This window comes from Metabacillus herbersteinensis, from assembly GCF_042433335.1.
In the GTDB taxonomy this organism is placed as follows: domain Bacteria; phylum Bacillota; class Bacilli; order Bacillales; family Bacillaceae; genus Metabacillus; species Metabacillus herbersteinensis.
The window spans coordinates 1-57,671 of the sequence record NZ_JBHLVO010000026.1; the positions used below are offsets into that span (position 1 = coordinate 1).

The 57,671-nt window shown below is 36.7% G+C and carries 54 protein-coding genes, 4 pseudogenes and 1 riboswitch (1 of these 59 running past the window's edge); of the genes and pseudogenes, 16 read left to right on the forward strand and 42 right to left on the reverse strand.

The window, feature by feature from the left end:
• A pseudogene (locus ACFFIX_RS21030) lies at nt 1–248 on the reverse strand (cation:dicarboxylate symporter family transporter); the annotation flags it as partial.
• A 1-nt stretch (nt 249) separates the two neighbouring features.
• Between ACFFIX_RS21030 and ACFFIX_RS21035 the strand changes: the two are divergent.
• Nucleotides 250–540: pseudogene (locus ACFFIX_RS21035) on the forward strand (DUF3900 domain-containing protein); the annotation flags it as partial.
• A 350-nt stretch (nt 541–890) separates the two neighbouring features.
• Here ACFFIX_RS21035 and ACFFIX_RS21040 read toward each other — a convergent pair.
• The 10 genes from ACFFIX_RS21040 to ACFFIX_RS21085 all read right to left on the reverse strand — a co-directional run bounded on the left by ACFFIX_RS21040 (nt 891) and on the right by ACFFIX_RS21085 (nt 10,732).
• Nucleotides 891–2,090 carry a phosphoglycerate dehydrogenase gene (locus tag ACFFIX_RS21040; RefSeq protein WP_378937572.1) on the reverse strand — a complete coding sequence of 400 codons (1,200 nt, stop codon included), beginning with the start codon at nt 2,088–2,090 and terminating at the stop codon, nt 891–893.
• 141 nt (nt 2,091–2,231) lie between these two features.
• Nucleotides 2,232–2,310: riboswitch (ZMP/ZTP riboswitch) on the reverse strand.
• A 258-nt stretch (nt 2,311–2,568) separates the two neighbouring features.
• Nucleotides 2,569–3,219 carry a thiamine phosphate synthase gene (gene thiE / locus ACFFIX_RS21045; protein ID WP_378937574.1) on the reverse strand — a complete coding sequence of 217 codons (651 nt, stop codon included), beginning with the start codon at nt 3,217–3,219 and terminating at the stop codon, nt 2,569–2,571.
• Nucleotides 3,212–4,030 carry a bifunctional hydroxymethylpyrimidine kinase/phosphomethylpyrimidine kinase gene (gene thiD, locus ACFFIX_RS21050; RefSeq protein ID WP_378937576.1) on the reverse strand — a complete coding sequence of 273 codons (819 nt, stop codon included), beginning with the start codon at nt 4,028–4,030 and terminating at the stop codon, nt 3,212–3,214. The genes thiE and thiD overlap by 8 nt, the downstream gene beginning before the upstream one ends.
• Before the next feature lie 17 nt (nt 4,031–4,047).
• Nucleotides 4,048–4,860, reverse strand: coding sequence for a hydroxyethylthiazole kinase (gene thiM, locus ACFFIX_RS21055; protein WP_378937685.1), 813 nt, complete (start codon nt 4,858–4,860; stop codon nt 4,048–4,050).
• 51 nt (nt 4,861–4,911) lie between these two features.
• The gene (locus ACFFIX_RS21060) at nt 4,912–5,682 is read right to left on the reverse strand and encodes a 3-oxoacyl-ACP reductase (protein ID WP_378937578.1); all 771 of its coding nucleotides are present in this window, start codon (nt 5,680–5,682) and stop codon (nt 4,912–4,914) included.
• Between the two features lie 14 nt (nt 5,683–5,696).
• Complete coding sequence (locus tag ACFFIX_RS21065) at nt 5,697–6,716, reverse strand: ABC transporter substrate-binding protein (protein WP_378937581.1); 1,020 nt, start codon at nt 6,714–6,716, stop codon at nt 5,697–5,699.
• Nucleotides 6,713–7,468, reverse strand: a complete 756-nt coding sequence (locus ACFFIX_RS21070; RefSeq protein ID WP_378937583.1) for an ABC transporter permease — start codon at nt 7,466–7,468, stop codon at nt 6,713–6,715. Before ACFFIX_RS21070 ends, ACFFIX_RS21065 begins: the two co-directional genes overlap by 4 nt.
• Nucleotides 7,465–8,214 (reverse strand): ABC transporter ATP-binding protein, encoded by a 750-nt coding sequence (locus tag ACFFIX_RS21075; protein WP_378937585.1) that lies wholly within the window; start codon nt 8,212–8,214, stop codon nt 7,465–7,467. The genes ACFFIX_RS21070 and ACFFIX_RS21075 overlap by 4 nt, the downstream gene beginning before the upstream one ends.
• Nucleotides 8,215–8,225: 11 nt before the next feature.
• Entirely contained in the window at nt 8,226–9,677 is a 1,452-nt protein-coding gene (locus tag ACFFIX_RS21080; protein ID WP_378937588.1) for an acyl-CoA reductase, read from the reverse strand.
• Nucleotides 9,677–10,732 (reverse strand): LuxE/PaaK family acyltransferase, encoded by a 1,056-nt coding sequence (locus ACFFIX_RS21085; RefSeq protein ID WP_378937589.1) that lies wholly within the window; start codon nt 10,730–10,732, stop codon nt 9,677–9,679. Before ACFFIX_RS21085 ends, ACFFIX_RS21080 begins: the two co-directional genes overlap by 1 nt.
• A 366-nt stretch (nt 10,733–11,098) precedes the next feature.
• Between ACFFIX_RS21085 and ACFFIX_RS21090 the strand changes: the two genes are divergently transcribed.
• The 5 genes from ACFFIX_RS21090 to ACFFIX_RS21110 all read left to right on the forward strand — a co-directional run bounded on the left by ACFFIX_RS21090 (nt 11,099) and on the right by ACFFIX_RS21110 (nt 17,846).
• Nucleotides 11,099–12,049 carry a histidine kinase dimerization/phospho-acceptor domain-containing protein gene (locus tag ACFFIX_RS21090; protein ID WP_378937591.1) on the forward strand — a complete coding sequence of 317 codons (951 nt, stop codon included), beginning with the start codon at nt 11,099–11,101 and terminating at the stop codon, nt 12,047–12,049.
• 311 nt (nt 12,050–12,360) lie between these two features.
• A complete protein-coding gene (locus tag ACFFIX_RS21095; protein WP_378937592.1) occupies nt 12,361–13,278 on the forward strand; it encodes a proline dehydrogenase family protein in 918 nt (305 codons plus the stop codon).
• A 24-nt stretch (nt 13,279–13,302) separates the two neighbouring features.
• On the forward strand, nt 13,303–14,850 hold the full coding sequence (gene pruA, locus ACFFIX_RS21100) for an L-glutamate gamma-semialdehyde dehydrogenase (protein ID WP_378937594.1): 1,548 nt from the start codon (nt 13,303–13,305) through the stop codon (nt 14,848–14,850).
• 102 nt (nt 14,851–14,952) lie between these two features.
• Complete coding sequence (gene putP, locus ACFFIX_RS21105) at nt 14,953–16,419, forward strand: sodium/proline symporter PutP (protein WP_378937596.1); 1,467 nt, start codon at nt 14,953–14,955, stop codon at nt 16,417–16,419.
• A 194-nt stretch (nt 16,420–16,613) separates the two neighbouring features.
• Entirely contained in the window at nt 16,614–17,846 is a 1,233-nt protein-coding gene (locus tag ACFFIX_RS21110) for a PucR family transcriptional regulator (protein ID WP_378937598.1), read from the forward strand.
• Between the two features lie 73 nt (nt 17,847–17,919).
• Here ACFFIX_RS21110 and ACFFIX_RS21115 read toward each other — a convergent pair whose 3' ends face one another.
• The 3 genes from ACFFIX_RS21115 to ACFFIX_RS21125 form a co-directional block, all read right to left on the reverse strand.
• Nucleotides 17,920–18,861, reverse strand: a complete 942-nt coding sequence (locus tag ACFFIX_RS21115) for a VanW family protein (RefSeq protein WP_378937600.1) — start codon at nt 18,859–18,861, stop codon at nt 17,920–17,922.
• Nucleotides 18,862–19,160: 299 nt separating this feature from the next.
• Nucleotides 19,161–19,682 carry a type 1 glutamine amidotransferase domain-containing protein gene (locus ACFFIX_RS21120; RefSeq protein ID WP_378937602.1) on the reverse strand — a complete coding sequence of 174 codons (522 nt, stop codon included), beginning with the start codon at nt 19,680–19,682 and terminating at the stop codon, nt 19,161–19,163.
• A gap of 85 nt (nt 19,683–19,767) precedes the next feature.
• The gene (locus tag ACFFIX_RS21125) at nt 19,768–20,412 is read right to left on the reverse strand and encodes a pentapeptide repeat-containing protein (RefSeq protein ID WP_378937603.1); all 645 of its coding nucleotides are present in this window, start codon (nt 20,410–20,412) and stop codon (nt 19,768–19,770) included.
• Between the two features lie 126 nt (nt 20,413–20,538).
• Here ACFFIX_RS21125 and ACFFIX_RS21130 point away from each other — a divergent pair, with 126 nt between their 5' ends.
• A complete protein-coding gene (locus tag ACFFIX_RS21130; protein WP_378937604.1) occupies nt 20,539–21,534 on the forward strand; it encodes a hypothetical protein in 996 nt (331 codons plus the stop codon).
• Nucleotides 21,535–21,572: 38 nt separating this feature from the next.
• On the opposite strand, the gene ACFFIX_RS21135 is transcribed toward ACFFIX_RS21130, so the two are convergent.
• From ACFFIX_RS21135 to ACFFIX_RS21220, 18 genes and pseudogenes are all read right to left on the reverse strand, one after another.
• Nucleotides 21,573–22,394, reverse strand: a complete 822-nt coding sequence (locus tag ACFFIX_RS21135; RefSeq protein ID WP_378937606.1) for a CAP domain-containing protein — start codon at nt 22,392–22,394, stop codon at nt 21,573–21,575.
• 143 nt (nt 22,395–22,537) lie between these two features.
• On the reverse strand, nt 22,538–23,632 hold the full coding sequence (locus ACFFIX_RS21140; RefSeq protein WP_378937608.1) for an oligosaccharide ABC transporter ATP-binding protein MsmX: 1,095 nt from the start codon (nt 23,630–23,632) through the stop codon (nt 22,538–22,540).
• 60 nt (nt 23,633–23,692) lie between these two features.
• Nucleotides 23,693–24,916, reverse strand: coding sequence for an MFS transporter (locus ACFFIX_RS21145; RefSeq protein WP_378937610.1), 1,224 nt, complete (start codon nt 24,914–24,916; stop codon nt 23,693–23,695).
• A 14-nt stretch (nt 24,917–24,930) separates the two neighbouring features.
• Nucleotides 24,931–26,211: a CehA/McbA family metallohydrolase gene (locus ACFFIX_RS21150; RefSeq protein ID WP_378937611.1), complete on the reverse strand. Its 1,281-nt coding sequence runs from the start codon at nt 26,209–26,211 to the stop codon at nt 24,931–24,933.
• Between the two features lie 19 nt (nt 26,212–26,230).
• Entirely contained in the window at nt 26,231–27,085 is an 855-nt protein-coding gene (locus tag ACFFIX_RS21155) for a carbohydrate ABC transporter permease (protein WP_378937687.1), read from the reverse strand.
• Nucleotides 27,086–27,089: 4 nt separating this feature from the next.
• Entirely contained in the window at nt 27,090–27,935 is an 846-nt protein-coding gene (locus ACFFIX_RS21160; protein ID WP_378937613.1) for an ABC transporter permease subunit, read from the reverse strand.
• A gap of 179 nt (nt 27,936–28,114) precedes the next feature.
• Nucleotides 28,115–29,527 (reverse strand): extracellular solute-binding protein, encoded by a 1,413-nt coding sequence (locus tag ACFFIX_RS21165; protein ID WP_378937614.1) that lies wholly within the window; start codon nt 29,525–29,527, stop codon nt 28,115–28,117.
• A gap of 21 nt (nt 29,528–29,548) precedes the next feature.
• Nucleotides 29,549–30,574, reverse strand: a complete 1,026-nt coding sequence (locus ACFFIX_RS21170; protein WP_378937616.1) for a LacI family DNA-binding transcriptional regulator — start codon at nt 30,572–30,574, stop codon at nt 29,549–29,551.
• Nucleotides 30,575–30,894: 320 nt separating this feature from the next.
• Nucleotides 30,895–31,299: a PaaI family thioesterase gene (locus ACFFIX_RS21175; protein ID WP_378937618.1), complete on the reverse strand. Its 405-nt coding sequence runs from the start codon at nt 31,297–31,299 to the stop codon at nt 30,895–30,897.
• Nucleotides 31,300–31,453: 154 nt separating this feature from the next.
• Nucleotides 31,454–32,644 carry a thiolase family protein gene (locus tag ACFFIX_RS21180; RefSeq protein ID WP_378937620.1) on the reverse strand — a complete coding sequence of 397 codons (1,191 nt, stop codon included), beginning with the start codon at nt 32,642–32,644 and terminating at the stop codon, nt 31,454–31,456.
• Between the two features lie 208 nt (nt 32,645–32,852).
• Nucleotides 32,853–34,001 (reverse strand): acyl-CoA dehydrogenase family protein, encoded by a 1,149-nt coding sequence (locus ACFFIX_RS21185; RefSeq protein WP_378937622.1) that lies wholly within the window; start codon nt 33,999–34,001, stop codon nt 32,853–32,855.
• Between the two features lie 31 nt (nt 34,002–34,032).
• Nucleotides 34,033–35,658 carry a long-chain-fatty-acid--CoA ligase gene (locus ACFFIX_RS21190; protein ID WP_378937624.1) on the reverse strand — a complete coding sequence of 542 codons (1,626 nt, stop codon included), beginning with the start codon at nt 35,656–35,658 and terminating at the stop codon, nt 34,033–34,035.
• Nucleotides 35,659–36,121: 463 nt separating this feature from the next.
• Nucleotides 36,122–37,060: a ketopantoate reductase family protein gene (locus tag ACFFIX_RS21195; RefSeq protein WP_378937626.1), complete on the reverse strand. Its 939-nt coding sequence runs from the start codon at nt 37,058–37,060 to the stop codon at nt 36,122–36,124.
• A 64-nt stretch (nt 37,061–37,124) separates the two neighbouring features.
• Complete coding sequence (locus ACFFIX_RS21200) at nt 37,125–38,822, reverse strand: sigma-54 interaction domain-containing protein (protein ID WP_378937627.1); 1,698 nt, start codon at nt 38,820–38,822, stop codon at nt 37,125–37,127.
• A gap of 16 nt (nt 38,823–38,838) precedes the next feature.
• Nucleotides 38,839–39,162 carry a DUF3870 domain-containing protein gene (locus ACFFIX_RS21205; RefSeq protein WP_378937629.1) on the reverse strand — a complete coding sequence of 108 codons (324 nt, stop codon included), beginning with the start codon at nt 39,160–39,162 and terminating at the stop codon, nt 38,839–38,841.
• Nucleotides 39,163–39,258: 96 nt separating this feature from the next.
• The gene (locus ACFFIX_RS21210; RefSeq protein ID WP_378937689.1) at nt 39,259–40,470 is read right to left on the reverse strand and encodes an acyl-CoA dehydrogenase family protein; all 1,212 of its coding nucleotides are present in this window, start codon (nt 40,468–40,470) and stop codon (nt 39,259–39,261) included.
• A 249-nt stretch (nt 40,471–40,719) separates the two neighbouring features.
• Entirely contained in the window at nt 40,720–41,451 is a 732-nt protein-coding gene (locus ACFFIX_RS21215) for a YqcI/YcgG family protein (protein WP_378937631.1), read from the reverse strand.
• Between the two features lie 163 nt (nt 41,452–41,614).
• Nucleotides 41,615–41,981, reverse strand: a pseudogene (locus tag ACFFIX_RS21220) (DUF1028 domain-containing protein); the annotation flags it as partial.
• Between the two features lie 113 nt (nt 41,982–42,094).
• Between ACFFIX_RS21220 and ACFFIX_RS21225 the strand changes: the two are divergent.
• Complete coding sequence (locus tag ACFFIX_RS21225; protein ID WP_378937632.1) at nt 42,095–42,292, forward strand: hypothetical protein; 198 nt, start codon at nt 42,095–42,097, stop codon at nt 42,290–42,292.
• Nucleotides 42,293–42,411: 119 nt separating this feature from the next.
• Nucleotides 42,412–43,194 carry a hypothetical protein gene (locus ACFFIX_RS21230; RefSeq protein ID WP_378937634.1) on the forward strand — a complete coding sequence of 261 codons (783 nt, stop codon included), beginning with the start codon at nt 42,412–42,414 and terminating at the stop codon, nt 43,192–43,194.
• Between the two features lie 40 nt (nt 43,195–43,234).
• On the opposite strand, the gene ACFFIX_RS21235 is transcribed toward ACFFIX_RS21230, so the two are convergent.
• Nucleotides 43,235–43,399 carry a hypothetical protein gene (locus ACFFIX_RS21235; protein ID WP_378937636.1) on the reverse strand — a complete coding sequence of 55 codons (165 nt, stop codon included), beginning with the start codon at nt 43,397–43,399 and terminating at the stop codon, nt 43,235–43,237.
• A gap of 216 nt (nt 43,400–43,615) precedes the next feature.
• On the opposite strand from ACFFIX_RS21235, the gene ACFFIX_RS21240 reads away from it, so the two are divergent.
• Nucleotides 43,616–44,974: an MFS transporter gene (locus tag ACFFIX_RS21240; RefSeq protein ID WP_378937638.1), complete on the forward strand. Its 1,359-nt coding sequence runs from the start codon at nt 43,616–43,618 to the stop codon at nt 44,972–44,974.
• A gap of 155 nt (nt 44,975–45,129) precedes the next feature.
• Nucleotides 45,130–45,600, forward strand: coding sequence for a hypothetical protein (locus ACFFIX_RS21245; RefSeq protein WP_378937639.1), 471 nt, complete (start codon nt 45,130–45,132; stop codon nt 45,598–45,600).
• A 105-nt stretch (nt 45,601–45,705) separates the two neighbouring features.
• On the opposite strand, the gene ACFFIX_RS21250 is transcribed toward ACFFIX_RS21245, so the two are convergent.
• A complete protein-coding gene (locus ACFFIX_RS21250; RefSeq protein ID WP_378937640.1) occupies nt 45,706–46,329 on the reverse strand; it encodes a CAP domain-containing protein in 624 nt (207 codons plus the stop codon).
• A 257-nt stretch (nt 46,330–46,586) separates the two neighbouring features.
• On the opposite strand from ACFFIX_RS21250, the gene ACFFIX_RS21255 reads away from it, so the two are divergent.
• The gene (locus ACFFIX_RS21255; RefSeq protein ID WP_378937642.1) at nt 46,587–47,822 is read left to right on the forward strand and encodes a DUF418 domain-containing protein; all 1,236 of its coding nucleotides are present in this window, start codon (nt 46,587–46,589) and stop codon (nt 47,820–47,822) included.
• A 52-nt stretch (nt 47,823–47,874) separates the two neighbouring features.
• Here ACFFIX_RS21255 and ACFFIX_RS21260 read toward each other — a convergent pair whose 3' ends face one another.
• Complete coding sequence (locus tag ACFFIX_RS21260) at nt 47,875–48,843, reverse strand: ring-cleaving dioxygenase (RefSeq protein ID WP_378937644.1); 969 nt, start codon at nt 48,841–48,843, stop codon at nt 47,875–47,877.
• A 285-nt stretch (nt 48,844–49,128) separates the two neighbouring features.
• Between ACFFIX_RS21260 and ACFFIX_RS21265 the strand changes: the two genes are divergently transcribed.
• Nucleotides 49,129–49,338: a cold-inducible protein YdjO-related protein gene (locus ACFFIX_RS21265; RefSeq protein ID WP_378937646.1), complete on the forward strand. Its 210-nt coding sequence runs from the start codon at nt 49,129–49,131 to the stop codon at nt 49,336–49,338.
• Nucleotides 49,339–49,398: 60 nt separating this feature from the next.
• On the opposite strand, the pseudogene ACFFIX_RS21270 reads toward ACFFIX_RS21265, so the two are convergent.
• Nucleotides 49,399–49,539: pseudogene (locus tag ACFFIX_RS21270) on the reverse strand (DUF1499 domain-containing protein); the annotation flags it as partial.
• 141 nt (nt 49,540–49,680) lie between these two features.
• On the opposite strand from ACFFIX_RS21270, the gene ACFFIX_RS21275 reads away from it, so the two are divergent.
• Entirely contained in the window at nt 49,681–50,619 is a 939-nt protein-coding gene (locus tag ACFFIX_RS21275) for an LCP family protein (protein ID WP_378937649.1), read from the forward strand.
• Between the two features lie 80 nt (nt 50,620–50,699).
• On the opposite strand, the gene proC is transcribed toward ACFFIX_RS21275, so the two are convergent.
• Nucleotides 50,700–51,506: a pyrroline-5-carboxylate reductase gene (proC, locus tag ACFFIX_RS21280; protein WP_378937650.1), complete on the reverse strand. Its 807-nt coding sequence runs from the start codon at nt 51,504–51,506 to the stop codon at nt 50,700–50,702.
• A gap of 168 nt (nt 51,507–51,674) precedes the next feature.
• Between proC and ACFFIX_RS21285 the strand changes: the two genes are divergently transcribed.
• On the forward strand, nt 51,675–52,127 hold the full coding sequence (locus ACFFIX_RS21285; RefSeq protein WP_378937652.1) for a cupredoxin domain-containing protein: 453 nt from the start codon (nt 51,675–51,677) through the stop codon (nt 52,125–52,127).
• 62 nt (nt 52,128–52,189) lie between these two features.
• Here the strand turns inward: ACFFIX_RS21285 and abc-f are convergent, their stop codons facing one another.
• The 3 genes from abc-f to ACFFIX_RS21300 form a co-directional block, all read right to left on the reverse strand.
• Nucleotides 52,190–54,070, reverse strand: coding sequence for a ribosomal protection-like ABC-F family protein (abc-f, locus tag ACFFIX_RS21290; protein WP_378937654.1), 1,881 nt, complete (start codon nt 54,068–54,070; stop codon nt 52,190–52,192).
• Between the two features lie 166 nt (nt 54,071–54,236).
• Nucleotides 54,237–54,371: an RAxF-45 family protein gene (locus ACFFIX_RS21295; RefSeq protein ID WP_378937657.1), complete on the reverse strand. Its 135-nt coding sequence runs from the start codon at nt 54,369–54,371 to the stop codon at nt 54,237–54,239.
• Nucleotides 54,372–54,492: 121 nt separating this feature from the next.
• Entirely contained in the window at nt 54,493–55,014 is a 522-nt protein-coding gene (locus ACFFIX_RS21300) for a GNAT family N-acetyltransferase (RefSeq protein ID WP_378937659.1), read from the reverse strand.
• Nucleotides 55,015–55,283: 269 nt separating this feature from the next.
• Between ACFFIX_RS21300 and ACFFIX_RS21305 the strand changes: the two genes are divergently transcribed.
• On the forward strand, nt 55,284–56,768 hold the full coding sequence (locus tag ACFFIX_RS21305; protein WP_378937661.1) for an aldehyde dehydrogenase family protein: 1,485 nt from the start codon (nt 55,284–55,286) through the stop codon (nt 56,766–56,768).
• An 80-nt stretch (nt 56,769–56,848) separates the two neighbouring features.
• Here the strand turns inward: ACFFIX_RS21305 and ACFFIX_RS21310 are convergent, their stop codons facing one another.
• Nucleotides 56,849–57,055, reverse strand: a complete 207-nt coding sequence (locus ACFFIX_RS21310) for a DUF6501 family protein (protein ID WP_378937663.1) — start codon at nt 57,053–57,055, stop codon at nt 56,849–56,851.
• A 141-nt stretch (nt 57,056–57,196) separates the two neighbouring features.
• A protein-coding gene (locus tag ACFFIX_RS21315) for a class II aldolase/adducin family protein (protein ID WP_378937665.1) crosses the window boundary here: on the reverse strand, nt 57,197–57,671 show its 3' portion. It continues 293 nt past the right edge of the window; 475 of the gene's 768 nt are visible here — the last part of the coding sequence; its start codon lies beyond the right edge, outside the window; it ends in the stop codon at nt 57,197–57,199.

Genomic DNA, 57,671 nt, shown 5'->3' on the forward strand with positions numbered 1-57,671 from the left:
CTGCATGCTAGAGGAATCAATAATAGTGAGCCACCAGCAACCCCTGAGGCACCGCAAGCGCATATAGCTGACAATACGCTGAGAATTATGGCTGTAGAGATGTCCACTTGAATGCCTAGTGTATGAACCGCGGCAAGCGTCAAAACAGAAATAGTAACCGCAGCACCAGCCATATTGACGGTTGCGCCTAATGGAATAGATACAGAATAGGTATCTTTATCTAAACCTAGTTTTTTGCATAATTTCATAAAAATTCAAGAGCGTTTTACGACGGAGCAAGTTGTCGAGGCGTCTGCTCAAATTTTTGAGCAGACGCCTTAGGCTAAGTTGAAGATGAAGCTTGGTGAGAATTCGATTAAAGGATTGCTGGCTGATTTTGGGGAGAATATTCACTTAGGTAAGATTAATGGGCGGTATGTGTTGCTTGTGGAGGCGGATTCGATTCAGTTTGAAAAGGGTGTTTCTCCGATTGAGTTTCATCGTCCGGATGAGTTGGGGGATATTATTGAGAGGATAAGTCGGAAGAGTGTTGGAGAGTAGAGAATTGGTGCTTTTGAAAAAGATATGAAGCATCTTGTAAGCGCTGTTACCACGATTAATTTTCCCCTAGACTTGACTTGACGGTCCTTGTTCCTTGTAAAAAATACTTGATTCTCTTACAATTTTTAAACTTACAGTATTCACACTATAGCAAATTCTCTTGTTTCTGACTTCATTAATAGTTCCAGTTGTTTTTGTTTTATGATTTGATGACTCATTATCATTTCCTCTAAGATAAAAATAGCCTCAACTCCTTAAAGGAATTGAGACTTCACTAATATTTATTCATTTGAACAGGAAAAGAGCATCGAAGAGGTCTTCCATGCTTTTTTCCTGTTCAATTAGAGTGTTTAAATAATACGGGTTGTCACGATGCCCGCGATTTGCTTGATTTGTTCCTCCAATTGAGGAACAATATCGCCGTTTACTTCGTTATCAATATCAATCAATGTGTACGCGTATCCCCCGCGGCTTCTGTTAACCATGTCAGCGATGTTCAAATTAAAGCTTGATAGAGCCATTGTGATCTGCCCAACCATGTTTGGAACGTTTTGATGGAAAGCTGCCACACGTCGCTTTCCTGTATAAGGAAGGGAAGCGTTTGGAAAATTCACTGAGTTTTTGATGTTTCCTGTTTCTAGAAATTCCTTCACCTGACGAGCCGCCATTACGGCACAGTTTTCCTCTGATTCTTGTGTAGAGGCACCAAGATGTGGAATTGGAACGACATTTTTCATTTTCAATACTTTTTCATTTGGGAAGTCTGTAATATATTTACCAACTTTTCCACTTTCAAGTGCAGCTTCCATATCCGTTTCGTTCACAAGCTCACCACGTGAGAAATTCAAAATATGAACACCTGGCTTCATAAAGCTAAATGTTTCTTGGTTAAACATACCTCTTGTGTCTTCGGTAAACGGAACGTGTACAGTAATATAGTCAGAGTTAGTAAACAACTGTTCAATCGTCAAAGCGCGCTGTACATTGCGAGACAAGTTCCATGCTGTATCAACAGAGATGAACGGGTCAAACCCAATCACATCCATGTCTAAATCGATCGCATCATTCGCTACAAGTGCACCGATCGCACCTAAACCGATTACACCCAGAGTTTTACCCTTAATTTCTTTTCCAACAAATTGTTTCTTTCCAGCTTCTACAAGCTTTGGAATTTGTTCACCTTCACCTTCTAACGTCTTTGTCCAGGCCACACCGGCAAAAAGGTTACGGGATGAAGCCATTAATGTGGTTAGTACCATTTCTTTTACTGCGTTAGCGTTAGCACCAGGGGTATTAAAAACAACAATTCCTTGTACAGTACATTTGTCGACAGGAATATTATTAACACCCGCCCCTGCTCTTGCAATTGCTTTTAAATTATTGGCAAATTCCATTGTATGCATGTTAAAGCTACGAAGAACAATGGCATCAGGGTTTTCACTAGTATTGTCGACCGTAAAGTTATCCTTATTAAATACATTTATCCCGACTTCTGCAATATTATTTAAGGTTCTAATTGTTTTTACTTTTTCTAAAGTTGTTGTGCTCATTTTGATTTCTCCTCTTTTCATTTATGTTAGTTTTCAAATTTTATGAATAGTTGTATTTTACTAAAACAATGGAATTTAAACGTAGTTTGAACTCAAATATCATCTCCTAATAAACAGAAAGAGGTAAGGAAATACTTCCCTTACCTCTGCCCAGGCGAACGGCTACGACACAATGTGCTCCCTCACGGTTATCCGCGCTTCGCCAGTCACACAAAGTCTTTTCATTTATTTTATTTTATCAGATTCTTCAGCAATCTTCAATCTCTATTTAAAGTTATCTCATTTACGTTCCTTTGGCTGAAAGTGGTGTGCTGATAATAAGAGAATCTTTCCTGCCAATTGCGTTTCATCGGTGGATGAGTTGAGAGAGAATACCTGAGAAGATTGATTAATATATTCTAAATAGCAACCAGGTAGAGACCGTTTTTTAGTCACTGAGGTTTTCTACCTATTTATTCTATGGAAACAATCTAATATTTTAGAAAGCAGCCTTCCTCAATTCCCCCGCACTCTCATAAGGCTCATCCGACATACTGATAGCCGAAACCACAGATACCCCATCTGCTCCTCCTTTAATCACGGAAGCAGCATTGTGTGCAGTAATCCCACCTATACCAACAATCGGAATTTGGATGCCTTTATCTCGTACTCTCTCAATTAGCTCTGTCCCTTGTACACTTTTCGCATCTTTTTTAGTCTTAGTATGAAAAACAGGTCCGATACCTAAATAATCGGCTCCTTCTAATATGGCTTTCTCAACTTCTTCTATAGAGTGTGTTGATACACCGAGTATTTTATCACCAATTTTTTGTCTGACTATTTCGGCTGATTCGTCATCTTGACCGATATGTACTCCATCTGCATCAAGGGCGATTGCTAATTCGATATCGTCATTGACGATGAATGGGATTTTGTGTTTTTTGCAAATGGTTTGTAGCTTTTTAGCGAATTCAATCTTGTCTCTGCCTTTTAATGAATTCTCTCCTTTTTCTCGGAATTGAAACTGTGTGATGCCTGCTTCAATTGCTTTGATTAAAACTTCCTCAGGATTCAATTTGCAGTTTTGACTCCCCATTATAAAGTACAAAGGTAATAGTTCACGCATTCTATCTGTTGAGATTCTAGACAAGTGAATTCAGCTCCTTTCGCCTTTTAAACGCCCAGTGGTTTGTTGGGCCATGTCCATTTCCTATTCCTAAATCATCTTCAATTGCAACCTGAATAAAATTTTTAGCTTCTTTAAAAGCAGCTTGGATGTTCTGCCCTTTTGCTAGTTCTGCTGTTAGTGCCGCGGCAAATGTACAGCCTGTTCCATGAGAGTTTTTTGTTTGAATTCGTTTACTTGTTAAGTAGGTGTATTCCTCTCCGTCATACAAAATATCAACGAGATTTTCACTGTCGACATCATGTCCACCTTTAATGATCACGTGTTTGGCACCGAGACGATGAAGATGTTTTGCAGCTTTTTTTCGATCCTCAAGGTTATGTATAGTCATGTCCGCTAAAACTTCTGCTTCAGGAATATTAGGTGTAATAACCAATGCAAGGGGTAACAGGTGTTGCTTCAGAGCATTGACCGCTTCGTTCTGTAGCAATGAAGCTCCTCCCTTTGCAATCATCACGGGATCGACGACAACACGTGTCCATTTAAACTGTTTGATTTTCTCAGAGACAGCTTCAATAATATCACTACTAAATAACATTCCAGTTTTAAGGGCATCTGTTCCAAGATCTGAACCGATCGCTTCAATTTGTTTAACAACTGCTTCAACAGATACAGGATAGACACCATGCACACCTAGCGTATTTTGAGCAGTCACCGCTGTGATCGCGGACATTCCAAATACATCTAGTTCTTGAAACGTTTTGATATCTGCTTGAATACCTGCCCCACCGCCACTGTCTGATCCTGCAATCGTTAAGGCCTTAAAAGTAGTCAAAATAATCCTCTCCCTTATCAATGATTAATTTTATCTATGGAACCATATTGAATGAGATCTTCAGCTGTTACGCTTGACAATTGGTTTAAAAACTCGATTTGAAAACTACCTGGACCTTCTTCTCCTTTTCGTGATGCAGCTATTTCAGCTGCAACTCCATAACTAGTGAGTGCTGCTATGGATGCCAAAATGAGATCCTTTTCTACTGCAGAAAAGGCACCTAAACAAGAACTTAATAAACATCCTGCTCCAGTTACCTTTGTTAACAGAGGATGGCCATTTTGAACAATATAGGTTGTTTTTCCATCAGTAACCACATCATCTTTGCCTGTTATAACAATAACCGTGTTTAGTTGGTTTGCTGCTTTTTGTGCCAATGAAACAATATCTCCATTCCCTTCACCAGCGTCTACACCTTTAATTGCCCAGTTATCCCCAATTACATTTGCAATTTCAGCTGCATTTCCCCTTAGAACCGAGATATTTACCTCATTTAAAATTTTCTTAGACGTCATTGTACGATAGGAGGTTGCACCAGCACCAACCGGATCAAAAATCACGGGTACTCCGTGATCGTTTGCTGATTTACCAGCGATAATCATTGCTTCTACATTTTCTTCAGTTAATGTTCCAATGTTTAATACAAGCGCACCTGCAATTTTCGCCATATCTGCAACCTCTTCTTTTGCGTAAGCCATTACCGGAGAAGCCCCTAATGCTAAAAGACCGTTAGCCGTAAAATTGGTGACAACCACATTGGTAATATTATGTACAAGAGGGTTCTGATTTCTCAATTTTTCTAATGTATTCGCAACCATCTCTATATTGATCATTTGTTTTTGATCTCCTAACTTTATTGTTTAGTAGGTTGAAATTTTCTTTTATTTCATAACAAGTCCACCGTCTACGTAAAGCGTTTGCCCTGTCATAAAACGACTCCAATCAGATGCTAAAAAAAGAACAGGACCGGCTATATCATCAGGTTTTGCAATTTTTCTAAGTGGTGTTTGAGAAATGAGCATCTCTTTCACTTCTTCTTTTGTGTGTTGACTTGCGGTTGTAGGGTAAACAAGTCCTGGGGCAACACAATTGACTCGCACACCAAAAGATCCAACTTCTGCTGCTAAATTGCGACTATAACCGACAAGAGCAGATTTAGCAGTTGTGTATTCATGGTAAGGAATAATTGGGTTTGCTACAAGATTACTCACAATATTGATAATGCTTCCACCTGTTTGTTTTTTCATTGCCTTTAAAGCTGCCTGACAAACATGGTGTGTTGATTTTACTGCACCGTTAATTTGTTCCTCGTAATCACCCCATGTAAGCTCATGTGCCAATTTACGATTGTCGGGATCAAATGTATAAGGTTTAAACGCGTTGTTAACGACCACATCGATTTTTCCCATTTCCAGCAAAATTTCTTCTACCATAGATTTGACATCACTCTCAGAAGTTACATCTGCTTGAATGGCCCATGAATCGCCGCCGAGTTTTACACAATTAGCTACAACTTCCTCGGCGGCTGTTTGATTTTGAAGATAATTTACGATAACTGTTGCACCTTCACCTGCAAAAGCTTTAGCAATGGAAGCTCCGATCCCACGACTTGATCCTGTTACTAAAACCACTTTGTCGCTAAACTTTCCCATTCATTTTACCTCCCTTATTTCTGCGGAATTAACTCGTCGCGTACAATCTCTGACATGTTTAGATCGTTTTTTATTAATCCGAGTTTTTTATACGTATCAGCAGCCTCCTGCAGTTTTTCTACTTCTAGAGTACCTAATCCTTTTTCTTCTGTTGCTTGAGAAACACTTGATGCGTTTCTTAATTTAATGATTTCAAGATTATTTTTTTCGTTTTTCCCGTCAATCGCATAGTCTACTGCCTTCGAAGCAGCTTCCTCTGGTTGTTCAATCATCCATTCCGCACTATTACGGTAACCATCTAAAAACTTGCTAATAAGTTCTTTCTTTTCCTGATATGTTTCTTCTGTGACGACAAAAACATCGCTTGGGAAGTTTAAATAGTCTTTTACTTCCATCACATTGACATCACCTAAACCTTTTTGTTCACCGATAAACAGACCTGTATCCGTAGCAGCTGTAGCATCTACTTGTCCTTGCATTAAGGGTGCAAAATTCAAAAGACCGGTTTCTACAATTGTTACGTCTTTTTCGGAAAGTCCAACTTGGTGCAAAAGAACCAATAAATTTTGCCGTGTTCCACTAGCGAGGCTATAAACGCCTATTTTTTTCCCTTTTAAGTCCTCGGGCTTTGTCATATTCTTTCCTTTTAATGACACGACATTGAATACATTTTGCGGATATATATTATAAATAACTCTAAGTTTTTCACCTTTGTCTAGTGCGAAAAATAGTGAACCAGGATCTGTAAAAGCAATGTCAGCATGTCCGGACAGAATATTTTTTATCGAATCTGCTCCACCTGCTCCAGGAATAAAGCTAATCTCTAAACCTTTTTCTTTAAAAAACTGTTTCTCATTATCTACCAATAAATTTGTCTGTTCGGTTATTGGTTGACTCCAACTCGCTACTTTAATTGATTCTAACTGACTTTTAGACTTTGTTGCCTCTTCGTTTTCTTTTACTGGAGATGAATTTGCACCACAAGCAGTTAAAGCAGCTAGTAATAATGATAATACTAATAATTTAAATCTCATTTAATTTTCCCCTTTGTGTACGGTCTAAGAAACCATTTTTCAATCAGGCAAACAAGTTGATAAAGAAAAATACCCATAAGCGTTAACAAGACTAAAATAGCAAACATTAGTGGCGTATCCATCATTCCTTGAGAAGCAATAATCAGCGCTCCCAATCCTTGGCTCGCACCAATAAATTCTCCGACCACTGCACCAACAACAGCCATGACAACAGCTACTCGAAATCCAGCCATAATTCCCGGTAATCCTGACGGGAGTTTAAGCCGGGTAAGTGTTTGCCATCGAGTTGCACCCAACACACGGAACAATTCTTGTTTTTTGGGGTCTACATACTGAATAGCTGTTATCGTATTTTCGAGCAATGGAAAAAAACAAATAAGAGCAGTAATGACAACTTTTGAGGTCATCCCAAATCCAAACCACAAAATAAATACAGGTGCCAATGCTAACTTTGGAACTGCCTGACTTGCGATTACATACGGCAACAACAATCGTCTTAAGAAATTGACTTCCCCCATGAGAATTCCTGTAACAAAGCCGAGAGTACTTCCCACTAAAAGCCCTAGTCCAACCTCAGATGTAGTAATCACAATATGAGGCAAAAAATAACCGCTTTTTAAACCCTCCCATAATGTAAAAAACACAACAGATGGAGCCGGCAAAACGAGCTCAGACATTGTACTTGCTAAACCTTCCCATGCGATGAGTAAGCATACAAATAATAAGAAAGAATAGATTTCAACTTTTTTCATGATGATCCTGCTCCACTCATTGCGTGGCGTACTTTCAAACATAGCTCATTAAAAGTAGTTTCATATTTCATCTCTACAGAACGCTGCTTTTGCAAAGGTACACCCAAGTCAAAAGTAATCCGTCCTTCTTCCATCACTGCCACTCGATTTGCTAGATAAATAGCCTCTGTAATGTCATGTGTTATAAATAAGACTGTTGTATTCTGCAATTGACATACCTTTAATAAGTCATCCTGAAGCTCTTCCCTCGTAATTGCGTCCAATGCAGCAAACGGTTCGTCTAAAAATAGCATCGCAGGTTCTTTTATAAGTGCTCTTGCAATAGCGACTCTGCTTTGCTGTCCGCCTGAAAGCTCTCCTGGATAGTTGTTGTGATAATTTGAGAGACCCATTAGTTGTAATAAAAAGTTGGCACGATTACGATCTTCGATAGTTGGTCTTCCCTTAAGAGAAATTGGCAGAAGGATGTTATCCAGAACCGTTTTCCATTCCAATAGTGTTGGTGACTGAAACACAAAGCCTACGTCAGGTGAAGGTTTTATTACCTCTTTATTTTGCATATAAACGGCACCTTCATCTGGACGTATAAGCCCAGATGCTATTTTTAGTAAAGTTGTCTTGCCACAACCACTTCTCCCTAGCAAACAATGAAACTCTCCCTTTTTTATCTCCCATTCTATATTGTGAAGAATTGTTTTTTTCTCCTCATAGCTGTACGAAATTTGGTCGATTACTAAAAAGCTCAAAAAATCCTCTCCTAATCTACATACGGTGCGATACTCTCTGCATACTCTTCTGCTGTGTGTTCAATATCCACCATATTGACTAAATCAAGTAAATTAAAGCGTCCATCGTGGTGCCATCCTGATTCCGGTGATGTCATATTTCCAAGCCCTGTAATACGAGTAACTCCAGCTCTAGCTAACAAATCAGCTAGATGGAAAAGCTCTTTAGGAGCAGCGGCCACTCCGACAGTTTGCAGATAAGAACGGTTTGATGTAATCGTTTTTATCATGTCTTCAAATTCCTCAATTGCCACCACTTTAATCGACCGATTTAAACAGCTTGGTAAAAGTTCGCCACCTTTTTCCTCATAAAAGACTGTCCAAGCTCCTGACTTTTCTCCAACAATTGCGTTATTTGCATTTGTCAGGGTAGCAAGCTCTGCCTGCTGGCGCCAACTAGCGAGTGTTGTCGTTTCTTCTATTGATAAAGCACGTCGTGGGTATCTATTTTCAAAGCTTTCAAGTTCATGTGCCAAATAGTGGGCAAATTCTCTTGGTGAAACATTCCCACCTTTTTGAACATAAATAACATGTGGTGAGTAACACCCTTGTTGGTCATACCGAACAACATCATAGGCGGCCTGATTGGCTGTTTTCAAAGCTTTTCGAGAGTCGAGACTTGCTTTTGAAATAACACCAAAGCTAATTTTATGACCAAACGGTAAAAAGCGAGTTGAGATTGGAATACGTTTCCTGAGAGATTGAAGTGATGCGTTCCCACCGTAACCAACGACAACATCTGCTTGTTTAAATAGAGAACACTCTCGCTCTTCATCTCCCCCCTTCCACCAAACAACAGCTAGACAATCTGCAAGCCTTGGCTCTATCTCTGTTAACAACTGTGCAAACCAGCCCGCAAAAAGAGGTTCAGAGCTTGATACTTTTCCGATATTACCTGACTTTACGAGTAAACCTGAGATAAGACTCCATAAAGGCAGACCAGGTACGTTCCCAGACCAAATATGGACTGTTAAATCAGGACCAACTGCCTTTGAAAACCCTCTCTTGACTCTTGGTTGAAAATCATCAAGAACCATCGGATTAGAAAAATCCTCAACAAGAAATCGCTGCAATTCTTGTTTTCGAAATGATTTTAAGTAGGACGTTAATCCGAGTCGAATAAGTTCTTCATCATAGCCAGTTATAATCGGCAACATTCTCTCTGCCTTTTGACGATATGGATTTGTACGATCAAGAAGCTGTTCAATAACTTGGTCGATCAACTTCACAATGTCTGCAACAGAAAAAGATTTTAATCTTTCTGCACTCGCCTTTTTTACTCTATCAACTACCTTATTCATCTGCTCAATTGTTAATAAAGGAACTTTGACTTCAATTGTTTCTTTTTGTCCCTCAAAAACCAATGTTTTATAAGTGAATTCCTCTTCACCGATATTGGGAAGATAGCCTGCTGTTTCGTTCATTACGACGGCCCCTTTGCAGCTTTAAGAAACTCGTCGACTGCAATCGAACAGCCTTTCGCTTCAGTTCCTTGCACCCTTCCCAACAACAAAAAGCCTGTATTCTTTTCAATGCCTAAATCCTCTGTCAAAACGGTAGTGACAGAATTATAATTAGCTAAATCACAGTGAACAAGAACTCCTTGCTCACCTTTTGGTACGTCATCTCCTGTTAGAGGATTTACGACGCGGGTTCGTAGCCAATATGGCCCGGATTTTATAGATGGCACTTTCTCATTGCCCCAATCATAAAGCTGCGTGCTGAGTTCCGTCATTCCGTACATATTGATGCAATTTGAACGATCGACACCAAGGGTTGAACCCAATTGTTCATAAAAATCATTAAGACTCAGTTCTCTTGATTGATTTTTAAAACCACCAGTATCTAGTATTTTGCTACCTTTAGGTAACGAAAAGGATTTTCCTAGTTTGTGTAGTTCATCAAATAAATGAACAAAGCTAAATGAAGCACCAAGTAGCGCAAAAGCTTCACCTGATTTTTCAGCATGTTCAAGCTCTCCAATTAATGCTTTAATTTGTAGCCCCTGATTATCAACAAAATAGCGACTATCATCTGTACCAAACGTCTGATAGGCTAAGGCCAAATAATGAGCTAATGAGGAATTTTGTATGTTATCCTCATTTGGAAAAAGAATTGCCATCCGTATTTTTTCCATGTCTTTCATAAACCGTTCTTTAAAATTAGAAATCATTGATTTGTCATAAACTTCTAATGTAGGGTGGTAATGCTTGCCTCTAATACCTTTTGTTGTCCCACTTGTCATAAAAATTTCTTCTGCTCTTTCTGGTAGTTCACAACTTAAGGGAAGCTCTTTAAATGCATTAATCGGAACAGGTGGTATCTCTCTCCAAGATTTAACGGTTCTTAACGTTTTTCCTTTCTGTCTGCAATACGATTGGTATGGGCGATTATGTTGATACTGATAAGCAAATAAATATAAGGCTTGTTTGTTAAACGCTTCCTCTGAACCGTCGGCATTTTCTATAAAATGAAGCACACGTTTGATTATTTCTTCCTGTGTCAATTGTGATCACAAACCTTTCTGAAAAAAATAAAAAAACACTTTGCGCAGGCAAAGTGTTCATGATTATCCCTAATCATCTTCCCTGCGCTGGCATTATCCAACAGGTTCCTACGGTCTACGACGGTTTAGTCGTACTCTCAGCCTGCTTCCACAAGCTCCCGATATATAGTTATGATATGACTAAAAGTCTACGCCCAGGTTGATAAAATTGCAAGAATTATCGTTATTTAAGACGATAGAAAATAGTTAACTCCCTATAAAATGCAAGTAATTGTAAAAACCCACAAACTATACTATAGTAATAGGATTAATAGTTATTTAACGTAGAGAGGTATTGGGATGGTATACGACCAAAAACGAGAAAACGAGTTGAATCAACTAAGGAAAGAAAATCGTTTATTAAAAGAGCTAGTTTCTGAGCTACCTTTTTCTTTTACTTATGAGCATCAACAATATGGGTTAAGAGTAGAAAAAGCTGAAGGAAAAAGCGAGCCACTAATAGAAAATTCGCATTCCAAGAATTCAGCCAATCAAGCAAGAGATCCATTAACGATTACATCCGAAATTAGTTCTTTTCAACAAACAGAAGCTTTGTTGTCACTAATATTAGACTCTGTTCCACATCATATTGTGTTTATCGATCAGCTTGGAATTATTACGTTATGTAATCTAGAAGCAGCTAATGATTTGGGAATAAATAGAGATAAAATAATTGGTAAACACATTCGTGAGCTTTTAAATATTCCTGATGAGCAAATTGTTACACTCGAAACGATTCGAACAGGCAAGGAAATAGTAGACCGTGAGATTCTCGATCGTAATTATGGCATTATTAACACAAGAATCATTAAAAATAACGATGGGTCTATTATGAGAGTTATCGGTACCTTTCATTTTCTGAATGCAATAAAAGAGGCGGAAAAGCAAGCGCTGGCAGGTAGAATTGCGGCAGGAATTGCTCATGAAATTAGAAACCCACTAACAACCGTCCGAGGATATTTGCAATTTCTATCAGGGAAAATAGACAAAGAAACAGCTGAATTATTCACAAATTTACTAATTACTGAAATCGATCGAGCGAACAAAATAATTTCAGAGTTTTTAACCATTGCAAAGCCAGTTCAGACAAAAACTGAACAACTAAATATTAAAGTTTTTCTCGAAGATTATCTTGGCAGACTTCTTCACAGTGAATCGCTACTTTATAATATCGACTTAAACTATCTACATCATCCATCCACCGAGCAAATGTTCATTAAGGCTGACCGTGATGAACTACACAGCAACTAGTAATAAAAACGGAACAACTTTTACAATTGAGCTACCCGTTATTCCGTTGCCAGTCTAAATCACACTTTAAAAAACAGCGAATCTATCGCTGTTTTTTTGTTTAATAAAGTGTAGAGTTTCAGTTGTTAGAGGTGACTTGGAAGCGTTTCCCTAAAAGTTTTGTATAAAAGACACAATGATTTATTTGAATCTTTGTATATTTAATACATTGTTAATGTTTATTGCAAAAATGTAAAATTGTAAATAAATCGTCACAATTTATTAAACGAAAAACATAAAAGAAATTAGTACTATTTATGGGGGTGTTTTAAATGGAAGTATTGACTAGAGATTTTTTCCTGTTTTTATCTAAAAATAAAGTTCTAAATCGCGCTGCCCAAAACTGGGGTAAGAATATTGCCTCTGGTAAGATCATTGGTGGAAACGATTTTACTTCTTCAATTAAATTTATCAAGATGTTAAATTCTCAAGGTTTATCCGTAACGGTTGATCATTTAGGTGAGTTTGTTACGAACAAAGATGTAGCAAGAGAAAGAACGGAAGAATGTATTCAAACGATAAAAATGATTGCTAGAGAAAACTTAGATTCACAAGTCTCGTTAAAAATGACTTCGTTAGGTCTGGATATTGACCATGCTCTCGTCTATGAAAATATGTCCCGAATCTTAGAAACTGCTGAAAAGCATAATATTATGGTCACGATCGATATGGAAGATGAACAAAGATGTCAAGCAACTCTTGATATATTTAAAGATCTTAGAAAACGCTTTCAAAATGTCAGCACTGTTATTCAGGCCTATTTATATCGTACTGAAAAAGATATTGAAGATTTAAATCAATATAGTCCCTTTCTACGCCTCGTAAAAGGTGCTTATAAAGAGTCACCAGAAGTTGCGTTTCCAGAGAAAAAGGATGTAGATGAAAATTATAAAAAGATCATCAAAATGCATCTTCTAAATGGACATTATACGGCAATTGCTTCCCATGATGATGCAATGATCGAGTATACAAAACAGTTTGCACTAGATCATAACATTCCTAAAGATCAATTTGAATTTCAAATGTTATATGGTATGCGATCACAAACTCAACTCGATTTAGTGAAACAAGGATACAAAATGCGTGTGTATGTACCCTATGGTCAAGATTGGTATGGATATTTCATGAGACGACTTGCCGAACGCCCATCCAATATTGCGTTTGCTTTCAAGGGGATGACAAAAAAATAATTCACTAAAAAAGGAGATTAAAATATGACTACAGCTTATAAACATGAACCATTCACAGACTTTACTAATGAGGAAACAAAGAATGCATTTAAAATAGCACTTTCCCAAGTGCAAGAAATTATGGGAAATGACTATCCTCTTGTTATTGGAGGAGAACGTTTTACAACAGAAGATAAAATCACCTCTATTAACCCTGCTAATAAAGCCGAAATCGTAGGAACTGTTTCTAAAGCTACAAAAGAACATGCTGAAAAAGCCATCCAAGCTGCAGCAGAAGCTTTTGAATCTTGGAGAAATTGGAATCCAGAAGCAAGAGCGGATATTCTATTCCGTGCTGCTGCAATTATTCGCCGCAGAAAGCATTATTTTTCTGCCCTTCTTGTAAAAGAAGCAGGGAAACCCTGGAATGAAGCAGATGCAGATACAGCTGAAGCAATTGATTTTCTGGAATACTATGCTCGTCAAATGATTGAACTTGCAAAGGGTAAACCAGTGAATAGCCGTGAAGGTGAAAAAAATAACTATATATACACTCCTACTGGTGTAACTGTTGTTATTCCACCATGGAACTTTTTATTCGCGATTATGGCTGGTACTACAGTAGCTCCGATCGTAACGGGTAACACGGTTGTCCTAAAACCGGCAAGTACGACACCAGTTATTGCTGCAAAGTTTGTTGAAGTTTTAGAAGAAGCTGGTCTTCCAAAAGGCGTTGTAAACTTAGTACCGGGTAGCGGTTCTGAGATTGGTGACTATTTAGTCGACCATCCGAAAACAAGCCTTATTACGTTTACTGGATCTCGCGAAGTTGGTACCCGTATTTTCGAACGTGCAGCAAAAGTTCATCCAGGACAAATGCACTTAAAACGTGTGATCGCTGAAATGGGTGGAAAAGATACGGTCGTTGTTGATAAAGATTGTGATCTAGAATTAGCGGCTCAATCTATTTTTGCTTCTGCATTTGGTTTTTCTGGTCAAAAATGTTCTTCAGGTTCTCGTGCTGTTGTACATGCAGACGTTTACGATCACATTCTAGGGCGTGTGATTGAGATTACTGAAAAACAAATTGTAGGAAATCCTGAAAATGCAAAAACATACATGGGACCAGTGATTGATCAAAATTCATTTGACAAAATCATGGATTATATTACTATTGGTAAAGGTGAAGGTCGCTTAGTAAGTGGTGGAAACGGCGATGATTCAAAAGGATATTTTATCGAGCCTACGATCTTTGCTGATTTAGATCCAAAAGCTCGACTTATGCAAGAAGAAATTTTTGGACCTGTCGTAGCATTCTCTAAATTCTCTTCTTTTGATGAAGCATTAGAAATTGCAAACAATACTGAATATGGTCTAACAGGTGCTGTTATTACGAATAATCGTGAGTATATTGAGCGTGCTAAACGTGAATTCCATGTAGGAAACTTATACATTAATCGAACTTGTACTGGTGCTATTGTTGGTTATCACCCATTTGGTGGATTTAAAATGTCTGGTACAGACTCGAAAGCTGGGGGTCCAGATTATCTAGCTCTTCACATGCAAGCAAAAACAATAAGTGAAATGCTTTAAAGTTTAAGAGAAAGCAACTTTTTTAGTTGCTTTCTCTTAAACGAACAAAAGGGAGCGCTTTCATTAAAGAGAAAATAGTTTATAAAATAAAGGGGAGACAATATGGAAAACACTCAATTAATTCTTTCAATCTGTATTTATATGATTGGTATGCTTTCGATTGGTTATTACGCTTATAAACGCACTTCTAATTTAACAGATTATATGCTTGGCGGTCGTACACTAGGACCAGCGGTTACAGCACTAAGCGCAGGTGCTTCGGATATGAGTGGCTGGCTGATGATGGGGTTACCTGGCGCAATGTTCGCAACTGGACTAAGTGGTTCATGGATTGTTCTTGGTTTAACGCTTGGAGCTTGGCTCAACTGGCTTTACGTAGCACCTCGCCTACGAATATTTACCGAACTAACTGACTCAATTACAATTCCTGGTTTTCTGGAAAATCGCTTTGAAGATAAATCTAAAATGTTACGTTTGTTTTCAGGTATCGTAATTTTAGTCTTTTTCACTTTTTATGTATCGGCTGGAATGGTTTCCGGTGCCGTTTTATTTAACAGTATTCTTGATTTAGACTACCATCTAGGTTTATGGATTATTACTGGAGTTACTGTTGCCTACACTCTATTTGGTGGATTTTTAGCTGTTAGTTGGACAGATTTTGTTCAAGGAATTATCATGGTTGTTGCTCTCGTTCTTGTACCTATTGTTGCTCTATTTTACACAGGTGGTCCAGGTGAAACAATCACAACCATTCAATCTGTCAATATAGACCTATTAGATATTTTTAAAGGAACAAGTATCCTTGGAATTGTCTCTTTATTTGCATGGGGACTTGGATACTTTGGACAACCACATATTATCGTTCGCTTTATGGCCATTTCATCTGTAAAGGAAATCAAAAAAGCTCGTCGTATCGGTATGGGCTGGATGATTTTTTCTACTGTAGGGGCGATGTTAACTGGTTTTATCGGGATTGCCTTCTTTGCTAAGGAGGGGCTTACGCTAGAAGATCCAGAAACAATCTTTATTGAATTAGGAAATATTCTCTTTCACCCTATCATCACAGGCTTTTTAATATCAGCTATTTTAGCTGCTGTAATGAGCACAATCTCTTCACAATTACTAGTAACATCAAGTTCACTAACAGAAGATATGTATAAAACATTTTTCCGTCGTTCCGCTTCTGATAAAGAGCTCGTATTTTTCGGACGACTTTCTGTACTAGTCGTTTCGGTGATTGGTTTAATCCTAGCATGGGAGCAAAACGATACGATTTTAGGTTTAGTAAGTTATGCATGGGCGGGTTTTGGAGCCGCATTTGGTCCTATGATCATCCTAAGCTTATATTGGAAACGAATGACAAAGTGGGGTGCACTTGCAGGAATGATCGTTGGTGCAGTTACCGTGATCATTTGGTCAAACCTAGGTCTTTCAGCTACTCTTTATGAAATCATTCCTGGTTTTGCTGCTAGTTTATTGTCCATATATGTTGTAAGTTTACTAACACCGATGCCAAGCAAACAAATTGTCGAGAATCTTGACCAGGTAAAAAATAGTTTAAATAATTAATCTTATAAGTGGGGCTAACTCTTTTAAGCAATCTTTCTGCTTACGGAGTTAGCCCTTAATTATTTATATCGCTTCCCCCCTATTTACACAAAGAAACGAATTATTAAATTTCGTTTGGGAAGAATTCGAACTATACATACTCCTTCTTTCAAAGTATGATAATAAGGATAAATTGTGATATAGGAGCTAATGGTATGAATGAGCTATTAGAACAAGTTTACTCAATGTCTAATATTGATGAAATTATTGATCTTGTAAGTAATGAACTAAAGAAGCCCATTGTTCTTGAGAGTGATCATTTTTTCTTATTAGCTTATAATTCTTATTACATCAATCAATTTGATGTGGCCAATCAACAAACAATCTTTTCGAAAAAATGTCCGTTAGAAATTTTTGAAAAGTTTGTTGAAACAGGCATTATCGACCAATTAAAAACAAACCCAGTCCCCTTTCGTGTCAAGCAAATTAAGGAAATTGGACTAAACCAAAGAGTCGTTGTGAGCGCGAAACATAAAGATAATATAATGGGATATATTTGGGTCCAAGAAATTGAAAACGTTTTGACAGATGAAGAATTAGCTTTTTTGTTTGATGTATCTTTCCATTTAGGTAAATTAATAGATAAAATGAATCAGTTAAAACATCAAAAAGAGGAAAAAATAGAACAATTATTTAGAGGAGCTATTCACAATCATTATAAGACGGAAAAAGAAATAAAATGGGAAGCAGAAAACATCAACATCGTTTTACCTTCTGTTTTTTCCGTATTGGTATTAAATGCTGTTTATGCCGAAAAAGACCTAATAGAAGAATTAAAGGAAACGATAAGTTCCTATTTAAATTTAAAAGATAAAGTAAGCCACGCGTTTGTAGATCAATCAAATATCGTGATTATCCTTGGTTGTTTTTCTAAAAAAATCTCTACGTCTTCAGCAGCAATGGATTTAGTAGAAAATTTACTTACGCATTTTAATACAAAAAGGTTTTCAGATATTTTTATAGGGATCGGAAATGAATATGAGCATTTATTGTCTTTAAGACAGAGTTACTTAGAGGCCCTTGAAGTGCTAAAGGTAGCTGAACTTGTTGATAGTCAGGAAAATGTTCCTTACGAATACTCTAAACTCGGTGTTTTTAGGTATCTTAATGTTATTGACCAAAAAAATAAACAAACCCAATATATCAATAGTAACCTACGAATATTAATCGAGAAAGATAAAGAAAACCAATCTGAGCTTCTCAAGACTTTAGAAATTTATTTGTTTAATAACTGCAAATTAAAGTCCACTGCTGAACAAATGTTTATCCACCTTAATACTCTGAATTATCGATTAAAACAAATAACAGAATTGACTACCATTGATTTTGGCGATTTTAATATGAAATGCCAACTTTTTATAGATATAATGCTATTAAAAAAATCGTAAAGGTTAAAAAACTATACCTTTACGATTTTTTTATTTTAATGAATTTAAAATGGGGAAGACTAACAATTTGCTATTAACTCTTTACATATTGCTTCGCAGCTAAAATTTGTACCTCAATTGAGCCGCTTTGAAGATCAACATTTGTTTTAATCATAATTGGGTAGTTTTTGTTATTCATAAACTTCAAGTCTTTAAAACCATAAGCAACCGTCGCATCTTTTCCAGCCGGAACATAGCCAATTGATCTTGAATGATTGTGTACTTCGAGGATCTCCAAACCTGCAGCGGTTACTGCGTTGTATAAGGTACTAGAAGTTTGACAAATTCCTCCTCCATAGCCCTCAACAAACTCCTTATTTACTATTTCCATCGCTTTTTGGTAGCCTCTCTCAGGAGTTCGATCTCCTGTGATTAGGTTAAAATAAAAACGGTCACCAGGTCCTAGGATGATTTGGTTAATATCCCCTGCGGATAATTCAATGTTAGCGCTTCTACCAGCTACACTAGGATCAAAAGTTGTTTTATATGAGCCTATTACACTTTCATCAATTCCCTTAATCGTATCAGCAGTCACATTGGGTATTGTTTCTACAATAGGTAATTCGATCATTCTATCCAATGGACTTAATGCTTTCAACGTTTCGATCATTTTTTCCTCATCTAAAACCACTCTGTTCTTGCCTTCCGTTAATTGCCCGCTTTTGTCGATCATTTTTGGCACCATCGGCTTGTCAACTTCTTTAGCTAAATTTGATGCTAACTGTTTTAACTCTTTTTCTTCTGTTTCTAGATTAAGAACATCCAAAGGTAAAAATGTAGACAAAACATCTCCATTTCTTCCGTCAATTAAACTTACAGTTGCATCAAATTTCTTATCTTCTAACATAACAGATTTTTCTGGAACTGAAACTGAAGTTTTAATCTCTTCCTTCTCTTTACCCCCAACAACACTTAAACTACAACCTGACAGCAGTACTAATACAGCTAAAGCTCCTGGAATGATAAATTTACCCATTCTCTCTCCCACACTTTGTTTATATTTTTTTATTGTTCAACCAATAATTTGAGCTACTTCTTTGTTCGTTAAAAAATCAACAATACATTTACATATATTCATATTTTAACAAATTATTTCATTTAAATGTTAAAAAATTCTAATTTTATGTAAAGTTGGATGTTTTTTAATTATTTTGTTCACATTTGTTCGATAAAAAGATGTCTGTTCTAGGAAGTAGAGCTGAGTGTATGATAAATGTAAATAACCCGCCAAAAATTCAGCGGGGTGGTTCATTCTATTCAGGATACATTTTAGGGTTACTTGGCTAAAACCTTAATAAATTCTCTCATATAGTCGGGTAGGTCTGGTGGACGGCGACTTGAGATGAGGTTTCCGTCAACAACCACTGGCTCATTAAGCCAAGTTGCGCCAGCGTTAGTCATATCATCTTTAATACCTGGTGTACTTGTTACTTTTTTACCTTCTAGTATTTTAGCTGATATTAACACCCAGCCAGCATGACAGATTTGACCAATTGGCTTTTTCTGTTCATTCATGATGCGGACCATGTTTAATACGTCTTCATAGCGTCTTAGTTTATCAGGTGACCAACCACCTGGAACTAAGATCGCGTCATAATCATTCGGATTTATGTCCTTAAATGTTAGCTCAGTAACGATAGGAACGCCATATTTGCCAACGTACTCTTCATTCGATTTTTCCCCGACAATATGAACTGTAGCTCCTTCTTCTCTTAGTCTTAAAACAGGATACCATAGCTCAAGGTCCTCAAAGTCATCGCTTACGAGTTGAATAACTTTCTTATTTTGTAGCAGCATCAGACATTCTCCTTTACAATTGTTTATTGTTAGCACCATTTTGAGGTACGAGTTACTGAAATGCAACTACCTAAGAAACTTTTACCTATTCCTTTATGATTAATCCCATTAATCTTGAAAAACCTATCGCCTGATCTGAAGACACAATACATCCTTCTAAATCCTCCCTCGACACGGTTAACTGTTCAAACTGGTTCTTACTTAAATCAATTCCTTTAAGTGAAGATCCACCGAAATTTGCTTCATTTAAGTTGCAGTCTATAAACTCTACCTTGTTCAATTTGACTTCATAAAAATCCGCATTACTTAAAGAAGAATCTGTAAAGCTAGTTTGTTTTAAATCTGAGTATCCAAAAGAACTGAGGTTTAAATAACATCCCTTGAATACAACATTACGTAACGTTGCTTCTGACAAATTAATTCCTAATAACTTACAATTTTTCATTTCAACTCTATGTAGAACCGCTCCTCTAAACTGTACATTTGATAAGTCACATTTATCAAAAATGACATCTGTACATTCAATTGATTTAAAGGACACGTCAATAAAGGTGACATTTTGAAAAACTACCTGATCAAAACGTAATCTATGGATATCCTTTTCATCAATTGTACAGTTACTTATTAAACACTGTTCAACATACAAGTCATCTGTTATTTCCTCGTCTAAAACGGCAGTTCTCAAGCTTTTTGGAATTTTAGCTTGCTGAATCTTCATTGTATTTGTCATTTTTTTTCATCCTTACTAATTTGTTTCTTCTATCTTACATTAACATAAAACCTAGTAATCTGGAAAAATGAAGAAGACTTTCTTACTTAGCTTTCATGTTAAAATGACGGTTAGGATGTGAGTATTATGAAGAAAAATTTGTTCATTCTTGTTATTCTATTTCCTTTTCTATTAAGCTTAGACTCAGGAGTATACGATTCTAGTTATTATGCAAAATATCAATCACCAGAAGGTATTTTGTTTTTAAGCTACTCACAACATTGGGACGAAAATAAATTAGAGAAGCTCTATGAAGAACTACTAAAAAATAATCACGGGGAAGAAATTGATTTGCTACAAGAAGTTAGGGTTAGAGGCGAATCTCTGGATACCACACCTACACGTGGAAGTTTTCACGCACTAACAAACACGATTACCTTATATCAAGGCGATACGTACCGAGATCCATCTGATTACACTGAGACTTTATCGCATGAATATGGGCATCATTTTAGCTATTTTCATTTCAAATCTCATCATTTTCCGTTTTCAACCTACCATGAATTGAGAAAATTGAAGGAAGAGCCTATTCGCTGGGATGCTTTTTGGAACTATACGAATGGTCATCACAAATGGTTTCCTCAAGAAATTATCGCGGATGATTATCTATTATTATTTGGTCCTACTCATAAAATGGAAAAGAGAGACGTTTATACGAATGAAGCTTTCTATTTAAGAACACAGCATGAAAATCAGGAGATAGCAAATGTATTAGAAAACAAAGAGCTTCATGACTATTTTGAAAAAATAAGTGGGTTGCAAGTTGATTCAAACCGACTAATTGAAACACCAGAGCTTATTGAATTTCAGAGAAACCAACTTATCTTTACGAGTACACCTAGAGAAAATATTGCCTACCGTTTGAATGTTACATTTTATAATAAGGAAAATAAAGTCCATAAAGAAGAACTTTATTACATCACTAGCAATAATGAAAATAGTCGAGTGATTTTTGACTTAACGAATTCAGTGAATAATTATAGTCCAACTTATTTTAAATTTACAATTGACGTCGTTGATCTAAATACGTCAATTGGATTTGAAACAAAAGAAATGATGTTAGATAATGTAGTTAAAAGGTAATAAAAAGCAATCGGAGCTTGTATCCGATTGCTTTTTATTTATTTGCCGATAAACATTTGCGTCCAATAATTTCCATCCTGTGTATGTCCTACACCGATGTGAGTGAAATCTCCGCTTAAAATATTTTTACGATGACCTTCACTTTTCATCCATGCTTGAACGACTTGCTCAGGTGACTGCTGTCCTTGTGCGATATTTTCACCTGCTGTTTTATAATCAACTCCAAAATCCCTCATCATATCAAAAGGTGAGCCATAGGTTGGGCTTGTGTGTGAGAAATAATTATTTTCCTTCATATCATCAGATTTTTTACCTGCAACATTGCTTAAAGGATTATCTGCTTTCAAATCAGGTAAACCATTTTTTCTTCTTTCAGCATTTGTTAATTCTATGACCTTAGTTTCAGCTGCAGTAATTCCTTCTGCAGCTTGATCCGCCTGTGGTTGTTGTTGCTCTTGTTCTGGCGGATTAGCTGGTGCTTCTTGTTTCGGTTGTTCTTGTGGCTGATTCGGCTCTGCATTTTCTTGTTGTGGTTGAGGTGCTGGCTGTTGTGGAGCCGTTGCATCTGGTTGTGGAGCACCCTCTTGTCGATGTCTTTCATTAGGATTAGCTTTATAAAACTTAAATTCACCTTGTTGAATTTGTTTACTGTGTGGGAATTTTTCACTTGGAATTGTCGTGCTGAATGAATTCTGATCAATTGTTAAATGACCAGTTCCCACTTGTTGAATTCCCTCTCCACCGCTTCGATTAGGATTGTCCCTATTAGCAGTATCAAGGGCATTATCATTATTATTACAAGCAACAAGCATAACAAAAAATATACTTGTAACAAAAACTGTTACCTTTTTTCTTATCATTGAAAATACCTCCTCTTGTCGATTTGCTACCCTCTTATAATTTTCATTTCCTTGAAAAATATAAGTGGTAATAATCGAGAAAAAAGGAGGCAAGCTAGATTATAGGATTCGTGCTTATGTGTTAGACGTATATACCCTTTGTTCTAAAGTCGCATTTCCGATTCAGGATCAAAGAAATGAGCCTTTTCCATATTCAAAAATAAAGCAATCATGTCACCCGGCTCAACTGTAGAACTCGAATCAACACGAGATACGAAATCTTGTTCATTAACCTGAGAGTACAGCATTGTTTCAGCGCCCATGAGTTCTGCAACGTCAATCTTTACCTGAATGACAGAATCTTGAGGATCCTTAATATTCTCAGGATTGTCGTGAATTTCTTCGGGTCTTATACCTAAGATTATTTCTTTATTTTCATAGCCCTGTGTGCGTAATTCAGCCAATTTATGGGTTGGAACCGCAATAGATTCACTTCCAATTTGAAAGGTATTATCTTTTAGAAAACCTGTAAAAAAATTCATGGCCGGTGAGCCAATAAATCCACCTACAAAAATGTTAACAGGCTCTTCGTATACTTCTTTAGGTGAACCCACTTGTTGAATGATTCCATCTTTCATAACAACTAGTCGAGTGGCCATTGTCATCGCTTCTGTTTGATCATGAGTAACATATATCGTTGTCGTCTGTAATCGTTGGTGGAGCTTTGTTATTTCTGCTCGCATTTGTACGCGAAGTTTTGCATCTAAATTTGATAAGGGTTCGTCCATTAAAAATACTTTTGCATCACGAACAATCGCTCGTCCTAGCGCAACTCGTTGACGTTGTCCACCAGAAAGGGCTTTTGGCTTTCGATCTAGGAACTGCTCAAGGCCTAAAATTTTAGCAGCTTCTTTTACACGGCGGTCAATTTCTTCTTTAGGGAATTTTCGGAGTTTTAAACCAAAAGCCATATTATGATAAACATTCATGTGAGGATATAGAGCATAGTTCTGAAAAACCATGGCAATATCACGATCCTTCGGTGCAACATCATTCATTCGTTTTCCATCAATAAATAAGTCACCATTCGAGAGATCTTCAAGACCGGCTACCATTCGAAGTGTCGTTGACTTTCCGCACCCAGATGGGCCAACAAATACAATAAATTCTTTATCCTTAATATCAAGATTAAAGTCTTTTACAGCCGTTACTTTTTTATCATATATCTTATTTATATGTTCAAGTCGTAATTCAGCCATTTTGTCATCCTCCAGATGTGAAAATAATATTCGGATTAGTTTGCTGTTGCGATTGGCCGGTTACTTTAACACTTCATCTCTTACATTTCTTAAGAAGTAATGCGGTGTTAGTCCGATTACGATCAATAACAGCAAGAAAATACGGAGATATACTAGTTGGTGTTCATCTGACAAATAGATAGTGAATAACAAAAATACGCTCGTTATTCTTCCTATACTAAGTGCTATTTCTCGTACAACAACAAGCTCCATACGTAGCTTCCCATTTTGATCATTATTGGAGATATTATTTAGCGCGATCGTATGAAAGGGTAATTCAAATAACGGGATGCAAATGCCTGAAATGACTCCATACACTAAAAGCAGTTCCCAGCTAACATCCACAACTAAACCTAGCAAAGCAATGCTTAATAAAATGTTTCCGTACAACATATATCGTAATCGCTGATTGGGTTTTCCATATTTCCCTATAAGGTAGTAGACAACAAGTGATAAAGTTGTCGACATTAATGCAAAATTCCCAATTGATGATTCATTTTCCGTCGCCATATACACCCATACAAGAATGGCAAAGGATAAAACCCCACCACGAAATGCATTAGCCATAAAGGCATATGTTAAAGATCGCCAAGACTTGGATCGATGAACATTAATCATCTCTATCCAATAAAACTCTTTTTCACTATCATCTAACGGAAATAAGAAACTCAACAAAATTGTGATGAAGAAAATCATTAATGACAAGCTGAAAATAAAGTAATAACCAGTTAATCCTTGAAAACTAAAGATCATCCACCCAGATAAAAACGGACCGATCATCTGTGATACAGAGTTAAAGACACCATTAACTCCATTAAACCAATCCCTATTTGCTTCTGAAGTATAATCAACAGATAAAACATTTATTGCAAGCCAGTAAAATCCTGAACCTAATCCAAATAGTAGACCTAGCAATACAACATAATTTTGGGAACTCTCACCTAAGATGAAAATAGCGAGATAAAAAAGAAGTTGTGATACTCCACCAATAATTAGGGTTTTTCGCTTTGAGTATTTTTTACTCAGCCATCCTGCAAAAATGAATGAAGGCAGCCATGCAACATACATAACTAAGTTGAAGAGTGCGACGACCTCAAATTGTTCCGTTATCCGAAACAAAAAAACATTCACAAAAATATTAGATAAACTATTGGCTAATGTATTAAAACAGCAAATAATAAGGAGTACTCTCGTTATACTAGAAAGCTGAGTTTGAGAATTTATCGTAGATGAAACAGAATTCATTTAACAGACACACCTTATGATAGACTAGTTGAAAAATAGATTGGATTGCTAGCGAGTGCAAGCGAGTTATTATCGGTCTCGGAGAAATATCTCCAAACCTCAACTCTTATGAACTTCTGAGTACTAATGTGCAAGTGTTCAGTTAAATTCTGTTTGTCGAATATTTGAACTGATTTCTCAACTTTTTCATTTGAGATAAATTTTACTTCATCACCATGTTTAAGTTGATCCAGTTTTACCTCTAAATATTGATCTTCCCTTTGAACAGCTATGTCCCCCATCATATATGTTCCATAGATCAATTCCGCCCGGGGACCTGTTGGACTATAACTGATAAAAACATGTCCTTGATCAATTGCCTCTAATATTTTTTCAACGGTTTTCCCATTGCTGTATACCCAAGTTGTTGGGTAGCCATGCTTAACAAAAGGGTCAGGACGGTGAACATCACTCCCCCCGACAGCAACGATACGTTTGCCGAGACAAAGCTGCCCGTGCCACCACTTCAGCGTAGCTTCATTTCCTTCTCGCCAAGGCCCATTCCACACCTCTACCCAATCAAATTCAACATCAAAGTCCCACTCCCATGGACAATAAGGACAATGAGGATGGTTTAGAACAATTTTCGCCCCTTTTGATTTTGCAGAAGCTAATGCGTCTTTTATTTTTTCGTCTTTGCCTTTAGTAATTCGGAAGTCAATGTTAGGATCCTCAATACCAAGTAAGTTACTGTGTCCATAATTTGTGGTCAGTTCTAGTCCAGGAATGAATAATATGTTTGTGTTTCTTGGATATGTGTAATTTTGACTAACAGTATTATGATCAGTTAATGCAATAAAATCTAGTTCTCTTTCAGAAGCGATAGACACGACATCGTGAAACTGATATTGTCCGTCACTATGCACGGTGTGTGTATGCAAATCACCTTTTAACCATTGCGGTTGTCCGATCGAAATTTCAACTGATAGTTGAACAGAGCAACCGTCACTCTGGATTTTGTATAAACCTAACAACACAGACCATTTTCCTTCATGCAGAGGTCCAGATAAGTAGCCTGGTGTTGCGACATGATTTTCAATTCTGAATTCTTTTCGTGCGCCACCACTCCAGCCACGAATTCTTAAAGGATCCTTAACACCTAAATCAATCACTGATTCAGTTCCTTCAACGTGATAAGTTACCCTAAGTATTACCGCATTGGATGGCATTTCAAAGGGTACTTCAATATATTGTCCTTGCTGTTCAGGATTAAAATGTTGCTCAATCGTCATTTTTTTTACATCATTTTTAGACACAAGCTAGTCCTCCCCTGATTTATTCTTTTGTAGAACCGAGTGTTATGCCTTTAACAAAATACTTTTGAACAAAAGGATAAATTATTAGTAAAGGAATTAGAGCAATCATAATCCCAGCCATTCTAACGTTATTCGTAAAAAAGTCACTACTTGATGTGGAATCAGAGGTAATAATCAACGACCTTAATGCCAATTGAAGCGTATATTTATCGGGATCATTTATATACAGTAAGGCACTTGTAAAATGATTCCAACGACCTACAAATTCAAATAAAGTAATCGTTGCTAAACCAGGTGTGGCCATAGGCATGTAAACTCTTGTGAAAATTTTAAAATCACTAGCCCCATCTATTCTAGCTGACTCTGCTAAACTATATGGCACAGTAAAAAAGTAGTTACGCATTAACAAAATACTAAATCCAGAAATAAGACCTGACATTATTAATGAGGTAAGAGTGTTCAATAACCCAAGCTCTTTATTTACAATGTAAAGAGGAATCATAATCGCCTCTGCAGGAATCATCATTGTTACCATAATAAAGCTAACAATGATTCGCTTGCCTACTAATGAGGGCTGAATCAAGACATACCCCGCCATCGCGGCCAAGATGACATGAGAAGCAGTTCCGACAACCGTTACAATTATATTGTTTAGAAATGGTCGCCAAAGTTCTAATCTAGTCCAAATTGTTTCATACCCGCTTAAACTAAATTCACTCGGCCAAAGCTTAATTCCTGGCTGCATTGATGAAACATTCGAAGAAAAAGACACTGCCCAAGTATTAATAATCGGGACAATCATCACTAAAATAAGCAAAAGTAGAAATAGAGTATTTATGATTGTAAAAATTCTCGATTTATCATATTTGTTCATCACGTTAAACCGACTCCTCATCATAACCAATTAGTTTTCTAGTTATGAACGTAAGTAGTAACGTCATTAGCAAAACTAAAAATGCTGCTGCAGAAGCAATTCCCATTTGGAATTCAAGAATACCTTTTTCATACGTATAGGTCATGAAAACACTCACTTCTCGGGCAATTGCTGGATTACTTAGAATAAAGATTTGATCAAAAATACGTAAAATACCCATGATGTTTAGTAGTAATACAATTTTCATCGTTGGTACTAATTGAGGGATGGTAATGTGACGAATTTTGTGCCAACGGTTTGCACCATCTATGCTTGCTGCCTCATAAAGACTTGGATTAATCCCGACAATTGCCGCCAAATATAAAATACAGGTATACCCCATATCCTTCCAAATTGCAGTTAAAATGATAATCGATTTAGCGTAATCTTCTTTCACTAAAAAGTGAATTGCTTCTTCATTCCCAAACCATTTCAACAATTCGTTAACCAATCCCCCATCAGGAGATAAAAGGTAAATCCAGATTCCTCCAACAACAACCCATGAAAAGAGATGTGGAAAATAAATAACTGTTTGTGTAAACCTTTTAAACGTTTGGTTAATTACTTCATTTAAAGAGAGTGCTAGGATAATAGGAAAGATGAAACCAAGGATCAAAATACCTCCACTTATTGCAAACGTGTTAATTGTTACTCTTAAAAATTCTGGATCTTTTAAGATAAATAAGTAATTATCCAGACCTATAAATGGGCTTTCTCCAATTATCCTAAAATCTTGAAAACTTATAACAAGCCCTCGAAATAGTGGATAATAGGCAAAAACGAAGAAGTATAAAAAAATTGGAATTAACATTAAATACAAGGAATAATGTCTCTTGATTGCTTTCATGGTCAACACCTTTATTTTTTGAATGATTTGGACTGACTCTGAGGAATGAATCCTTTCCCTAAAGTTAGAGTCAGCCTTTATTTCAGTATGTCTAGCCCATGTTCATGTGTTTTTTATAAAAGAAACTTCTATAATTTATTTTATTAATCGATTAAATCTGCTTGCGACAATTCTTCATTCATCTGCTTTACAGCATCTTTAGCAGGCATTTCACCCATCATTGCTTTAAAAGCATAATTTGTAACAATTTTTTCGGCAGCTGGCCAGTCGGCAGTTGAAACCTCTACAGTTGCTTTATTGTCTAAAATCACTTTTTGTGCTTCTTCGACACCCGGATAGACACCAATAGGATTTTCAAACTGTCTGTTGCTTGGGAACGGTGCACCATGATCCATTCCATGCTCCACACCCGTCTCAGTTAACTCGTATTCTCCGTCTGTTACAGTAAAGTCATTGTCTTTTATACCAAGGCTACCAAGAATATTTCCTTCTTCAGAATGCCAAAATTCTAAAAAGTCAATTGCTAGTTCAGGATTTTCAGCGTTCACAGGTACTGACCAAAGACTTGGATCTCCACGACGTAGCATGATTTTTCCATCTTGTCCTTCGGCACCAGGAATTCCCTTGGCTACAAACTCCGTATTAGGGTTTTCGGTTGTCGCAATATTATTAAATAATCCAACCCATGCATCCCAGTACGTAACCATACCGACACGATCAGTTAAGAATAGCTCTCTCATCTTTCCACTATCATTTGTGGCGAAGTTCTTATCTAAAATTCCCTCTTTATAAAGCTTTGCGAACCACTCATATACAGGAACGGCTGCTTCAGTAGCATAAGGAATTGTTCGCTTTCCTTCTTCATCAATTATGTAGCGATATTTAACACCAGCCGCACTCATAAATCCTTGGATATCATACAGACCTGCTGTAGATAACCCGTAAGTGTCATCTTTGCCATTTCCATCAGGATCCTGTTCTTTAAAAGCCTTTAAAACGGTATAAAAATCTTCTAACGTTTTCGGCTGTTCAAGACCTAACTTTTCCATCCAGTCTTGGCGGACTGTAGGCAAGGTCCCACCTTCAAATTTATTAAAAACACCATATATTTTATCGTCTTCCGTTTTTACGAGATCCCATTCTTCATCAGCAATAATGTTAGAATCTGATAGAATTTCAGAATCATTTACATTATCTGTTAAATCAGTTAATACATTTTGATCCACAAGAATATCTAGCATTGGTTTAGTTAAATAAACTAAATCATATTTCTCACCTGAAGCCATTGATGCTAATAGTTTTTGATCATAGTCTGCGGGAGGCTTGTCCATCTCAACTTGAATTCCTGTTAATCTCTCAATTTCCTTTTCAAATAAGTCTTGTTCTTCAGGATCTTTACCCCCAACAACATTTGTCAGTATACGTAGTGTTTTATCGCTTTTCTCTTGAGATGAAGACGATTCTTCAGATGCTCCTGATGTACAGCCAGTTAAAAGAATAGAAGTTATAAGTCCAAAACTTACTAATTTAATAGAAATAGATTTCTGTAATAACATGGAACTACCTCCGATATATTATTATTCTTTTTGTACAGTACTTGCGGATCCCCTATGAATAAGCTCACCAGGAATAACTACTCTTTTGACTAATTTGTGTTTTGACTGAATTTGTTCAATTAATAACTTTGCCGCTTCACTACCTAATAACTCCGAATTTAATTTTGCACTTGATAGAGGTGGATCAAATTCTTTGGCAAAGATCGAATGATCACTAAATGCAAAAACAGAAAGCTGAGATGGTATCGAAAGGTTCAATTCTTTTACTGCTCGGTAAACGCCTAATGCCATTTTGTCAGTATCAGCGATAACAGCTGTAATGGTTGGATGCTCACGTAACATTTTCAATGTTGTTTGATAGCCATACTCAACCGATGTAAGATTTTCCTTTTTATAAACAATTAACTCCGGTGAATGTGATTTACTTTTAGCTAGAAACGCACGTTTATAACCTAATTCACGGTCAATTGAAACGGTTCGATGATTTGGTGCATTCAAAAATAAAATTTGCTCATGACCATCGTCTAAAAGGTAGGTGGTTACATCAAACGCTATCCCCACATTATCATTGTCGACATAGGATATGACATGTTCAAATTCCTCAGGTGGTTTTCCAATAATCACGGTTGGTCGATCACTGATTGTGTCGCGATTTAAGCGAGAATCTTTCTTTTCTGGGTCCATTAAAATTTCTCCGTCAACTGGACTTGACACTTGGTTTTGAATATCCTTTAAAAATTCAGGAGACAAGGTGTTGACGAGTAATTGATACCCATTTTCATAACACTCTTGCAGAACACCATTCATTAATGATAGGTGGAACTGGCTAAACTTAACCTTTTCGGCCTGCATGTTTAAACCTAAGATTCTTGTTTCCTTCGTTGCAAGAGTTCTTGCCCAGTAATTAGGCTTATAATTCAAATCTCTTGCCACTTTTAAAACTAATTCAGTGACCTCCTTACTTATTGGTCTTTTTTTGCTAAAAACACTAGAGACGGTACTTTTCGAGACTCCAGCTGCTTTCGCAACATCATCAATGTTTGCCAATTCATTCCCTCCTAACGACTCTAATAGTAAACCGGTTTTGTTAATATAGTTCTTGTTTTTTTATAATTCTTTGTAAATTTAGTTAAGAAAGTGTAAAAATGTGTACCAATTACAGTGTAATTGAATGAGCACTTAATATTTAATAATCAAAATTTATTAAACCGGTTTTATCAATACAACCTATATTCTTTCCTGATATTATTCTTATTAATTCTTTAGAAAGTTAAATATAGGCAAAAAAAATAGGCTTCTGTGCAAAACTAAGCCTATAATCTATATGATGTTCTAATTCCTTTTAATGTTCTTTATTTTTGAATCTATCAATAATCTCTAATCAACTTAAACGTCCCAACACCTTTAGCAAGTAAATTTTCTTCAGGGTCAAATAACTCTCCTTCAGCGGTAACTGTTCTGTAACCTTGTTGCAGGATTTTGCCCTTAGCAAAGATTTCTCCTGCTATTGTTGGTGCTAAGTAATTTATATTTAAATTCATTGTAACGCAACGAGTTCGTGTAGATGAGCGGATGACCATGCCAAGTATGAAATCAAGCATAGTTGCATGAACGCCACCATGTAATGTTTCGTTTACATTAAGAAGAGGTGGTCTTACTCCTAGCTTTAAAAGGATATCGCCTTCATCAAACCGAACGATTTCAAAACCTACATGTGAAAAAAACGGGCTTGCTTCAAAGCTTTCCCGTATTTCATCAACTACTTTGTTCAAATTTATCCCACCTTAAGATAGATTCAAATCCTTTAACGTGATCTTGAGTAACTAGATAAGGGGCCAGCTTATATCTTAACTAATAAATCCCACTTTTTGAAAAATGAAGAACAATCCTGTAACTTTCTCCTGTTTTTTCCTGTTCTCCTTTCTATTAAGAGTTAACCAATTCAATCATCATAGCCATTCCTTGTCCTCCACCAACACATAAAGTGGCAATCCCGTATTTTTCATTTCTTCTACTCATTTCGTGTGCAAGAGTTGTGATAATCCTTGCTCCTGTTGAACCAACGGGGTGACCAAGTGCAATTGCACCACCATTCACATTAACTTTTTCAGCATTGATGTTTAACGTACGAATAACAGCAAGTGCTTGGGACGCGAATGCTTCATTAAGTTCAAAAAGGCCAATTTCGTTTAACGGCACCCCGGTTCTTTCTACTAACCGGTTCACTGCAGGTACGGGTCCAATTCCCATCACTTCTGGTGAAACCGCAGCGGTGGCCCAATCGACTATTTTAGCGAGTGGCTTAATACCGAGTTCTTTCGCTTTCCTTGCGGTCATAATGACTAGTGCTGATGATCCGTCATTTCTTCCGCATGCATTACCTGCTGTAACCGTTCCATTTTCTTTAAAAGCTGGTCGTAATGATGAAAGCTTTTCAAACGTTGTTTCAGGACGTGGATGTTCATCTGTATCAAATACGAATGATCTTTTTTTCTCTTTTATTTCGACTGAGACAATTTCCTCCTTGAAAACCCCAGCTTTTATTGCTTTATAAGCTCTTTGTTGGCTTTCTATTGCAAACAAGTCTTGATCTTCTCTTGATATATCGTATTGAGCGGCAACATTTTCTGCTGTTATTCCCATTCCAAGGTTACTTCCATATCTTTCATTGGGCTGTTGTCCTGCCTCTGAATTTGAATCGACAAGAATTGTTCGATCACCGCCAAATCGCGAATTACGTAAGTAAATCGGTGATCTACTCATATTTTCTGTTCCACCGGCAACAACTATTTCTGCTTGACCAAAAACTATTTGCTGAATACCTGAAGCAATAGCTTGCATCCCTGAAGCACATAAACGGTTCACTGTATAAGCAGGTGCAGTATCAGGAATTCCTGCTCGCAATGCTGCTACTCTTGCTACATTTGATGATTCTGTGGTTTGACGAACTTCTCCCATAATGACCTCATCTACTGAGTCAAGAGAAATACCCGCACGTTTTACTGCTTCCTTAATTGTAAGTGCTGCTAAGTGACCTGAACTCACATCCTTTAGAGAACCACCGTACCGCCCAATCGGTGTTCTGACTGCACTTACAATGACAATTTCTTCATTCATTATTTTGACCTCTTTTCATGTGAAATGTAAACGATGAATCGTTCGTGTTCAATTACTGTGATTCTGGTGCTATTACTCACATTCTCGTGCAATTACTCAGATTCTCGTGCAATTATCCGCATTCTCGTGCAATTACTCAGATTCTCGTGCAATTATCCGTATTCTCGTGCAATCACTTAGACTCTCCAGCAATTATCCGCATTCTCCACTATCGATATTCTTTTTTTAGCTGTCCAGCAATGATGTTTTTTTGGATTTCAGATGTCCCTTCATAAATTCTTGTGATTCGTGCATCACGAAAGAATCGTTCAACCGGATAATCCGAGATATAACCAACTCCACCATGCACTTGAACGGCTTTGTCTGCTACTCTGTTGTAAACCTCTGATCCATACAACTTAAGCATGGCAGCTTCCTTTATTACTTTCATGCCTTCATCAACCATCCATGCAACACGATAGGTAAATGAGCGTAACGCCTCGATTTCAACAGCCATTTCGGCAATCATATGTGCTACGGCTTGGTGTTCGATGATTGGGACACCAAATTGCTCACGCTCCTGAACATATTTCATCGACATATCTAAAAGATGCTGACAGGAGCCAAGATTTCTCGCTGCTAAACCGGCCCTGCCATTTGCTAAGATTTTTAGAGCATTCACATAGCCTTGACCTTCAGTACCTAAAACATTTTCAATTGGAACCTCACAATTTTCAAAAATAAGCTCTGCTGAATGGGAGCCCTTCAAACCCATCTTTTCCTCAACAGCTCCCACTTGAAAACCTGGAAAACTCTTTTCAACAATGAAAGACGTAATTCCTTTGGCACCTTTTTCTGAATCTGTTACAGCCATCACTGTAAAAATATCCGCTTCAGTCGCATTGGTAATATAATGCTTTAAGCCATTTAAAATGTATTTATCCCCTTTTTTCACAGCTGTTGTTTTTAAATTTGTTGCATTTGAACCTGCGCTTGGTTCTGTTAAAGCAAATGCTCCAATTCGTTGACCTGTGGCCATATCAGGTAAATATTTTTTCTTTTGGTTCTCATTAGCTAGTTCAACAATTCCAACCGTACCAATTCCAGTGTGAGCACCGATTAATGTTGTGTATCCATTATGTGTTGCTCCTATTTCTTCATACAATGCACATTTTCCAACCATACCTATGCCAAGACCGCCATAGTTTTCAGGGATACTTAGCCCAAATAAACCCATCTCCCTTGATAACTCAATTATGCGTTCGGGAATATGATCTTCTTTTTCAATTTGCATTGCGACTGCTTCGACTTCAGTTTGAATAAAATCGCGGACACTTTTTTTCAAAACTAGAATTTCTTCACTAAAATTAAAGTCCATTGTCTACCTCCTTATCTTGACTCTTGCTGGTTTATGTTAATTCAGCTTTTAGCTTAAGCTGTTCCTCTTCAACTAGCTTTCGTTTTAGCAGTTTACCAACGGTGTTGCGAGGAAGTGTGGTTCGAATTTCAAAATATTTCGGAACTTTGTATCTTGTTAAATTTCTGTAGCAATGCCCTTTAAGTTCTTCCAAATCTATTTCACAGTCATCTTTTGGGACAATATAGGCCTTTACTTCTTCTCCGTTTTCACGATCTAGAATGCCAACAACTGCAGCTTCCTTCACATCAGGGTGTTCATATAAAACGCTTTCAACTTCTTGTGGATAAATATTAAAACCACCTAGAATAATCATTTCTTTTTTTCTACCTATGATATAAAAGTAGCCCTCTTCATCCATCAGGGCTAAGTCTCCAGTATATAACCAACCATTTTTTAAAAATTGACTTGTCTCTTCTTCACGCTTCCAATAACCCTTCATCACCTGTGGACCTTTAATGACTAATTCTCCAACACTTTTCGGTGGTAGCTCATTGCTATCCTCATCGATGATTTTGCAATCCGTTCCTGGAAGAGGAATTCCAATGCTCCCTATTTTTCTCGCAGCTTCTGGTGGATTGCGGTGGGTTGAAGGTGATGTTTCACTTAATCCATAGCCTTCGCCGATTGTTGAACCTGTTAAAGCCTCAAATTTTTTGATCACTTCTACTGGTAGTGGTGCTGAACCACTTGAGCAAATTTTGATAGAATCCAAACCATAAGATTCAACATTCGGATAATTGATAAATGCAATATACATTTTTGGAACACCTGGGAAAAATGTTGGTTTGTATGTTTGAATTTTTTCCAATACATAGGATACATTGAACTTTTTAAATAACAATAGCGATGCTCCTATATAGATTCCTAGATTCATTGCGCTTGTCATTGCATATACGTGGTAAAGGGGCGTTGCCGTCAAGACAATCTCCTGCCCAAATTTCATTCGATTGTGATACATTGAGTAACTTTGAATGACATTTGAAACCAAATTATAATGCGTTAACATGGCTCCCTTCATTTTCCCTGTTGTTCCGCCCGTATATTGAATCACTGCGACATCTTCTTTTACTGAAATTGGAGTGATCTTTTTAAAAGGATCTGAACGAGAGATTAATTGAGATAACAAGAGAAACTCGTCACTGTTTGGCGAATTCTCACCTGAAACGAATAAATTGTTAAAAGGATGAATGTCATTTACCTGAATGACTGTAGGTAAGTAGGCTTCCTCAATGACAATAAACTTTAGTTCAGAATCACTGGCAATCTGCAGGAGCTCTCTAGGTGTATACATCGGATTGATTTGAACAACGACTAAACCCAGTGCTTGTGCTGCATAATAGGAAATCACATAATCAGGATGGTTAGAAAGCATCAAACCGATCGCTTCTCCCTTTGTTAATCCCAAGTTATTCCAACCGCCAGCAAGACGATCAACTTTATCTTTTAATTCATGATAAGATATTTTCTGGTCTTCAAAAATAATTGCTGCATGATCGCCAAATTTCTCGGTTGACATAGATAATAGAGTGTATAGTGGTACTTCAGGAATTTTAATCCCCGCAATCATTTCTGGTGGGTACACGTTATACCATGGACGGTCATACAAGTGATTCAATCACATTCCTCCTCACTTAAAATAAAGTTTATTCTATTGATAAAGTAAGCAAGAAACGAGCCAACAATGTAGGTTTGCTTGGAATTGATTTTCATTAAAAGTTATTCGTTAGTAGAAAGGAAGAGAGGTTAATTAGCGTGAGTCATGTCACCTCATACTCTATTTAGAAGATTCAAATTTGAATAGTACGATTCACTTCTGAATCCTTTAATAGTTTCAAGTAGTTTTAATAAAAAAGCGAAAGCGCCTTGGTCAGCCCCGACAAGCATAAGGCGATTCTAAATAGAAGGCGGTCTTTGCCTTCAATTTAGAATTGACTTATGACCTCGAGGGGCTAGGCGCTGGAGCTGGACTTGCGAAACGCAGACTTAGTATCAAATTTTATACTTTCTTATATGAAGAAAATAAACCAACACGCGGTTTGCGAATTGGTTTTTAGTGTTTTCGTTTTTAAGTTATCCAATTATTGTGCTTCAATCGAAGTTGGATGTTCTATTTTATCATCTATATAGTTCAAAATGCTAAAGACCGTTTGAAAAGCTGGAGTCGCTATATTCAATTGTGCTCCTTTTCTGACAATAAAACCACAAAGTGCCTCAACTTCCATCCGCTTTCCATTCAAACGATCTTGTAACATGGAAGTTCGATGCCCTCTCGCACGCTCGGATTTCAAAAAGATTTGAGATACCATAAGCTTTTTATCGAATTTGATGCCTGATTTAATTGCCAAATCTATCACTTCCATGCAAAGCGTTTCCGCAGTTTTCCGTAAATTGGGATCATCTAATATCTCGCCAACTTCTGCACAAGACACGGCTGACAATGGATTAAAGGTTGCATTCCAAACAAATTTTTTCCATTTTTCTTCAAGAATAGCATCTGAATGTGTTGTGTGAACTCCTGCTTGTTGGAACATTTTGACTATGGCCATAACTTCATTATGAATGCTAAAATCTAATGGCCCCATAACAAGCTGCACATTGCCTCTTTGCTTAATTTTTCCGGGTGATTCAATTAAAGCTTGCACATATGTAGCAGAAGAGATCATTCTGTTTATTCCAAAAATTCGCGAGAGGATTTCTTCATTTTCGACACCGTTTTGCATCGTTAGAATAAGTGTGCTTTTTTTCACGATACCATGTAGTTGTTCAGCTAACTCCTTTGTTGCCGTTGATTTGACACAAAAGAGTACTAAATCAACCTCTCCTAAATCTTTTGGTAAGTCAGTGAATTCTCCTTCAACAGTGAGAAGTCCAGCTTCAGTGTCTACTTGCAATTTGTTCATCTTCATCGTTTCATAATGACTTCCTCTAGCTAAATAAATTACTTCATGACCTGCCTTACTTAACAATGCACCAAAAAAACACCCAACGGCTCCTGCCCCGGCAACACCAATTTTCATTATAAATCCTCCCCTAATCACCAAAAAAACTTTATACTAAATAAAGCAAAAACCGTGCCATCGTTCAGGAATGTTGTTCGGTTTTAAGGTTATATTTTTTTAGTTTTCTAACAATAGTAGGTTGACTGGTGTCTAAAGCCTTTGCAAGATCATAGGTATTTTTATATTTTTTTAGTGCAAGAGCAAGAACATTTTCCTCTGCCATTTCGACCGCATCTTTTAAAGAAACAATCGACGACGCTGCAAAGTGAGGTATATCTCCTGTTTCTCTATACTCTACTGGTAGATCCTCAATTCGTATCGTGTTAGTTGGAGAGGTTAATACGAGTCTTTCCACTAAATTTGAAAGTTCTCTAATATTTCCAGGCCAATCAAATGAAAATAAAAACTCGATCAATTTAGCGTCTAATTCTTTGTTCAAGCTATACCGAGTATTCATTATATTTAGAAATAGTTGAAGCAATGGCAAAACATCATCTCGACGTTCCTTTAAGGAGGGAATGACAATCGGAATCACATTCAATCGGTAAAACAGATCCTCTCGAAAGGATCCATTCATTACCATTTCCTTTAAGTTTCTGTTTGTAGCAGCGATCAGTCGAACATCAACCTTAATTGGTTTAGTTCCCCCAATCCGCTGAATTTCCTTTTCCTGAATAACGCGAAGTAGCTTTACCTGAAGTGACAAAGGAAGCTCGCCAATCTCGTCTAAAAAAAGAATCCCTTTATCAGCCATTTCAAATATTCCAGGTTTTCCTTTACGATTTGCTCCAGTAAAGGCACCGCCTTCATAACCAAATAATTCAGATTCTAATAAGTCAGGTGGAATGGCACCGCAGTTTACCTTTATAAATTCGCCTTCCTTGGAACGAGGGCTTTTCTGGAAAATATGCTTTGCCAGAACATCCTTTCCTACACCTGTATCACCTAGTATTAAAACGGTTGCATCGACATGAGCAATTCGTTCCGCTGTATCGTAAATAATTCTCATTTGTTCGCTATGTATAACAATACCTTCCGTTTGATTTGGTTTGCTTTTTAAGCGATCAAGCTCTTGCTTATATTTAGTATTCAATTCATTCGCTTTTCTTAATTGTGCTTGAAGTTCATTCAAATCAGATAAGTCTCTTATATTCGTAACGACCTTCTCGATTTCTCCTTCTTCATTAAACACTGGATTTCCAGTAATCAGTGTTTCTTTTCCAGCATAATTGTATTGTACAAGTGAAACTGTTCGTTTCTGTTTGACAACTTTATATGTGACAGAATTTTTTAGTATCCCTCTTTCGATAAGTGCATCTACATTCTTCCCGATATAATAGTCTTTCGGAATTCCTGTAATTCGTTCAATTGCTGAGTTTGTTTTCAGTGTCACACCTTTGTTATCAGTAATATAAATTCCATCATACGAGTTTTCAATGATGGCATCTAACTCTCGATTTAACTTCTCAAGTTCCTTCATTTCGTTTTGCATCTCAAAAATCTCAGACGTTTTTACCCCAATAAAAACAAATTGATCTTCATTCGATGTGCATAAGATTTCTCTTAAAAATAAGTAATGCATAGAATCTACTTGTGCTCTTACTATTTTTGAATGCTTCTCTGTTTCCCACTTCTCGAAACCGTTTTGTATTAACATTCCTATTTTGATTTTTTCAGATAGTTTTTGATCACTTAATCCACTTAAAGAAATTATGATCCCTCGGGCATTCACTATGATCGAACAAAACGGCATTTCTCTTAAAGTTTCTAAACTGATCATATTGCCACCACCCAATTTATTGATTATGATTCATCTGTTGAAATTGATAATGCAAATCCTTTAATGCAGCAATAATAGCATTCGTCGCTTTTCCATAGTAATGTTGCTGAATCGCTCGAATTGGTTCATCAATTCCCTCACGAAGACTGTAGCCTTTCAGGAGTTTACCAATATAATTTCTGCCATGCTCTGTTGCGAGTGTGCATGATGCTTCAAGAATGACTCCGTATGTACGATCAATTTCAGCTGTAACAGTAAGTGTTTCATACATGTTTTTCGCAGCCATTCCTTGTGGCAATTTTGCGTGACCGGCAATAAAGACAATATGTGAGATTCCCATAAAAAACACCTCTTATCACGATATTCGTAATAAAAGGTATTCGTCTTAGCCCTTTAAGAATCCTGCTTTTTGATTATAAAACGCTTTCAATTAGAACTATTGAACTTCCTCTTTGGCACTTTCAAACGGCCAAGAAGGTAACATATTAGGTAATGGTTTATCGGAGCGATACTCAAGAAGATATTCTGCTTGCATGACAGTGTGGATTTCTCGAGTTCCTTCATAAATAACTGGAGCTTTTGAATTTCTTAAAAACCTTTCTACAGGATACTCATTTGAAAAACCATATGCTCCATGAATTTGTACCGCATCATTTGCTGCTTCATTTGCAAAATCGCATGCTTGCCACTTTGCTAAAGACGTTTCCCTCGTATTTCGTTTCCCTTCATTTTTCAAGGAACCCGCACGGAACACGAGTAAACGTGACATTTGATATCCTGCTTCCATCTTAGCTAACATTTGTTGGACTAATTGATGTTTCCCAATTTCTTTTCCAAACGTTTTTCTCTCATGACAATAGTTTAGACTTTCTTCTATGCACGCTTGAATTTGACCACAAGCACCTGCAGCTACAGTGAATCGTCCATTATCTAAGGCTGACATTGCAATTTTAAAGCCTTCACCCTCTTCCCCAAGAAGGTTCTCCTTAGGTACTTTTACATTATCAAAAAATAGCTCTCCAGTATTACCAGCTCGAATACCAAGCTTGCCTTTAATTGCTCTTGAAGAAAAACCTGGCATTGTACGTTCCACAATAAATGCGGAGATTCCTTTATGTTTTTCATTTTTATCTGTATAAGCAAAAACAAGGAAGTGATCAGCATAATCACAAAGTGAAATCCATGTTTTTTGACCATTTAATATGTAATAGTCCCCATCTTTAACAGCTGTGGTTTGTAATGCAGCTACATCAGAACCTGCATTAGGCTCAGTTAACCCAAACGCCCCAATTTTTTCGCCTTTTGCTTGTGGGACAAGATATTTTTGCTTTTGTGCTTCAGTTCCCCATTGTAAAATGGTCAAGCTGTTTAAACCGGTGTGAACAGATACGGCTGTTCTAAAAGCTGTATCTCCTCGTTCTAATTCCTCACATACAATTGCAAGTGTATTATAGTCCATTCCACTTCCACCATACTGCTCTGGAATACAAACTCCCATTAATTCAAGTTGTGCTAAGTGCTTCAATACACTTGGCTCAAAATGCCCCTTTGCATCCCATTCCTGAATATAAGGGTTAATCTCTTTATCTACAAAATTACGAACCATTTTACGAACCATTTCTTGTTCTTCTGTTAAGTGAAAATTCATCATATTATTTCCTCCATAATCTTATTTAGAAAAACAAAAAGCCAGCCATATCAAATAAACATTGATATGACTGGCTTCTATCTACGTTTTCACCCTTTATTAGAGGGTTTATAGATTTCTCAGTTCACTTTATATTCTTTTAATTTTCGGTTACTAATCACTGATCCTGAAAGTGGCATACTTTCTAGAAGTGAATCTAGTTTTAATGATACTACTAATTTAATTTTCTGTCTAGATAAAATATTCAGATTAGTTTGATTTTGTGTGAAATGGACATTTCCCTTGAATTGGTTTGATGTCATCTCCAATAAAATATTGCTTCCATTCTTTATGTGATGGATCACCATAATGACTTATGTTTGGGTGCTTTGGCAGTTGATCCCACTTTTCAACGCGCTCTCTCACTTTTTCCCTGGACATAATTCCACCCTTTGATGTTCCTTCTAAGCCATCAAATATTCTTCTTGGTTGAAAGCCTAATACTAGACTACTCCCTAAGCGTCTTGTTTTTCGCTGCTTATATGCTGGAGCATTTCCAAATACAAAAAAGGGTTCTTCCGCAAAAGAAAACGCCCATAAATGATGATCAGGGTCCTGTGGAATATCTTTTGGCCATTCCTTTCCATCCTTTTCATGTAAATACTGAAGGATATTCCAAAAATACTCGCGATAATAGGGAATGTCCCTTTCTTCACTTTCAGGCTCCACAAATAGAAACAAGCCATGTCTAATGAGCTTAGGTGCATCAAATAATGCGATGAACTCTTCAATCACTTGTGGTAAATGTGTCCAATCACCATGACTTATGTATGCGTACCGAAGTTCACCTTTCTTTTCAGCACTCATTCCAAAATAACAAGGAAACGTTGAGTCTGTTACGGTCTCATGAAAATTCTTATATTCTTGAATTACCCACTCTGGAACAACAGATGAATCAGTCATATCTTTTTTTTCTAGTAAAACCTTGTTTTTTGTTTTCATCTTATCACCTCAGGATTAGTTTCATTGACTTGATTTCTTATTTGAATGTACCCATTGGTGATGAAACCAAAACAAGCCTTTATCAAATCAACTAAAAAGATTAAAGGAGGCTGACTTAACCTCTTTTACTGTACATCATAAAAGTGAGTACCTCAAGATCAATTCTCCCCTGCTCTTGCTCTCTTTCTTCATCGACAAGAATATTACCTTGTGCTGCAAAATGTTGCCCAGTTATTCCTCCAGCCCAGTGATAACATTGCTTTCCAGTAAAAGTAGCAGAGTTACCTAGTCCATCAATAATACCCACTTGTCGCATTTCTCTTTCAGGATCATTTTCAATAAGATTATTTAAAGTTTCTTCCGCAGTTTTCCCCTGTTCCATTAACTCTAAGTCCTTTGGTCCATATGTAGTATTCGCATAGGATTGAGTTGCCAACAGCGCCTACACCTGCTTTTGCCCAAGGAACTACTACCCTTACACCTAGAAACTTTGATTGAACAGCAACACCCCTTTCTGATTTTTCCTTCATTATAAAAGAGTCTAGCTTTTATTAGAGTATTTGTCTTGTAACATAATCTACTTGTGTAAAAAATCTCTTAAAAACAATACTAATAAAAGAAGCGATACGAAAGGTGTGAAGAAATGCCACTCAAACAACCTGAATTCATGAAAAGTCCCTTTTTTGTTGATGAACCTTGTAACTGGCACTTAAAACCAGGTGCACCAGAAGAAATTAAGGAGGAATTTAGGCTATATATGCAAGCACTTAAGGATTCAAATGAGCCTGCAAACATAACTAGAAATCATATTGAATATCCTTACTTACAAGATGAGGATTAAAGTGAAGTGTGAATAAAATTATTCTACATCGCCGTCCCTCATTTCTAAGTGGTCAAAAAAACATGTTGTTACATAGTATATAAGAAATGCCTAAATTCACGTTACAAAGGAGTGGGCGCATGACGATCTTGTTAAACAAAAGCGCGATGCCAAAATTGTATAAATCCATCTCAGCTAATCTTTCTGTTACGTCAAATCAAGAAAAATTCCGAGTTAATTACTTGCAAGAATTTGTAAATCAACAACAAAAAATAAATGAGAAATTATCAGATGAAGCAGATGTTGTTAGCACTTTAGTTAGAGAATCGAGCATCGACCAAAAAAATCATTTTCATGAAATCTTTTCTCAGCTTGAAAAGCAGGAAATAATTACAAACCCTTTGATTCAAAACATGGAAGAACAGCAAGCATCAACTACAATCATTTTAGAACGTTTGAGTTCCATGGACAGGATGAAGGAAGAACTGTTGAAGAAAATTGATGACGAAGGACTTTTAAATACAACGATTATTGATCAACTTTCATTCCAAGATCAATCAATACAGGGATTAGCGAGGAAGTTTGATGAGTATGAACAAAGACATATCGAAACGGGTAGTCAATTAACTAGTCAAGCAGAGCTTAATAAACAAATTTTAGAAAAACTCGAACTTCAAGAAGCCTTTCATCAAACAATTGTTGATCGACTCAATCAGCAAGAGGCACTCACTCAAAAAATATCTAGAGAGCTCGACAATTTGAAAGCTATCCTCTTCGAGAGGGTCACACACATCGTTGATAAAATTGACAATAACTATAAACTTACAACTAGTTATATCGCTAATATTTTGACAAGAACAGGACTTATTCAGCGATTTTCAGTACCTAACGAAAAGAAGGAAAAAGAAACCATCTCAAAATAAAACAAGACAGCAGAGAAAATCCCAACTGCTGTCTTGTTTTTTATTCTCCAAACAAAACACGATCTGCTATGTTTTCAACTTCTTTGGGTGAGTGAGCATTACATTCAATAAGCATCATATTTGTTATTTTTTCTATTTCTTCTCGGGAGTATCCAAGTTTACTCATGGCAACAGTTGCATAAGCAATTGCATGATTTTTTTTCATATGTTTTTCACTCCTTCGTTTTCTTAGTATGAACAAAAATCATTAGCTACATAAGATTATTCCTCAGTTCAATTTCTTTACTCTTTATCTATGAGGGCGTAAAATTAGAAAGTGAACAATAGAGGATTTTTATTCATCAAAAGGATTGCTAATGAATGATCCTTTCTACCTTAATCAATTGAATTTCAATTACCTTAAGATAAAAGCGGTGATAACATGTCAACGATAGCTGCACCTGTCGCTTTGAGTGATAAACATGAAACATTACAAGAAAACAAAATTGTACTTTTATGGAGCTTTACGGTCTGGTTAGTTGTGATGAACACCACCATGTTTAATGTGGCATTACCGAGTGTGTTGCAGGACTTGAACTTATCCTCTGCAACTGCTTCCTGGATTGTCTCAGGCTATTCAATTGTCTTTGCCATCTCCACTTTAACCTATAGTCGGTTATCTGATTTTATTCCTATCGGTAGGTTGTTAACTATTGGGTTAACACTTTTAGGTATTTCATCGATCATCGGTCTTTTCGCCAACCATTTTTACCTTTTGTTAGGGGCCAGGGTCTTACAAGCGGCCGGGGCTGGGGCGGTACCTGGTTTGGCGATGGTACTTGCAGGAAGATACATTCCTCTTTCGAGAAGAGGGAGAGCGATGTCTTTTATTGCATCGGCTGCCTCCTTAGGATTCGGACTAGGTCCAGTAATTGGCGGATTTATTACGCAATCATTAGGGTGGAATTATTTATTTGCTGTTACAGGATTTGTTTTCTTTTTAATGCCACTTTTCAAGAAACTGCTCCCATTTGAGGACGTACAAAAGGTCCAATTCGACACCTTAGGCAGTATTTTGACAGGAATAGGTGTAACTGGTTTTCTAATTTTTTTATCAACGTTTTCATACCCTATCTTATTTGGTAGTATTCTTGCGATCGCTTTTTTATGGAAGCATATTCATTCCGTGAATATTCCTTTTATACAACCAAGGCTTCTTAAAGATAAATTATTTTTAAAATTGTTAGGTGTAGGGTTTGCTGCATTCATCACTCATTTCTCCACCCTGTTTTTGATGCCCATCATGCTTTCTGTTTTATTTAATAAACAACCTGCTGCCATCGGCTTGATGATCTTTCCAGGTGCTATCCTCTCGGCGATTGCCGCACAATTTATCGGAAGGTTAATCGATAAATTTGGTAATATGCCACTGCTCTTTGGAGGGCATATATTTTTGGTTATTGCAACGTTATCTTTTTCATTTTTAACAACACTTTCTCCTTATTCAATTCTCTTTACCTATATGTTTATGAGTACTGGGTTCTCTGCATTAACCTCTAGCTTAACGAATGAGATTTCGAGAATATTAGATAAAGAGGATTTAGGCTCTGGGATGGGAATCGCTCAATTAATTCAGTTCTTTGGGGGAGCATTTGGTGTTGCGCTAACTGGACTACTTTTAGTTTGGCAAGACCACCTATTAGCTGAGATGAGCTATCGAAATATCTTTTTAGGACTATCATGTTTAGTTATAGGTTCTTTCATTACTTTTATTGTTTATTCTAAATCGAATAAGTCTTAAGCGAAAAACACAGGAGAGACCGGTACACTCTTCTGTGTTTTTCGCTCTTTTTATTTTTCTCCTTTCAAAATCAATTACTTTACTATTTGTCTTAGAAGTTAAATCTATTAATCTAAAAAGAGTTTAAAAGAACTAGTTTTATTCCATGAAATGATATGATAATACCAAAAGGAGTTGATCTTAAAATGGAAAACCATTTGTTACGACATTACCTTGCAACAATAGCATTCAGAGCATCAAAAGCTCTTACAAATATTCCTAAAAACTTTCCTGATTTTGAAACAGGCAAAGGTGTACGAAAACCGCTTGAAATTCTTCACCATATGTCCGACGTCCTTACCCTTGCTTGCATTGCCTTTGAAATAAAGGATGAACAAAACAACGAAGTCCAAAGTTGGGAGAAAGAAATTGACAGGTTTTATCACCAGTTAGAACAACTCGATGAAGCTTTAGCACAAAATAAATTCCCAACAACTTTAACAATTGAACAAATTCTGCAAGGACCTTTTGCAGATGTGATGACACATATAGGTCAACTTTATACATTACGAAGACTAGCTGACTCTCCAGTTACGGGAGAAAGCTTTATAAAAGCTAGTATTACAATTGGTCATATAAGGTACTAAGGTAAGAATAATTCACAATTAAAAAAATATTGATACAAACATCCGAAGAGTTGGATCAAAAAACAAAACCCCTACTCAAGTTAGTAGGGGTTCTCCTCCTGAAATTCATCTTGCCTTAATAAACATTTGAACCCAAGCACCCTGATAGAAACCTACTCCAATTGCGTCATACTCTGGTTTTAAAATATTTTGACGATGACCTGGTGAGTTCATCCATGCATTCATAACTTCTTGAGGTGTCTTTTGACCTTTTGCAATATTTTCACCTGCACTTGAATAGCTAATTCCGAATGTTTTTAACATATCAAAAGGTGAGCCATGATTAGGACTTGTATGTGAGAAGTAATTAGAATTAATCATGTCTTGCGCCTTTTTCTCGGCTACATTTTTAATATCTGCTCGGTGTGTGAGCGCTCGCAATCCTTGTTTTGCTCTTTCTTGATTAACGAGTTGTGCAACTTGTTCTTCAAAGCTACTTGTACTTGATGCTGTAGCTTTTAAACGGATAACCTCGCCTATTTGCATATTACGTGGCTCTACTGAAGGGTTTAATTTCATTAATTGTTGAAAATCTAATCCGTAACGCTGGGCTATGTACCAAAACGTATCCCCTTTAGATACTTTATAAAACTCAAACGGTGGCTCCTTAAATGTTGTAATTGCTGCTTGTGAAAAAACTGGTAATGACAAGCATAAAATCATTGTGATTAAAGCTAGTTTTCTGAACATCTAACTTCCTCCAATATGTTTGTGTTATTTTTATTACCTCACTAGGGTTATCTTTCTTCCTGTTGTGAATACATTAATTTTACTTTTTTTGTTCAGAGTTTTTTTAGAGGTAAAAGTTTTCTTTTACATTTAAATATTCGTCTTCAGAAATATGACAATTTTTATTTCTATCGTCACTATCTGAATAAGTCGATATTCCTGTATAGTTATCAATTGAGGGCAGAATTTAGACATGTATAACAGTAGGAGGATATACGATGAAGTCAAAACCTATTTCAATTACCGAAAGAATTCCGACGATTGACATTATTAGAGGTTTTGCGTTATTTGGGATATTTCTTGTAAATATGCCAGCATTTCACTCACCAGATTTTTTCATTCAAATGAATGGATTGGAGAAAGAGGAAACCGGATTCGACTTTTGGGTCGATTTATTTTTTCAACTTTTTATTCAAATGAAATTTTTCACAATTTTTTCTTTTTTATTTGGTTTAGGTTTTTATATCTTTATGAATCGTGCAGAACAAAAAGGTCTTAAGACCAAAGCATTGTTCACACGGAGAGTTCTCGTTCTTTTACTGTTTGGTCTTCTTCATTTAATTTTTATGTGGTTTGGAGATATTTTACACACCTATGCTATCGCAGGGCTTTTGCTACTTATGTTTTATAACAGAAAGACAAAAACACTACTTAACTGGGCTTTTGGTTTATTAATAGTCTTTCATGCGTTAATGAGTATTCATTTTTTAGTACCTACGGAGATGTTAGAGGCAATTGAAGCAGACATGCACAATTCGGAGCAGGGTTTAACAGAGTATGTAAACATCTATACAAATGCTAGTTACATTGAATGGGTTACGTACCGATTAGGTGTAGAAATTGGCCCAATTCTTTCACAACTACCATTTACAATGATTCCGGTACTTGCCATGTTTCTATTCGGATTATACGCAGGGAAAATTGGAGTATTTCAGCCAAATTCTCCTCATTGGAGTACTGTGAGAAAAACGTGGCTTGTTACCCTTATATTAAGTCTTCCTTTTGTCACATATTTAGCATTACTAAAACTAAGCATCATTGACTTAGGTGTAAAACAATCAGCAACAACACAGCTTTTTACAAGTCTTAGTGGAATAAGTCTTTGTTTCTTTTACATAACGTCTCTAATGATACTATTAAAAAAAGAAAGTTGGCAAAAAAGACTCCGCCCACTCGGGTATGCAGGACAAATGGCATTAACAAACTATTTATTGCAAACGATTCTCTGTTTCATACTTTTTCTCGGTTTTGGACTTTACGGAAAAATCAGTTTAACAACTGGCACCATTCTTTGTCTAATCATCTATCCACTGCAGATGTGGTTAAGTTTTCTGTGGCTAAAAAAATATCGGTTCGGCCCATTTGAATGGTTATGGCGATCTTTAACTTATGGTTATTTTCAGCCAATTAAAAGAGAAGATGCAGCAGATAAGCTTAAGAAAACCTCTTTATAAGTTTATCCAAGGTTCAAACAAAAGATGGAGACAACCGATGTCTCCATCTTTACTATTTCGTATTCAATGGTTTTAATTTTGCTTCAATTTGTTGACGTTTCGGCTCCAAGAATGGAGGTAGTGCTAATGTTTCTCCTAAATAGTCAAGCTGTTCATCTGTATCAAACCCAGGTCCATCTGTTGCAAGTTCAAAGAGAATTCCGTTTGGCTCACGAAAGTAAAGTGAGTGGAAATAAAATCGATCAACATAACCAGAGTGTTGAAAACCGGCTGCAGCAATTCGTTCAATCCATTGTTTAAGCTCTTCATCATCCTTTACTCGGAAAGCAACGTGATGAACTCCACCTCTTCCTAGACGTTCAAATGGAAGGTCACTTCTTTCTTCTATATGAACCTCAGCACCAGATCCACCCTCACCAGTCTCAAAAACGCGGATAGCCGGTTGATTTTGAACTAAAGACGCATAGCTTTCCTTTTCTCTAAAGCCTAGCAAATTTGTTAGAACCGCGACTGTTTTTTCAGGTTTTCGAACAGTAAGACGAATGGGACCTAAACCACGAATTGCGTTTTCCTCACTAATTGGGCTGTTCTTCCAATGTGTTCCACCCTTTACACCTTTATTTTCCTGATCAGATACCATAAGTAGTCGTTGGCCTTCAGGATCTTGAAATGCTAAGGTTAAACGACCTCCTCTTTCCACGATCTCTTCATGAGGAATGATTAGCTTTCCAAACTGTTCCTTCCAAAACGCGAGAGCCTGATTGTCCCTTACACGTAGTGATATGCTTGAGATACTACTTACTCCCTCATGATTTTTAGCTGCTCGAGGGATTTCAAAAAATGTAAGTTCTGTTCCTGGATTTCCCTTTTCATCACCGTAAAACAAGTGATAAACCGATGTATCATCTTGATTGACGGTCTTTTTCACAAGACGCATTCCTAGTACTTTCGTGTAGAATTCTAAATTTAAAGATGCGTCCGCTGTCATAGCCGAAACATGGTGATTTCCTAACAATTCCATTGTTAATAACTCCCGACTTTTTTTAGTTTGAATTCAAGATTCTCGAATGTATTTATTTTATCATACCAGCCTATTTAATTCCTCTATTTGGGTAAAAGACTCTCGAAGGATACGTTTTGACTTTTAACTTTAATTTATTCATGTAGAACATTGATTGAATTTCTTTATCTTTAATACTTTCTTCCTTAAGAAAAGGAACAATCTGCTAATAACACTACATATTTTCTCGAAATTAGTGTATAATATAGCTAGGATTAAATCTCATTAACTAAAGGATGTGTTTGAATGAGGTTTCAGCAGCAAGTAGAAAAACCACCAGAGGTTAATCTGAAGATTTGGAAGTGTGCATCAGATACCTGTAATGGTTGGATGAGAGATAATTTCAAATCTGATACTGAACCCCACTGTCCTCTTTGTGGACATACAATGGTTGAGGGCGAACGTACCCTACCAGTATTAGAAAATTTTTCAGCAGTTAGTCTTAAAAAAGGATAAATTCATTCGTGTATCTGAGGGTGGCTCATAGGTTTTGAACCACCCTCATTTTACATATCTTTAAATTTCTCCTAAGTCCATCGTATGTCTTCCCTCGTACACCTCATTTAAATATTCTTTCATACGTTTTACCTTCTTCCGGTTTACTCCCATATCATAATAACCTGTTTTTGAAGCTGATCTAACATGAATGAGTTGATTTCCTCTATCATAATATTTTCCATAAAATCTAGTATAAAAACAACGTTTACTGTTTAACGATCCTTGGAAGGTCTTGCAACCTTTTTAAAAAATGGTAGTCTAATAGATAGATAGTAACTGAAAGTAGAGAAAGGATATTTTATGAGAACTGAAAAACAAAAAAAACGCAAAAAGAAATTTGCTCGAAAGCTTGGTTTAACTTTTGTCACTTTACTAACCATCTTCGTAGGACTTGTCGGTTATATGTATTGGCAGTATCGAGACGGGGTTGAACAAGCTAAGAGTGAAACTTCTATTCAACAAGAAGAGTACGTTTTTGATGGAAATGAAGATATAAATGGGAATACAAATGTCCTTCTACTCGGAAGTGATACTAGAGGAGAAAAACAGGCGCGATCGGATACAATAATGATTGCTCAATATAATCCTAACACTGGAAAACCTAAACTAGTCTCAATTATGAGAGACTCTTATGTTGATATTCCAGGTCATGGTAAAAATAAAATTAACACAGCATTTTCCTTAGGTGGTCCTGATTTATTACGTAAAACGATTAAAGAAAACTTTGGTATTGAACTGCAATATTACGCAATAATTGATTTTCAAGGTTTTGAAAAGATGATTGATGTTGCATTTCCAGACGGAGTTGAAATTGAAGTAGAAAAACAGATGTCTGAAAAGATTGGTGTAACAATTAATCCAGGTTTACAAAGATTAGATGGTGAGCACCTATTAGGATATGTTCGTTTCAGACAAGATAAAATAGGAGATTTTGGACGTGTGGAACGTCAACAACAAGCCATTCAAGCGATTAAGGATCAACTAATCAGCTTGGACGGCGTCACAAAACTACCTAAGCTAGTTGGTGCAGTAACACCTTTTGTTAATACTGACATAGGAACAACCGATACCTTGTTTATTGGGAAAGACGTCCTTACAGGTGGCGCAAGTACTATTGAAACCTTACGTATTCCTGTTGATAATGGATACACGAACGAAAGATACAGTGGCGCTGGAGCAGTCCTTGATCTCGATTTTGAGAAAAACAGTACAGCTATCCAGGAATTTTTATCTAAATAAGTAAAGGTCTGACAGGGATTTTACCTTGATCAGACCTTTTTTATTCTCTTGGATCCTATCGATACTTCTTACTTCAATTCTCATGTATTCCCTCGCGCCTTATGATTAGTTGCAACGACCGCATCGCTAATCAATTTGCTGAAATCCCCATTGTCCAACACCTTTAATCCTTCTGCAGTTGCTCCACCTGGAGTTGTTACTTGTTCACGAAGTTCGCTGGGCTGTTTTCCGGCCTTAAGCATCGACGCTGATCCATACATCATTTGGCTGACTAAATTCTTAGCAACTTCCTTGGAGATCCCGTATTCTTGAGCCTTTTCAATTAGCGATTCTGTAAAGAGATAGAAAAATGCTGGTGCACTTCCCGTTATTGCGGTTAGGTCATGAATTTGTTGCTCTGTGCAAAGCTGAGACTCTCCTATAGCGTTTAATAGGAGCTTTAAATGACTTAAATATGAATCTTCTACATGTTTTCCAAAGCAATACAACGAAATGGATTCGCCTATTTCTGCTGCGGTATTAGGCATTATCCATGCTACAGCTGTGTTAGAAGGTAATTTCCTTTCCAACTTAGTTGGCCCCATTCCTGCGGCAATTGTTACAATAAACTGGTTATCTATCAGCTCACTAAGCTCTTCTAGGATAAGTTCATGGGCTTCTGGAGGCATGGCTAAGACAATTATGTTAGCCTTATCCACAGTGGATTTCCAGTCTTCAACAGGCACTACCTGGTATTTTTCTTGAAGTAATTTTAGCCTTTGTTTATCCGAACGATTTGATACAAAGATATCTTCTATATTATTTCTACTGGTATTTACTAATCCGGATATAATGGCTTCGGCCATTCTTCCGGCTCCGATTAATAACATCGTTGGTTTCACTTCCATTGCCTCTTCTCTCTACTTAATTGAATCATTGTGTAATTCTTATTTTTTCACATATCACCAGCGTATTCAATTAAACCATGACTTGAATTTTATTTTAAATAAAAAAAGACAAGTATGGTACCCCATCCTGCATATAGTGATAGAAGACAGGCTAAAAGGGGGATTAACTTGCGCTTATTTGTTATTAAAAGGAAATGGCTGTATATGATCGTAGCTAGCTTTATTGTCGGTTTTGGTGGTTGGTATCTATTAAGCTCTGAATCAATCATCACAACATCAAAGTCAGTTGATACAGAAGAAAAGAAATTGGAAATCAACATGGTGACGGGAGAGTTTAAATCCAAAACCGCTGATGGGAAAGAAATTGAAGCTTACCGCTTTGATCCTGGAACCATCCTTCTTGAAAAAAATAACGATGTTACGTTAAGTATAGTTGGGGTTAACGGCGAAGAACACCCTTTCTATATTGAAGGCACTTCAATAAAAGGTGTTGTTAAAAAAGGACAAGAAACAGTCGTAAATTTAAATTTTAAAGAAGAAGGAACCTATCGGCTTATCTGTGATACTCACTCTACTTCCGAACACGGTATTCCTATGATTGCTTATATTGTCGTCGATTAACGACTTGAAGAGACCTTTAAAAAGGTCTCTTCATAATTCTTGCTCAATTCAGTTATAACATTTTATTCTTTTAGTAGAGCTGACAACTGATCGTATAATTCATTTCGAACCAATTCCTTTTCATCTCTTCTTGCTTGTAGATCTTGCAGTTTGCTTAAGTCCTTCTCATTATTCATGTCTCTTTCGATGATGAAAAGATCTTGTTCAACTCTTTCTAAAAAGTCTTCAATCTCTTTATCAGGGGCTTGAAAACTCTTTTTGATAACCTTAGCCCTCTCTCTTTCTATCTTCGGTTCAGATTTTTCACCTATTTTCAATAGTTGTTCATCTAGCTTCTGCTTGGCCCACTGGTATGGACCGTTAAATGCATATAACTCTTGATTTTTCAGCCAATATGTTTTCTTAAATAATTTGTTTAGAAAATATCGGTCATGAGAAACAGCAAGGATTGTACCTTCAAATTCTTCTAGTGCTTCCTCTAACACTTCTCGTGAATCAATATCTAAGTGATTGGTTGGCTCGTCGAGTACTAAAACATTTACATCTTGATGCATTAATTGAGCAAGTCTTAATCTCATTAGCTCTCCACCACTTAACCCATCAATTTTCTTATAAACATTTGCCCCAAAAAATAAAAATCTTGCAAGAACATGTCTTGCGTCTCCTTCTGTCATTTTCACCTCATCTCTAAAACACTCTATTACAGTTTGAGTTGGCTTGGCCCCTCGTAGATGCTGTGAAAGATATCCAATTCGAACATTGCTGCCAATCTGTACCTTTCCTTCATCAGGTACAATTTCACCTAATAAGAATTTTAAAATCGTTGATTTTCCTGTCCCATTTTGACCAACGATTGCTGCTCGATCTTTGTGAAAAATTTCTAATTTTATGCGATTAAAAAGTAATTTTTGATCAAATGATTTTGTTACTTCTCCTAATCTAAAAACATCTTTTCCACTGCGGTTACCTGTATCAAAAAGCAGTCCCATTTTCTTTCTATCTAATACAGGCTTCTTAAACTTCTCCATTCTTTCGAGTGCTCTTTCCATATTCCTTGCCCGCTTATGAAGTCCCTCGTTTGGTGGATTTGCTTGATTAGCCCACTCCCTTAACCGTTTAATTGCTTCTTTCATTTTCTTTATTTTTTTCTGTTGCTCTTGATAAGCTTGAAATTCATGAAGTAGTTTTTCTTGTCTTTCTTTAATAAAATTCGTGTAATTCGTATGATAAACCGTCACTTCTCCATCTTCCAAATCAAAGATTTTTGTTGCTACCTCATCTAGAAAATAACGATCATGTGAGATAATCACAACAGTTCCTAGGTACTCCTTAAGAAATTTTTCGAGCCATTCTACTGCAAAAATATCAAGATGATTCGTTGGTTCGTCAAGTAGTAACAGATCTGGACTTTGTAAGAGCATTAATCCGAGGCAAACCTTCGTTTGCTCACCCCCACTTAAGTGATTAAAGGGTTTTGATATTAAATCTTCTATTTGCAACCCATTCACCACTTTTTGCAGCTCTGTTTCCATTGTGTATCCTCCTAAAAATGTAAAGCGCTCCTGAATCTCTCCATATTCTTTGAGCAAAAGTCGGATCTGATCATCATTTTTATCTATCATCTCATTTTCAAGTTGTTTTAACTTACTTTCCATCTCCATCAGCTGTGTGAAAGCCGTTAACAATACATCCTTTGTTGTTGCATCAGCTGAAAAAGTTGGAATTTGGGCTAGGTAACCTACCTTTAATCCCTTTCTTTTATGAATTACACCTTTATCTACTTGTTCACTTCCTGCGATCAGTTTGAATATCGTTGTCTTTCCACTTCCATTTCGTCCAACAAGTCCAATTCGATCATTTTCTTGTAATTCTAACGATAATTGATCAATTACCAGTTGACCACCAAAAGATTTACTTATTTCATTTATCGAGCAAATAATCATTTTATGAAACCTCCATTTTATTAACTGAATAATTTTAATATTTACGAAACAAAAAAACCATAGATAAGACACTTCTTACCCACGGTTTTTTGCACAAAAAAGAGAGGACAATGAAGAGTCCTCTCCTTTACATATATACTTACGTAGTAGGTGAAAAAGAGATGGCTTAACATTCTGTAGTAACTATGAAATTGTTAAAAAAGGGCATACGTATCCCGTTAGTAACAATTGCATGAAAAATTGCACGACAAATATAAATATAATCTAGAAATTTTGCACGTGCAGCTACAGAATGATTCATCTCTTCTCACCTCCCACCCGATTAATTTTCCTTATTATTATATTATAAACGAATTAACTTGATTTTTGAAATATATGCCAAATACTTTTTTTGTAATTGATTCGATGTAAGTTTGAAGCCCTTATACAAGGGCTTCCTTTATTTCACTCACTTTCCTACCGACAATAATAAGATCTCTTTCAATACCATCAAGCTCTGCCACATTAGGAAGTAAGCCCCATGTTTCAAAATCGAATTGATTAAATAATTTTAAGCTTGTTTTGTTATGACCAAATATGAATCCAAGTAATGTTTTTATCTTTAACCGAGAACAATCTTCTATTGCTAACTTTAAAAAAAGTCGCCCTAAGCCCTTACCTTGCATAGTTGGATCGATGTAAATACTTAATTCTGCTGTACCAACATATGCCGGTCTTCCATAAAATGATTGAAAACTAAGCCAGCCATAAATGGTCCCATTTCTTTCTGCTACCCTTAGTGGGCGGTGATTTTCACTGTGTTGATAAAACCATTCTTCTCTGCTATCCACTGAAACAGTTTCTGTATCAGCAGTTGCTAACCTTCCTGGAATAGACAAATTATAAATCTCAACTATTCTGGGTAAATCTTCGATAGTAGCAGTTCTTGTTGTCATTTTTTCCATGAACAGAATTCCCTTCATACATAAATAAATGCTTATTCTAGTGTATACTAACTTCTTTATAAGGTCATTGCGTTTGAATTTTTTTCTTGAAAAAATACCTATTTATTGAAATCTTTCGAAAAATGGGTTAATATACAATTTGTAAGCGTTTTCCAATCCGACAACTATTCACAACAGCATTCTTCTCTAACGCCTCTACTATCTCTAGTAACTAACCATCACCTAGATTTCTCTACATAAAGCGCAACTAAAACTTAGGAGGTTTGTGTATGACGAAGCTAGCACTAAATGTCAATGAACGACTTGAAGGATTTTTAACTGGAACGAAAAAGCTTTATATTGATGGTAAATTCGTAGAAAGTCAGTCGAACAAAACATTTGATACCCCTAATCCAGCAACAGGAGAAACGTTAGCAACAGTATATGAAGCGTGCGAGGAAGACATTGATTTAGCGGTAAGAGCTGCTCGTAAAGCATTTGATGAGGGGCCTTGGTCAAGAATGAGTGCTGCTGAAAGAAGCAGACTCATGTATAAGCTTGCAGATTTAATGGAAGAAAACAAGGAATTACTTGCTCAATTAGAAACATTAGATAATGGGAAGCCAATTCAAGAAACAATGAATGCTGATGTTCCTTTAGCAATCGAACATATGCGATACTATGCAGGTTGGTCAACAAAAATTGTTGGTCAAACGATTCCAGTAAGTGGACCACACTTTAACTATACACGCCATGAGGCTGTAGGGGTTGTTGGTCAAATCATCCCTTGGAACTTCCCATTGCTGATGGCCATGTGGAAGATGGGTGCAGCTCTTGCGACAGGTTGTACAATTGTATTAAAACCAGCTGAACAAACACCACTATCGGCTTTATTTCTTGCCGAACTTTTTGAAGAAGCTGGCTTCCCTGCCGGTGTTGTAAATATTGTTCCTGGTTTCGGTGAAACAGCAGGAGGAGCTTTGGTTGATCATCCTCTCGTAAACAAAATTGCATTTACTGGTTCAACAGAAGTTGGCAAGCTTATTATGCAAAATGCCGCTAAAACAATGAAACGCCTCACATTAGAGCTTGGTGGGAAGTCACCAAATATTATTCTCCCAGATGCAGATTTATCAAAAGCAATTCCTGGTGCTTTAAGTGGCGTAATGTTTAATCAAGGTCAGGTTTGCTGTGCAGGTTCTCGTGTTTATATTCAAAAGAAACAATACGATAACGTTGTAGCCGATATGGCATTACATGCTAAAAATATTCGTCAGGGAGCTGGCTTAGATCCTGAAACACAAATTGGACCACTTGTATCACAAGAGCAACAAAATCGTGTACTAAGCTATATTGAAAAAGGTGTACACGAGGGTGCGGAAATGGTAGCTGGTGGCGGAACCCCATATGATCAAGGATACTATGTTTCTCCTACAATTTTTGCAGATGTTAATGAAGAAATGACAATTGCAAAAGAAGAAATTTTCGGACCAGTTATTGCTGCCATGCCGTTTGATGATATAGATGAAGTGATTAATCGTGCAAATCAAAGTGATTATGGTCTTGCAGCTGGATTGTGGACTCGTGACATTGCAAATGCACACTATGTTTCTAGTAAACTACGTGCTGGTACTGTATGGGTAAACTGTTACAACGTTTTTGATGCAGCATCCCCATTTGGTGGATACAAGCAATCAGGAATTGGCCGTGAAATGGGCTCCTATGCATTAGCAAACTATACTGAAGTTAAGAGTGTTTGGATTAGCTTGAAATAAATGAGACAAAAAGGACCTATTCGACGAATAGGTCCTTTACTTTGGTGCGTAGCCACTTTGACGCAATAAAAAGATAAAAGTTACTTTATGTCTTCAAAGTAGTCTTTGTAGTAACCTCCAACTTTTCCAGTGTTATCGATGACAAAATAAAACTCTTCTGTTTCGTTCTGAACTGAGTATGTCTTTCCACTTGTTAGCGCTCTGTTTACCATATATTTTTCAGCATTCGTATGTACGCATTTAACCTGCTTTGCTGCTGTAGTTTCTTGCCATGTTTTATGTATCATGTTTATCGACCCCTTATTGTGTTTCCTTCTATTATATAGAGTTCACCCTTTCATGCCAACATTGAATTTGAATGCGTGTTTATCTATAGTAAAAAGACGAAGAAACATTTTCTTCGTCTCACAAAACTATCAAAAATCAGATTAATCAACTAAATCTGGCTGTTCCTTTAGGATTCGATTCCATAATGGTTGAAATTGAAACCAGCCTGCATCTGAAGAACCAACTTGCTTGCTAGTAACCTCAGCACTCGTGGTTTCGATCAATACTGGAGTACCTGCTGATTCTGCTATCAGCTGTGCTTGGCAGGAACGCTCCATTGTAATGAACCACCAAGCTGCTTCATCCACTGTGTTACCAACAGTTAACAAACCATGATTTCTCAAAATACATGCCTTGGAACTTCCTAGTGTTTTGCCAATGCGTCTACCCTCTTCAACTTCTAAAACAATTCCCGTGTAATCATCAAATAAAGAATGATCATTATAAAATGCACAAGCATCCTGAGTAATCGGATCTAATAATCGCCCTAGTGATGACCAAGACTTTCCATAAATTGAATGGGCATGTGCGGCAGCAATGACATCAGGTCGTGCTGCGTGAATTTGAGAATGAATC

Excerpts from the sequence above, each read along its gene's own strand:
- ACFFIX_RS21040 (WP_378937572.1), bottom strand. The coding sequence starts at position 2,090 with ATGAGCACAACAACTTTAGAAAAAGTAAAAACAATTAGAACCTTAAAT.
- ACFFIX_RS21060 (WP_378937578.1), bottom strand. The coding sequence starts at position 5,682 with ATGGGAAAGTTTAGCGACAAAGTGGTTTTAGTAACAGGATCAAGTCGT.
- ACFFIX_RS21065 (WP_378937581.1), bottom strand. The coding sequence starts at position 6,716 with ATGAGATTTAAATTATTAGTATTATCATTATTACTAGCTGCTTTAACT.
- ACFFIX_RS21070 (WP_378937583.1), bottom strand. The coding sequence starts at position 7,468 with ATGAAAAAAGTTGAAATCTATTCTTTCTTATTATTTGTATGCTTACTC.
- ACFFIX_RS21080 (WP_378937588.1), bottom strand. The coding sequence starts at position 9,677 with ATGAACGAAACAGCAGGCTATCTTCCCAATATCGGTGAAGAGGAATTC.
- ACFFIX_RS21090 (WP_378937591.1), top strand. The coding sequence starts at position 11,099 with ATGGTATACGACCAAAAACGAGAAAACGAGTTGAATCAACTAAGGAAA.
- ACFFIX_RS21095 (WP_378937592.1), top strand. The coding sequence starts at position 12,361 with ATGGAAGTATTGACTAGAGATTTTTTCCTGTTTTTATCTAAAAATAAA.
- pruA (WP_378937594.1), top strand. The coding sequence starts at position 13,303 with ATGACTACAGCTTATAAACATGAACCATTCACAGACTTTACTAATGAG.
- putP (WP_378937596.1), top strand. The coding sequence starts at position 14,953 with ATGGAAAACACTCAATTAATTCTTTCAATCTGTATTTATATGATTGGT.
- ACFFIX_RS21110 (WP_378937598.1), top strand. The coding sequence starts at position 16,614 with ATGAATGAGCTATTAGAACAAGTTTACTCAATGTCTAATATTGATGAA.
- ACFFIX_RS21115 (WP_378937600.1), bottom strand. The coding sequence starts at position 18,861 with ATGGGTAAATTTATCATTCCAGGAGCTTTAGCTGTATTAGTACTGCTG.
- ACFFIX_RS21120 (WP_378937602.1), bottom strand. The coding sequence starts at position 19,682 with ATGCTGCTACAAAATAAGAAAGTTATTCAACTCGTAAGCGATGACTTT.
- ACFFIX_RS21125 (WP_378937603.1), bottom strand. The coding sequence starts at position 20,412 with ATGACAAATACAATGAAGATTCAGCAAGCTAAAATTCCAAAAAGCTTG.
- ACFFIX_RS21130 (WP_378937604.1), top strand. The coding sequence starts at position 20,539 with ATGAAGAAAAATTTGTTCATTCTTGTTATTCTATTTCCTTTTCTATTA.
- ACFFIX_RS21135 (WP_378937606.1), bottom strand. The coding sequence starts at position 22,394 with ATGATAAGAAAAAAGGTAACAGTTTTTGTTACAAGTATATTTTTTGTT.
- ACFFIX_RS21140 (WP_378937608.1), bottom strand. The coding sequence starts at position 23,632 with ATGGCTGAATTACGACTTGAACATATAAATAAGATATATGATAAAAAA.
- ACFFIX_RS21145 (WP_378937610.1), bottom strand. The coding sequence starts at position 24,916 with ATGAATTCTGTTTCATCTACGATAAATTCTCAAACTCAGCTTTCTAGT.
- ACFFIX_RS21155 (WP_378937687.1), bottom strand. The coding sequence starts at position 27,085 with ATGAACAAATATGATAAATCGAGAATTTTTACAATCATAAATACTCTA.
- ACFFIX_RS21160 (WP_378937613.1), bottom strand. The coding sequence starts at position 27,935 with ATGTTAATTCCAATTTTTTTATACTTCTTCGTTTTTGCCTATTATCCA.
- ACFFIX_RS21165 (WP_378937614.1), bottom strand. The coding sequence starts at position 29,527 with ATGTTATTACAGAAATCTATTTCTATTAAATTAGTAAGTTTTGGACTT.
- ACFFIX_RS21180 (WP_378937620.1), bottom strand. The coding sequence starts at position 32,644 with ATGAATGAAGAAATTGTCATTGTAAGTGCAGTCAGAACACCGATTGGG.
- ACFFIX_RS21185 (WP_378937622.1), bottom strand. The coding sequence starts at position 34,001 with ATGGACTTTAATTTTAGTGAAGAAATTCTAGTTTTGAAAAAAAGTGTC.
- ACFFIX_RS21195 (WP_378937626.1), bottom strand. The coding sequence starts at position 37,060 with ATGAAAATTGGTGTTGCCGGGGCAGGAGCCGTTGGGTGTTTTTTTGGT.
- ACFFIX_RS21200 (WP_378937627.1), bottom strand. The coding sequence starts at position 38,822 with ATGATCAGTTTAGAAACTTTAAGAGAAATGCCGTTTTGTTCGATCATA.
- ACFFIX_RS21205 (WP_378937629.1), bottom strand. The coding sequence starts at position 39,162 with ATGGGAATCTCACATATTGTCTTTATTGCCGGTCACGCAAAATTGCCA.
- ACFFIX_RS21210 (WP_378937689.1), bottom strand. The coding sequence starts at position 40,470 with ATGAATTTTCACTTAACAGAAGAACAAGAAATGGTTCGTAAAATGGTT.
- ACFFIX_RS21215 (WP_378937631.1), bottom strand. The coding sequence starts at position 41,451 with ATGAAAACAAAAAACAAGGTTTTACTAGAAAAAAAAGATATGACTGAT.
- ACFFIX_RS21225 (WP_378937632.1), top strand. The coding sequence starts at position 42,095 with ATGCCACTCAAACAACCTGAATTCATGAAAAGTCCCTTTTTTGTTGAT.
- ACFFIX_RS21230 (WP_378937634.1), top strand. The coding sequence starts at position 42,412 with ATGACGATCTTGTTAAACAAAAGCGCGATGCCAAAATTGTATAAATCC.
- ACFFIX_RS21235 (WP_378937636.1), bottom strand. The coding sequence starts at position 43,399 with ATGAAAAAAAATCATGCAATTGCTTATGCAACTGTTGCCATGAGTAAA.
- ACFFIX_RS21240 (WP_378937638.1), top strand. The coding sequence starts at position 43,616 with ATGTCAACGATAGCTGCACCTGTCGCTTTGAGTGATAAACATGAAACA.
- ACFFIX_RS21245 (WP_378937639.1), top strand. The coding sequence starts at position 45,130 with ATGATAATACCAAAAGGAGTTGATCTTAAAATGGAAAACCATTTGTTA.
- ACFFIX_RS21250 (WP_378937640.1), bottom strand. The coding sequence starts at position 46,329 with ATGTTCAGAAAACTAGCTTTAATCACAATGATTTTATGCTTGTCATTA.
- ACFFIX_RS21255 (WP_378937642.1), top strand. The coding sequence starts at position 46,587 with ATGAAGTCAAAACCTATTTCAATTACCGAAAGAATTCCGACGATTGAC.
- ACFFIX_RS21260 (WP_378937644.1), bottom strand. The coding sequence starts at position 48,843 with ATGGAATTGTTAGGAAATCACCATGTTTCGGCTATGACAGCGGACGCA.
- ACFFIX_RS21265 (WP_378937646.1), top strand. The coding sequence starts at position 49,129 with ATGAGGTTTCAGCAGCAAGTAGAAAAACCACCAGAGGTTAATCTGAAG.
- ACFFIX_RS21275 (WP_378937649.1), top strand. The coding sequence starts at position 49,681 with ATGAGAACTGAAAAACAAAAAAAACGCAAAAAGAAATTTGCTCGAAAG.
- proC (WP_378937650.1), bottom strand. The coding sequence starts at position 51,506 with ATGGAAGTGAAACCAACGATGTTATTAATCGGAGCCGGAAGAATGGCC.
- abc-f (WP_378937654.1), bottom strand. The coding sequence starts at position 54,070 with ATGATTATTTGCTCGATAAATGAAATAAGTAAATCTTTTGGTGGTCAA.
- ACFFIX_RS21295 (WP_378937657.1), bottom strand. The coding sequence starts at position 54,371 with ATGAATCATTCTGTAGCTGCACGTGCAAAATTTCTAGATTATATTTAT.
- ACFFIX_RS21300 (WP_378937659.1), bottom strand. The coding sequence starts at position 55,014 with ATGGAAAAAATGACAACAAGAACTGCTACTATCGAAGATTTACCCAGA.
- ACFFIX_RS21305 (WP_378937661.1), top strand. The coding sequence starts at position 55,284 with ATGACGAAGCTAGCACTAAATGTCAATGAACGACTTGAAGGATTTTTA.
- ACFFIX_RS21310 (WP_378937663.1), bottom strand. The coding sequence starts at position 57,055 with ATGATACATAAAACATGGCAAGAAACTACAGCAGCAAAGCAGGTTAAA.